Raw genomic sequence first — 41,268 nt, 5'->3', positions numbered from 1 at the left:
CCTGCGGCGGCTGAGCTGAAAGAAGTACATGTTCCAGATATCGGTGGTGACGAAGTAGAAGTTACTGAAATCATGGTTGCTATCGGCGACAGCATCGAAGAAGAGCAATCTCTTCTTACAGTAGAAGGTGACAAGGCTTCAATGGAAGTTCCTGCACCGTTTGCTGGTACTGTAAAAGAAATCAAAATCGTTGCTGGTGATAAAGTTTCTACGGGCTCTTTGATCATGGTCTTCGAAGTAGCTGGCGCAGCACCTGCACCAGTTGCTCAAGCGGCAGCTCCAGTAGCGGCAGCATCTGCTCCTGCAGCTAAGCCTGCACAAGCAGCAGCTCCAGCAACAACTGGCGACTTCCAAGAAAACAACGAATATGCGCATGCATCTCCTGTTGTTCGTCGTCTTGCTCGTGAATTCGGTGTTAACCTTTCTAAAGTTAAAGGTACTGGTCGTAAGAGCCGTATCCAGAAAGAAGACGTACAAAACTACGTGAAAGATGCACTTAAGCGTCTTGAATCTGGTGCAGCTGCATCAGCTAAAGGTGGCGACGGTTCTGCACTGGGTCTTCTACCTTGGCCGAAAATTGATTTCAGCAAGTTTGGTGAGATTGAAACGAAGCCTCTATCTCGCATCAAGAAGATTTCTGGCGCTAACCTGCACCGTAACTGGGTAATGATCCCGCATGTTACACAGTGGGACAACGCAGACATCACGGCTCTGGAAGCATTCCGTAAAGAGCAGAACGCGATTGAAGCGAAGAAAGATACAGGCATGAAGATCACGCCACTTGTGTTCATCATGAAAGCTGTTGCGAAAGCACTTGAAGCATTCCCATCTTTCAACTCTTCTCTTTCAGATGACGGTGCAAGCCTTATCCTGAAGAAGTACGTGAACGTGGGTATCGCGGTTGATACACCTAATGGTCTAGTTGTTCCTGTCTTTAAAGATGTGAACAAGAAAGGTATCTACGAGCTATCTGAAGAGCTAATGGCTATTTCTAAGAAAGCACGTTCTGGTAAGCTAACTGCATCTGATATGCAAGGCGGCTGTTTCACTATCTCTAGCCTTGGTGGCTTAGGTGGTACTGCATTCACACCAATCGTGAACGCACCAGAAGTGGGTATCTTAGGTGTATCTAAGTCTGAAATGAAACCTGTATGGAATGGCAAGGATTTCGAACCTCGCCTAATGCTTCCTCTATCACTATCTTACGATCACCGTGTGGTCGATGGTGCTGAAGGTGCACGTTTCATTACTTACCTAAACGGTTGTCTATCTGATATTCGTCGCTTAGTACTGTAATTCGTACTGCCGATACTTATTTGATATATAAATCGCTGTTTAGATAAAAATCAGAACAGTAAGGTTATTACTGCTAAATTTCGGCATCAGTGCAAAAATCTGATGCCGGAATTGTTGTCTAGCTCACAGGCTACACGATTTTATTTTTCACTCTGTTAACACATCTGTAAAGTGTTCAGGTCGGAAAACAATAAAATCGAATCTTTATTTTAGCCTGTCAGGGATAAATGACTATAACGAGGTCAAGATGAGCAAAGAAATCAAAGCCCAGGTCGTGGTACTTGGTGCCGGTCCTGCCGGTTACTCCGCAGCTTTCCGTTGTGCTGACTTGGGTCTGGAAACAGTACTCATCGAACGTTACAGCACCCTTGGTGGTGTTTGCTTGAACGTGGGTTGTATCCCATCGAAAGCGCTACTTCACGTAGCTAAAGTTATTGAAGAAGCGAAAGCGCTGGCCGACCACGGTATCGTTTTTGGCGAACCACAGACAGATATCTCTAAGATCCGTCTTTGGAAAGAAAAGGTTGTTAACCAGTTAACTGGCGGTCTTGGCGGAATGGCTAAGATGCGTAAAGTTACGGTTGTTAACGGTTTCGGTAAGTTTACTGGCCCTAACAGCATCGTTGTTGAAGGCGAAGAAACGACAACCATTAACTTTGATAACGCAATTATTGCGGCGGGTTCTCGTCCAATTAAATTGCCGTTTATCCCTCATGAAGATCCACGTATCTGGGACTCTACAGACGCGCTAGAACTGAATGAAGTACCTGAAAAACTGCTTGTTATGGGTGGCGGTATTATCGGCCTAGAAATGGGTACGGTTTACCACGCACTGGGTTCTAAGATCGACGTTGTTGAAATGTTTGATCAAGTGATCCCTGCAGCAGATAAAGATATCGTTAAAGTTTATACCAAGCGTATAAAGAACAAGTTCAACCTAATGCTAGAAACGAAAGTGACAGCGGTTGAAGCAAGAGAAGACGGTATTTATGTATCAATGGAAGGCAAAAAAGCACCTGCTGAGCCTATCCGTTACGATGCAGTATTAGTTGCTATCGGTCGTGTTCCAAACGGTCAACTTTTTGATGCTGGCGTTGCTGGTATTGAAGTCGATGAGCGTGGTTTCATTCACGTTGATAAGCAAATGCGTACTAACGTACCTCATATTCACGCAATTGGTGATATCGTAGGTCAACCTATGCTTGCTCACAAAGGTGTGCATGAAGGTCACGTTGCTGCTGAAGTTATCTCTGGTAAGAAGCACTACTTCGATCCTAAAGTGATTCCTTCAATTGCCTACACGGAACCAGAAGTTGCGTGGGTTGGTAAAACAGAGCGTGAAGCTAAAGCTGAAGGCATTAACTTCGAAACTGCAAGCTTCCCTTGGGCTGCGTCAGGCCGTGCAATCGCATCTGATTGTGCTGATGGTCTAACTAAGCTTATCTTCGATAAAGATACTAACCGTGTTATCGGTGGTGCTATCGTTGGTACAAATGCGGGTGAGCTTCTTGGTGAAATCGGTCTAGCGATCGAAATGGGTTGTGACGCAGAAGATATTGCGTTAACTGTACACGCACACCCAACACTGCATGAATCAATTGGTATGGCTGCTGAGATCTACGAAGGTAGTATCACTGACTTACCAAACGCAAAAGCAAAGAAAAAGAAGAAGTAATTCTCTTCCATTAATTTGCTAGAAAGGCGCCGATAAGGCGCCTTTTTTATGTCTACTATTTTTTAAGCGATAGTTTTTTACAATGCTGCTTTATGGATAATTTAGCGTTTGCTCTGGTGTGATATCGTATAGCTTAGTGATGGTCGATAATTGCGAGTCCGTAAACAGTACGACAAATAGTAACTGGGATTGATGCTTGCCAATTTGAAGGTCGTTATTAAATACGCCGTCATCGGTTGTTTGCAACACGAGTTGTGAGGCAGGGTTAGGTATTTTATCGCCCGCTGCGTTGGTGGACCAATCGGTATAGAAACCAATAAAAGCCCGTTTATCGGTATGCTGGGTTATATCTATATTGGTTGGTAGCGTATAGCTTGTGGAGAAGTCATAATTCTTATCAACAATAATATCCTGCATTGTTTTCTCGGCAATAGCTGGGGCAGGTATAGTTGGTGTCGTCACGACGCTTTCATTAGGTGTTTCGGCGGCAGTGTTATTGGTGCTGTTATCGCCATCCCCACCACCACAGGCGGTTAACCCCAAGGCAAGTATGCTTATCGCTACGGTAATGTGTAATATCTTCATGGTGGTTACCTCCCTATTCCAATCCATATAAGTGGGTGCTGATGCGTTTACCTGCAGTGTACCAATCCACGTTGCTACCTTGTGTTGCGTAATCGAAGAATCTTGGATAGGCGTTGAGCATATCGGTTCTTTCTTTCGGGTGTACCCAGCTTTCAGTGAGAATGAAGCCCCAAGGCAAACCATTTTGGGTTCGATAAACACTGCCAGCCCCTAAATCACTGTTGTCATCTTGGGTAGTCATTAAGTTGATACTGGCCACGCCTAAATCAGTTGGCTCGTAATCGTCTAGGTGGATTTCTAATGCGCGTCCAGTAACAGCACTATCTCCGTGGTATTTTTCTGGCGTTCCAAAAATGAACGGGTCATACGGTGGGGCTGGTAATGCCCATAGTTTGGTATTAGCCTGAAGTGGAACAGTGAGTGAGAAGGTAAAACGTTCAATTTCCTGACAGGCTTCCTGAGTACGGAAAAAGCGACAGGTCGAGGCGGTATCTGCGCGCAAGTCTTCTGAGATCACGAGCACCACATTACTTTGCCCCGCTTCTAGTGCGGTATCAGTGCTCAGCTCCCCGTTTTTGGTGAACAGGATATCGGCTTCATTGACAACACTGCGTGCTAATTCTGGCAAATGAATAGCAAAACCATTGAAGTAATCTGCGCCCATCGCCTGCAGGGTGCCGCGAAGGGTAATTTGGCTGACGTTATAATTGGGATCGGCTTTGACTTCAACACTGTAGCGCATCACGACATCATTCAGATCAAAGTCGCCCTCTATCGGCCAGCTGTCTTCAAATGCTGCGGTGAAAGGACCGTAGTTATAAGTACTTAATTGGCTATTTTCGAGGGTGATAGCATAATCTTCGACTTCACCATCGGGTGCGCCGCCGTAGTGTGGCAGGCTGGCGAGGCTGCTAAAGCGGAATCTTGCCCAGGTTTGTCCTTCGCTTACGAAATCTGGCACATTGAGAAACAATGAGGTCATCCCCGCATTCAATAACTTGCTATCGAATACTTTTTCATTGTTATCGAGGAAGTCTCCGTCTTTGTTCCAATCGACCCATGCGTTGAGGTAACCCGTATCATTGGCTGTCACAGATATAAGCGAAGTTTCCCCATTTTCTAATGAGGTAAATATCACACCATCCTCATCATCAGCGCCGGTACTATCATCACTTTCGGTGGCGATTAATTCGGCATCACCAGCAACGGTACCTAAATAGAGTGTTGTTGCGGTGGTGAGGTCATGACGAGGACCATTATCAGCGATAGCGGTGAGGTAGCTATCAGGCGCATCACCTAAATCGACTTCCGTTACGGCTGCTGGGGCTGAAGCACAACGTACTCCATCATTGAGCCCTGAGTTCGGCCCTTTAGCGAAGAGAGTCGCAATAGGGATAATATTGTTAGAATCAGAAATATCAACAGTATAGATATTACCGTCTTGGTTTCGGCTGAAATAAAACTGACCACTGGCTTCAAAATAGGCGGCCCCAAAAGTGCCTGTCACGCCAGCATTCCCCAACGTTGTTTTATTTCCTGTCGCGGGATCGATACGATATAGGTAACCGTATTTATTATCGATAGCGTAAATGTTGCCATCAGCAGGATGAAAGGCAAAATCAGTCAGGCGCATTTTTGTATAACTGCCCGTGACTTGTACTAAATTGAGGTAGTCGGATTGGGTGCTATCGAGCTGTATTTTGTATAACCCTTTACCATAACGGTAAAGGTAATATATGTTGTTGTGTACATCACCGACGAAGAAATTCGACGATAAAAGATTCGTTACGGGTAGGGCGACTGCTGTGAAATCACTGCTAACCTTTACTACCTGGTTAGAGGTCGTGTTGTAGGCATAAATGTAGTTATCGGCCTCATTAAAGCCAGCCGCGTTAAGGTTACCGCTCATACCCACATTGGTTTGTAATGTTTGGTAAGCACCTGTTGATAGATTGACACCGTACACTTTGGTTTGTGCTTCTTGCAGTAAAAAGGCGGTATACGGGCATGTATCAAATGCTGCAGCATCCACATTGCTGGTCATCATTGCTGCTGGTAATAAAGTAGCTAAGAATCGTTTATCCATAATTTTTTTCCCCTGTTGAGGGAGATGAATCAAAAATGGTGCCAGATTGTTGATTATGAAAATATGTAACGAGAAAGCAGTGGTGGTAGGGGAAATTAGCACTAATAGGTGAGATTTTTTTGCTCTAGGTGTGAACTTTCTTTGTATTTTGATTCGCAAAAAAGTAAAAGGAGAACCGTAGTTCTCCTTTTCTGTAAGACTGAATATTATAGTTTGAAGGTACCAACCATATCATCAAGACGTTTTGATAAATCCCGTAATGATTGACTGGAATCGGCTAATTCTGACGCTGTTTCTGCAGTACGTTGTGTGGTTTCGTTAATCTCTTCAATATTACAGTTAATGTCATTCACTACCGTTGACTGTTCTTCTGTGGCGGTGGCGACTTGGGTATTCATATCTGAGATTAAGACAATTCGATCGCTAATCGAAATCAGTGCACCAGATGCCTCATCGGCTGCAGAAACACCATTTGATGTTAGCTGGCGACTTTGTTGCATTGCGGTAACGGCATCACTAGCTTCTTCTTGCAGGCGATTGATCATTGTTTGGATTTCGTTGGTTGAATCAGACGTACGGCTGGCTAAATTACGCACTTCATCGGCGACCACAGCAAACCCACGACCTTGCTCACCAGCACGGGCTGCTTCGATTGCTGCGTTTAATGCCAATAGGTTGGTTTGTTCTGAAATACCGCGAATGGTATCGAGAATACTGCCAATCGCTTGAGTATTGTGTGCCAGCGAGCCAATCACCTCGCTCACCTGATCAACATCATTCGCCAGTTGATTTATTGTATCGCGTGCTTGAGCGACAACAAGCTGACCATTTTTCGTTTCTTCTTCAGCGTTGTGTGCTGCTTCTGCTGCATTCGCGGCATTACCCGCAATTTCATTGACTGTTGCCCCCATTTCATTGATTGCAGTAACAACTTGAATGGTACGGTCACGCTGGCTATGGCTGTTATCTAAGGTGGTCTGTGCTTGTGAAGCAACAGATTCTGCAGCATCACGCAGTGAATTCCCTGTTTCAGCGACCTCTTTTACGGAATAATGAATTTTCCCAATAAAGCTATTAAAGCCGACAGAAAGCTGAGCAATTTCATCCTTTCCCTGCACATCGATACGATGACGTAAATCGCCTTCACCTTCTCCTAGATCTTTAAAGACAACAGCAAGGCGTTCGATAGGGCGAGTGATATTGGTGCCTAACCAAATCGCAATAAAAATGAAAGTAACAGCAATGATAGCAGTCCAGATCATTATTTCATTTCGTGCTTGGTTCAATGCTGAAAATGCTTCTTCTTTAGGAAGCTCTGCGACTACATACCAATCCATTGAGGGAATATAGCTAGTAGCAAGCAGCGTATCTTTACCTGCGATTGTATATTCAGAAAAGTTAACGTTGTTTTTATTGAGTAGGGTACGGGCAACATCAGAATTGTACATTTGAGTCAGGCTAGTATTACCCATCTTACTGCTGTCTTTATGTAGTCGTACTGCACCTTTAGCATCGACAAGGTAAACAAACCCTGTTTCTTCTAGCTTAAATTGATTAATAAAAGCTACCATGTCATCAAGCGATTTTGATAAACCTGCCATTCCGCTACCATTTAGCTGCTGGTAGTTGACGAACAGTTTTACATCTCCGTTGTTTTCACGGAAAACGTTAAGCATCTTTTCGTCGCCACTATTGATAAAACCAAAAAACCAGCTATCTTGCTGCTGATTTAAGCGGCGTAAAAAACCTGTTTGATTCCAATAGTCTCCCGTTGTGCGATCGGCTATGGAAGCATCGAACAAATCATATTGGGTTCTGATATCATTCAGTACTTGAATGAGTTGGGTGTTTGATTGTTCAGAGGGTGTCTGTTTAAAAGATTCAAGAATGAATCGATTTGAGGCGAGTTGTTGAGCCGCAAATTGTAATACCGATACTTCTTTATCGATAGTATTTCTGATTTGCATTAAGGTAGCGGGAAGCTCTGATTCTAACAGGCGTGTTTCCACTACGTTACGGGCTTGATTTTGGCTGATAAAACCGACTAAAGCCGTCGAAGAAAGAACAGCAACGACCATGGCGAAGATCAGTTTTTGTTTAATACTTACCTGATTGAAATTCATTAAATTGATTGTCTTTATTTTAATAGTTATGAGCAAAATACTCAGAGCACGGATTACAAAAACAATGACCTTTGCTAAGCCATCGATTACAAACTGTTATTCTAATGTTTATCTGCCAGTCCGTTACATTACTTTAGTGATTTTCGTCACTTTTTTGGCTTTTGTTCTCTCTTTCGATGCTGTCGCGAAAGAAAGGCCTAAAATCGGTGTTGTGTTAGGGGGCGGCGGCGCAAAAGGGGCGGCACATATTGGGGTATTAAAAGCATTAGAAGAGATGCATATCCCGATTGATTACATTGCAGGCACCAGCATGGGGGCGTATGTCGGTGGCTTATATGCGTCTGGTATGAGTGCTGATGAAATCGAGTCTTTTCTTGAGACGATCAACTGGCGTGATGGATATCAAGACGGTGTTAAACGTAGCGATCGCCGTGTGCGCGAAAAACACCAAGAAGACCGTTTTCAGATTAAAACTGATGTTGGCTTTGAACTGTGGGAATTAAAAGTGCCCAAAGGTTTTGTTCAAGGACAAAACATGGGAGAAATTATCCGTTCTACCTCTGGTAATCAGCCTGAATTCGCGAGTTTTGATGATTTAGTTATCCCTTTTAGAGCAGTCGCCAGTGACATTGAAACGCTGAAACCCGTGGTATTAGATAAAGGTGATTTGGCGAAAGCGATGCAAGCGAGTATGTCAATTCCAGGCATATTACCTCCAATGGAGCTTGATGGTCGATTATTGGTTGATGGAGGAATAACCAATAACCTACCTATTTCAGTCGTGAAAGCGATGGGGGCTGATATTGTTATTGCGGTTGATATTAGTAATGACTTTAAAAAGCGCGATGAGCTCAATAATTACTTTGCCATTATGGATCAATTGACTGATTTCATGGTGACCAATAATGCAGAGCAACAAAAAAAATTACTGACAAAGAATGATTATTTAATTCGACCGAATACGAAAGGTATTGGTACAACAGATTTTGATCGTATGGTTGATGCGTATGATATCGGATATTTAGCCACAATGGCTCTGCGCCCTCAATTATCTAAACTGGGTGGCGTAATTCCTTTTCAAAATTATATCGATCACAAGCAAGCACGCCGCAATCAACTCACTCGTATTGATGAGCTGTATATTGATGAAGTTCGTTTAGTAAATAACAGTCAATATTCAGATCAGGCATTGCTCGATCGCCTCGACTTGCATTCAGGCGAAAAGATGAGTTCTGAACAATTAGCCGAAAGTGTGCGCAACCTTTATGCGCTTGATCGTTTTGAGCGTATTAATTACAGCATTGAGAAAGGTGATGATAAAAACATTGTTCTCGTTGATGTTACTGAAAAAAGTTGGGGACCTAATTATCTTGATTTTCGTTTTGCGATGGAAGATGACTTTAAAAATTCTACCGATTACTCCATTGGCGTGGCCTTTAATGTCACTGGTTTAAGTGAAGCAGGGGCTGAATGGCGAACTGAGCTTGAATACGGTTATAACAAACGTGCTGCCACAGAAATATATATGCCTTTTATTAGTGACCAAGAGTGGTTTGGCTTACTACGCGCAGAGTATGATAAGAGCAATAAATATCTGGCACTTGGTGATGACGATGATGATGAACCTAAGTTAAGTGATACTGAGCTATTTATACCCACTATTTATAACACCACAACATTTGATGCATCTGTTGGCTGGCAGCCTATGCTGTGGCAAGAAATGCGCTTGGGATACCGCTACATTATTGGTGAGGTTGATTATCAAGGCTTAGCGGGTACAATTTTAGGGGTTAGAGAACGTAACAGCCGTGTTGGGTATGTTAACTACAATATCGATACACTCGATGACTTTGAACTACCCAGTAAAGGCAATTTATTCAGTATTGAGTTGGCTCTTTCTGATGATAGTGTGGATTGGACGGTTGATGGTGAGAGGCTCCAAGGTACTGATCTTGCCTATCACTTAGACATTGCATGGAAAGGGGCTTATACCTATCAACGTCATACATTTATGGGCAAAACTGAATTTGGCCATGTAGAGTCAGAAGAAGACATTCAACTCGACCCGAAAGAAATCGGTGGTTTTCTTAATCTTTCAGGTATCCCTAAAAACAGCTTAGTGGGCAACAATAAAATATTCTCTGCTGCAATTTACCGTTACCGTATTACTGATTATGATTTTGGTTTATTCAAATCGCCCGTGTATATCGGTGGTTCAATAGAGTGGGGTGGGGTATATAACGAATCGTCAACCTCATTTAATGACTTGCCTCTGTATTGGGCTGGCAGTGTCTTTACTGGCATTAATTCACCTATTGGACCTTTCCTATTAGCTTATGGTCGAACAGAAGAAAATTATGATTCTTTCTACTTATTCATCGGTGGTGCCTTTTAATTAACTGTGAATTCTCGTATTACAGCTGTAATTTTCTCGAAAGTGTGAATGTTGTAAAAAACGAGTGGATTTTAATTTTAAGTTAAAAATGGTATGGTGTTTGAACGGTTTTGATCTCTTCCGAACGTATTTGGTGCTGTATATACCTGTCTAAATGATACGAGAAATCGGAGAGGTCAATCACTTCCAAGGATGTTTAGTTAATAAAAACTAAACCGTAATAAGAGGAATATGTCGTGCTTGAAGCCTACCGTAAACACGTCGAAGAGCGTGCTGCAGAAGGAGTTGTCCCTCAGCCGTTAAATGCTGAGCAGGTTGCTGCTCTCGTTGAGTTGTTAAAAACACCACCAGCGGGTGAAGAATCTGTACTGCTTGATCTGTTAGCAAATCGTATTCCCCCTGGCGTAGATGAAGCCGCTTATGTTAAAGCGGGTTTTCTTGCAGCAATCACAACGGGTGATGCTACCTCTCCAATCGTAAGTAAAGAAAAAGCGGCAGAGCTGCTTGGCACTATGCAGGGTGGTTATAATATTGAACCACTTATCTCGCTGCTTGATGATGCTGAGCTTGCTCCAATTGCAGTGAAAACGCTCTCTCACACTCTGCTAATGTTTGATTCTTTCTATGATGTAGAAGAGAAAGCCAAGTCAGGTAACGCATTCGCAAAGCAAGTGATCCAATCATGGGCAGATGCTGAGTGGTTCCTATCTAAACCTGCACTGGCAGAAAAAATCACTTTAACCGTATTTAAGGTGACTGGCGAAACAAATACTGATGATTTGTCACCCGCCCCTGATGCATGGTCTCGCCCTGATATTCCACTTCACGCACTGGCGATGTTAAAGAGTGAACGTGAAGGTATTGAACCTGATCAGCAGGGTTCAATAGGTCCAATTAAACAAATCGCCACGCTACAAGAAAAAGGCCATCAACTCGTTTACGTTGGTGATGTTGTGGGTACGGGCTCTTCTCGTAAATCTGCGACTAACTCCGTGCTTTGGTTCATGGGTGATGACATTCCATATGTACCCAACAAGCGTGCTGGTGGTTATGTACTTGGCGGTAAAATTGCCCCTATTTTCTTCAATACAATGGAAGATGCAGGCGCACTACCGATTGAAGCTGATGTATCTGCACTGAATATGGGCGACGTGATTGACGTTTACCCATTTAAAGGTGAAGTTCGTAGCCACGATAGTGGTGATGTTGTTTCGACGTTTGCCCTGAAAACTGACGTGCTGATTGATGAAGTACGTGCTGGTGGTCGTATTCCATTGATCATCGGTCGTGGTTTAACCGATCGTGCACGTCAAGCTCTGAACTTACCGTCTTCAGATGTATTCCGTCGTCCGGGTACCGTGGAAGATACTGGCAAGGGCTATAGCCTTGCACAGAAAATGGTCGGTAAAGCGTGTGGTGTTGAAGGCGTTCGTCCTGGCACATACTGCGAACCTAAAATGACCACGGTAGGCTCGCAAGATACTACAGGCCCTATGACGCGTGATGAACTGAAAGATCTAGCCTGTCTTGGCTTTTCTGCTGAATTAACCATGCAGTCTTTCTGTCATACATCAGCATATCCAAAACCAATCGATGTCAATACTCACCATACATTGCCAGATTTCATTATGAATCGTGGCGGTGTTGCGTTACGCCCTGGTGATGGTGTTATTCACTCATGGCTAAACCGTATGCTATTACCTGATACTGTTGGCACGGGTGGTGATTCACATACACGTTTCCCTCTGGGTATTTCGTTCCCTGCGGGTTCAGGTTTGGTTGCATTTGCAGCCGCAACAGGTGTAATGCCTCTTGATATGCCAGAATCAATTTTGGTTCGTTTCAAAGGCGAAATGAAAGAAGGGATCACCCTGCGTGATTTAGTGCATTCGATCCCTTATTTTGCGATTCAGAAAGGTTTATTGACTGTTGAAAAAGCAGGAAAAATCAACGAATTCTCTGGTCGAATATTAGAAATTGAAGGTGTTGAACACTTAAGTGTTGAGCAAGCATTTGAACTATCTGATGCGTCTGCTGAGCGAAGTGCTGCAGGTTGTACTGTTAAGTTATCGCCTGAATCTATTTCAGAATACCTAAACTCTAATGTCGTTATGCTGAAGTGGATGATCGCTGAAGGTTATGGTGATCGTCGTACGATTGAACGTCGTATTACCGCGATGGAAGAGTGGTTAGCGAATCCTGAATTAATGGAAGCTGATAAAGATGTGGAATACGCACATGTTATCGAAATTGATTTAGCAGACATTGATCAACCGATCCTTTGTGCGCCAAACGATCCAGATGATGCGCGTCTACTATCTGATGTTCAAGGTACGAAAATCGATGAAGTGTTCATTGGCTCTTGTATGACGAACATCGGTCATTTCCGTGCCGCTGGTAAACTACTTGAGAAATTCGGTGGTCAGCTTGATACTCGTCTTTGGGTGGCTCCGCCAACGAAGATGGACCGTGATCAGTTAACTGAAGAAGGCTATTACAGCATCTTTGGCCGTGCTGGTGTGCGTATTGAAACCCCAGGTTGTTCACTGTGTATGGGTAACCAAGCACGTGTTGCAGATAAAGCGACGGTTATTTCAACATCAACCCGTAACTTCCCGAACCGTTTAGGTACTGGGGCGAATGTGTACCTTTCGTCGGCAGAGCTTGCTGCGGTAGGGGCTATTTTAGGTCGTATTCCAACAATGGAAGAATACCTAGAGTACGCGAGGCAGATTGATGCGACAGCGGCAGATACATACCGTTACTTGAACTTCCATCGCATGGATTCTTATACTAAGAAAGCTGCTGATGTGATAATTCAAGAAGCCGTATAATACGACTGTTTCTTAGACATTAAAAAGCTCTCACTTTACGTGGGAGCTTTTTTTTGGAGCTTGTTTTAGGGGGAGACAAGGGGAATGTATTATCCGAATTAACCGAGCATAACTGTTATTGTTGACTAACAGCTATTGTCGACCCACAGTTAGCATCGCTGCAACATTACGTGCAGTCATCTGAACATTGAATGCAGCTTCCTCGAAAGCATCAGATAATGCCATTGCACGTGGTACCACACTGAATACGGCATCAATTCCATGTTCGTAAACCACATCACAGTCGTTTGATAAACACCCTGCGATACCAATGACTGGTATATGGAACTTTTTGGCTGCACGTGCAACGCCAATCGGGGTTTTTCCGTGAATGGTTTGGCTATCAATACGCCCTTCACCTGTAATGACTAAATCAGCATCAGAGACGATATCGGTAAAATTGACGGCATCCATCACAATATCGATACCAGGGCGTAAACTTGCATTAAACAGTCCGAGTAAGGCCGCACCTAAACCACCAGCGGCACCTGCACCGGGAATATTTTTTACATCTTGGCCTAACTGCACGTTGATTATCTCAGCGTAGTGCGCAAGGTTAGTATCTAACTGTTCAACAATTGCAGGAGTCGCCCCTTTCTGTGGGCCAAAGATATGCGATGCACCTTTTAATCCACATAATGGGTTATCCACATCACAGGCGACTTCAAGTTTGATCTTTGCAAGGCGAGGATCTATACCAGACATATCAATACGCGCAAGTTGTGCTAATTCACCACCGCCGTATCCTAGTTCGTTACCTTGAGCATTAAGCATTTTGATGCCTAACGCTTGTGCCATGCCAAGACCACCATCGTTGGTTGCGCTACCGCCAATACCCACAATGATATGCTCAACACCTTGGTCAAGAACGGCTTTAATTAGTTCGCCAGTACCAAAACTGGTGGTCAGTAACGGGTTACGTTTTTCTGCTGGCACTAAGTGCAAACCAGATGCTGCTGCCATTTCAATGATTGCGGTTTTACCGTCGCCCATTAGGCCATAAAACCCTTTTACTTGCTCGCCAAGAGGGCCGGTAACCGTATGTTCGATAATCGTGCCGTCTGTCGCATCAACTAATGACTGAACGGTTCCTTCACCGCCATCAGCCATTGGCAATTTGTGGTATTCAGCATTTGGCATGACTTGGCGAAAGCCGACTTCAATCGCGGTAGCCACTTCCATTGCCGTTAGGCTTTCTTTATAAGAATCAGGAGCAATAACAATTTTCATAATAATAAGCCTCTTAAACGAACAGACCAAATACACCAAAGATGAGAGTTGAAACAACAGCGATCATCAGACCGACAGCAGATTCGTAAGGAATAAGTTTTAAACGTTCTTTAATATCCATGTGCACCGCACCGCCAGTTGCATGGAAGAAACTACCATGTGGCATGTGGTCGGTAATGGTTGCACCAGCGTGGATCATTGCAGCCCCTGCGAGTGCTGGCACTCCGAGTTCAAGAATGGTGTGGCTAAAGACACTTGATGCAACCGCTGTACCCGCCGTGGTTGAGGCAGTAGCCAGTGCCATCATGGCACCAGAGATGGGTGCTAATAAGTAAGAAGGTAAACCAGAGGTCGTTAGAATGTCGATTAAACCATCTTTCAAACCAGAGTTTGCGATAATACCGGCAAGAGTACCTGTACCCAATAGCATGACAGCGACAGGAGCCATACGACTAAGACCTGAAACGGCAAAGTGGTTGGTATCACGAAAGCGTCCCATGGCTACAGCGCCCATTAGGCCACCAAGAGGTAATGCAATTAGAGGGTCGACATTAATACCAGCAATTGGACGTAACGCTAATAGTGCAATAGCAACAAGAGGCGCAACGATTGAAGCGGCGAATGTGGGTAAGCGACTGTGATCAACAGCTACCACTTCATGCTCTTGAACTTTACTGCCTTTGTTAACCAGTTTTTTTGCAATGTAGTAAGCGAAGAACATACCACATAGACCAGGGATAACACCTGCAGCCATCACTGATGTAAGAGGGACATTAAATGCGTCAGCTGCTGCAATCGCATTGGGGTTCGGCGACATCACGTTACCCGCTTTACCGCCGCCAACCATGGCTAATAGAATTGCCATTTTTGATAAATCGGCACGGCGTGCAATGGCAAGAGCGATAGGCGCGACAGTAATAACAGCCACATCTACAAATACACCCACAGCCGTTAGAATCATTGTGGCTACTGCAAGGGCTAATAATGCGCGGGTTTCACCGACTTTTTTGACAATGGTTTCAGCAATCGATGTTGCCGCACCTGATTCGATCAATACACCCGCTAGCACACCAGCCGCTAAAATACGCAATACAGCAGTCACGATACCTTGTGCACCGCCAATCATCAGGCTAACGGTGTCAGTGAGTGATACACCACCGATAACACCACCGACAAGTGCACCAATGATCATGCCGTAAGCTGGTGGTACTTTCTTTAGGATTAAACTGATTGCGACCACTAGAGCCGCTAGAGCTCCGAGAGTTGATACTTCTACCATCGTCTTTTCTTCCGTAAAGATGTAATAGCCTGTTGGCGATTACGAAAAATGATAAGCAAACATAAAATGTCTGAGTTGCCGCAACTGTACGGAGTTAGAAGAGGGGATGCTTTAGGCGAAGTGACAAATAATGAAGAAGCAATATTGTAGTAATTGTGCATTTGCACAATTACCGACTTTTATGGTTGACTTAATAGGGATAAATAAAGCCGTGTTTTATCGCTTATATTATTGAAACTTAAAGATGTTTCCTTTTCTATTTGCTCTAGACGATAACGAAGTGTATTTCGGTGAATATGTAGCACTTCGCACGTTTGAGCTAAATCACAATTCTGAACAAAAAATGCTTTCAATGTTTTGAGTAACACACCACGAGGGTCATTTTGTTGCAGTTTAACTAATGGCATTTGCAATTGCTTCTGACGCCAAGTATCACCTTTTAAACCGTTTAGCAAAACTGGCAGGATATGATCTTGATAGAACAGCACGTTATCTTGCTGACTATTTATTGTATTACTGGCTTCCATCGTGGCTTTAGCCGTCATGAAAGACTGAGAGAGGCCTTGCAACGAAGGGAAGTAATCACCTAAGGCGATTCGAATCACAAAATCACCTTCTTTCGTTACTCGCTTCATTAATTGATTGACGCGTTTTTGCTCCAGTGCGCGAGACCAACCGTTATCGCTCAAGGTAATGGGTTTGAGCACCACAACTTCATTCATCGATACCGAGGCAATTCCGACCAAATTATCCCGCTCTGGGTATTCAAGCAGATGGACTAAACGTTGCAGGTGATCTAACGATAAGCTTTTACCTTTTACTGGGTATACTTTTACAATCGCAGCAATACGAGGCTGAGCAAGATCCAAATCTAACCGTTCAGCAATAGAGAGTAATTGATTTTCATTTAATTCTGAGCCTTCTTCAATCAACTGCAGAACTAACTCTTCACGGTGGCGCTTATTCCACTGAACCTGTGCCATTAATGCGGCTTGTTCTACGATTAACTCAGCGGTCATCTTTACTAACTCGCCATAATTGCGCACTAAATCTGGCTCGCCAGATATTCCCACGACACCAATCGCTTTATGTTGAAAGATGATGGGGAAATTAATGCCCGGTTTAACGCCTTTAAGTTGTTTAGAGGTGGCGTCATCGATTTCAACAATACGATGATCGTTGAGTGCCAGAATTGCCCCTTCATGGCGCTGGTTTAGGCGTGAAGTATCACCAGAGCCAATAATGCGGCCTTGTTCGTCCATCACATTGACGGAATATTTAATGATCTTCATGGCGCGCTCAACTATTTGTCGAGCAATGGTGGCATTCAGTTGCATTATTGGTTCAGATCCTGAGAATGTGCGGTCTTCCAGATATTATACCAAGAATACGACAGAGTTTGAGGCTAGCTATGGACTACGAATTTAAGAAAAACACCCTAGACGGTAGCTATCATGCCACTTTTTCTATGGGCCATGAAATTATTGGCCGTTGGTTGATTGAAGAGGTTGGTAAAGATTTTGAGAAGATGGATACCATCCTGAGCCAAATAGGTGCATTAAAAAATAGCACCAAAGAATGGCGGTTACTGGGTGATGATCTCAGTTTGATTTTGCAAGATCATGAAGCAATAATTCAAGCTAACTACTTGTTCTCTGAAGAAGAAGAAGATTTCGATGAAGACATGCATTTTTATGATGAAGAGAGCGTGTCGTGTTGTGGGTTTGAAGATTTTGAGTTAGTACTGCAAGCTTGGCGGGCATTTGTGACCCGTTTTTAAGTGTATTAACACTTAACCTACGACATTGCTTACTTATAGTGAAAAGGCTGCATCATATTGGTGCGGCCTTTTTCTGTTTTTATAAGGTGAATTATTTAAGCTGTTGATTTTTGGTTGCTTTAAAAGTTGGCATAAAGCTTGTAACTCATTAAATAAGCCAGAAGGAATGTGAACTTAAGGAGCGAATAATGAAATTGATTAGTGCAATTATTAAACCTTTCAAACTTGATGATGTACGTGAAGCATTAGCCGATGTTGGCGTTGAAGGTATGACGGTTTCTGAGGTCAAAGGATTTGGCCGTCAAAAAGGACATACCGAACTATACCGCGGCGCTGAATACCAAGTTGATTTTTTGCCGAAGGTTAAAATCGAAATCGCAACACAGGCTGATAACTTTGAAGCGATTGTTGATGCCATTTCTAAGGCTGCGCAAACCGGCAAAATTGGTGATGGCAAAATCTTCGTTTACGACCTCGACCATGCGGTACGTATCCGTACAGGCGAGACAGATCTCGAAGCGCTGTAAGCAACATTTTATATATTTAAAATAAAAAATTAGCAGTTACAGGGGAAACAACCATGGAATTGACAACAACTGTTACAGAGTTGCGTTATGCTCTCGATACATTCTTCTTCTTAATATCAGGCGCATTGGTTATGTGGATGGCGGCAGGGTTCGCCATGCTAGAAGCTGGTCTGGTACGTTCAAAAAATACCACTGAAATTTTAACCAAAAACTTTTGCTTATATGCGATTGCATGTATTACATACCTTATTGTTGGTTATAACATCATGTACGTTGATAATGGTGAGGGGGGCTGGTTACCTTCAATTGGTGCCTTAATTGGTACGCAAGCAGAAGGTGCCGATCACTCACTTGAGTCTGATTTCTTCTTCCAAGTTGTGTTTGTCGCAACCGCGATGTCAGTGGTATCTGGTGCGGTGGCAGAGCGAATGAAACTATGGTCGTTCCTTCTTTTCTCTGTCATTTTGACTGCCTTTATTTATCCGATGGAAGGTTACTGGACATGGGGCGGTGGTTTCCTATCTGAAGCAGGGTTTAGTGATTTTGCTGGTTCGGGGATTGTTCACATGGCGGGTGCTTCAGCTGCATTGGCGGGTGTTTTATTACTGGGTGCACGTAAAGGTAAATACGGTAAGAACGGTGAAATCAACCCGATTCCTGGTTCTAATATGCCACTAGCCACTTTAGGTACCTTTATTCTTTGGCTAGGCTGGTTCGGTTTCAACGGTGGTTCACAGCTAATGTTGTCTGACTTTGAAAATGCATCAGCTGTTGGTCAAATCTTCCTAAATACCAATGCAGCCGCTGCGGCAGGTGCTGTTGCAGCACTAGCAGTGTGTAAAACTATGTGGGGTAAAGCGGATTTAACCATGATATTGAACGGGGCATTGGCGGGTTTAGTCGCTATCACTGCCGATCCACTGTCACCATCACCGATTGCCTCTGTGATTGTGGGTGTGGTTGCGGGTGCATTAGTGATCTTTAGTATTATTATGCTAGATAAGATTAAGATTGACGATCCAGTAGGTGCGATTTCGGTACACGGTGTGTGTGGTTTCTTTGGCCTTATGGTTGTACCTTTCAGCAACGGTGATGCATCATTTGGTGCTCAGCTATTAGGTGCTGCGGTTATCTTTGCATGGGTGTTTACGGCAAGCTTTGTGGTTTGGTTTGTTATTAAAATGACCATTGGTATCCGTGTTACGGAAGAAGAAGAAATGGCAGGAATGGATTTACATGACTGTGGTGTCGATGCTTACCCTGAATTTGTAAGTCTAAAATAAAAATGTGAGTTAAGTTTATCTGTGTGAAATCGCATACGAAATAGGTAACATATATTTAGTTCACAACTTTAAAAAACGCTGCTAATTAGCAGCGTTTTTTTTATTTATTTTGTTTCAGAGCATTGTTTTGTTGAAGTACTGCAGTATAATTAATCGATATTGATAACTATTATCATTGCATTTTGCATTAAGGGATTTAACTCAATGAAAAAGCTGTTGGCTTCGGCAATCTTATTTGGTCTTGCTGCACCTCAAGCGGCTATTGCTGCTGAAGAAGTGAATGTTTATTCTTACCGTCAGCCGTTCTTGGTTGAACCAATGTTTAAAGAATTTACTCAAGAAACGGGTATTAAAGTAAACATTAAGTTTGCAAAAAAAGGCTTGTCAGAGAAATTAAAGCAGGAAGGCGAATACAGCCCAGCCGACGTTGTACTAACAACGGATATTAGCCGTTTAGTTGAACTTGCTGATATGAAGCTAGTTCAACCTGTTGACAGTAAAACAATTGAGTCAAATGTTCCTGCACAATACCGTGATTCAGAAGATGAGTGGTTTGCACTGACATTACGTAGCCGTAACGTGTATTCATCACGCGATCGTGTTGGTCACTTACCTGCTGAATTTGATTACACTGATCTTGCTAAACCAGAGTGGAAAGGCAAAATCTGTACTCGTTCAGGTAAGCACCCATACAATATTTCACTGGTTTCGTCGATGATTGCTCACTACGGTGAAGCTGAAGCGAAAACATGGCTAGAAGGCGTGAAAGCTAACCTTGCACGTAAGCCACAAGGTAATGACCGTAATCAGGTTAAAGCCGTTAAAGAAGGCCTTTGTGATTTAGCCATTGGTAATAGTTATTACCTAGGCAAGATGATGAACGATGAGAAGCAGAAGGCATGGGCTGAAGCAGTTTACATCGATTTCCCTGGACAAAAAGGCAATGGCACGCACGTAAACGTAAGTGGCATGGCAATGGCGAAATACGCGCCGAACAAAGATAATGCTCAAAAGCTGATGGAATACCTAACAGGCGATAAAGCTCAGCAGATGTATGCAGAAGTAAACTATGAATACCCAGTTAAAGAAGGTGTTAAGCGTTCAGAGCTTGTTGCATCATGGGGCGACTTTAAAGCAGACGACTTACCACTAGAAAAAGTGGCTGAGTATCACAGCGCTGCAATCAAGCTTCTTGATGAAGTGAAATTTGATTTATAAATTAATACAAAAAAATGGGGCTTAATGCCCCTTTTTTTGGTTAAAGCCTAGTCCCTTTTCTAATCAGTTGTGGTAGTTTCTCTAGCTTGAAAAATAGTGTTATCAGGCTGCAATGATAATTGAGCACGACGTTGTTATATGTGCGTTAGTACTGATGCCGCAGATTTATTGTTAAAGTGACTAAGTAGTAGGCGATGAAAGAAAAACATATATTCTGGCAATCCAGTAGCTGGGTATTATCCTTGTTGTTGGTGTTACCAATTCTAGCTATTTTTTACACCGCATTGGGTGATTCTGATGAGGTGTTTTCTCATTTAATGAGTACCGTAATGGGGACTTATACCGCCAATACATTTTGGTTGGTATTTGGTACCTCCGTTTTAGCGCTTCTGTTAGGTCTGCCTTCTGCTTGGATTATGGCGATGTGTCGTATTCCGGGAGAAAAAACGCTGCAATGGGCATTGGTATTACCGTTGGCAATGCCGGGCTATATTGTGGGGTATATTTATACCAATTGGTTTGATTATGCTGGCCCGGTTCAAATCTTCTTACGTGATGTGTTTGGCTGGGAAACAATCCATGATTACTGGTTCCCTAATATTCGCTCTTTGGGTGGGGCTTGTATTGTTCTAGCACTGGTTCTTTATCCTTATATCTACTTATTAGCCCGTACGGCTTTTATGGAGCAAAGTGTTAGTTTGCTGCAATCTGCACGCTTGCTGCGGTGTTCGCCATGGCAAAGTTTTCGTCGTATATCATTACCATTAGCGCGCCCTTCTATCGCGGTGGCGTTATCTCTTGTGGCAATGGAAACCTTAGGTGACTTCGGTACGGTGAGTTATTTTGCCGTTAATACGCTAACAACCGCGGTGTATGATACGTGGTTAGGGTACTCAAACTTAAATGCGGCAGCCAAAATATCGTCGCTGATGTTATTAGTGATTTTCTTTTTGATCAGCACTGAGCGTTTTAGCCGTCGAAAGCAAAAGCTATTCCAGCAGCAGTTTGAGCATGGTGATGATGTTCGCTATACCTTAACGGGTGCTAAAAAATGGTGCGCAATCATATGGTGCTGGGGATTGGTCTGTATGGCTTTTGCATTCCCATTACTTCAGCTTTGTTACTATGCATGGCACTATTTTGCAGAAAGCTGGACCAGTCAATTCCTGCAATACAGCCTTAACAGCTTATCTGTTTCAATTATTGCCGCTGTAGTCGCTGTTATCTTGGCATTAATCGTTAATTTCTATCGTCGCTTAGATGGCAGCAAGTATACCGCAGTGCCGATGCGTTTGGCTTCATTAGGCTATGCCGTACCGGGAACCGTGTTAGCGATTGGCGTGATAATCCCTCTTACCTCTGCTGATCACCTATTGAATGACTTTACGCAAGCTTATGAATTAGGGCGACCTGGGTTAATTTTCTCAGGTACGATGTTTGCCATAATCTTTGCCTTTGTGGTGCGTTTTGCGGCGGTAGCCATTGGTAGCATTGAAAGCAGTTTAGCGAAGATATCTCCGTCGTTAGATATGGCATCAAAAACCATGGGTTATGCATCCACAGCGATGTTGCGTCGTGTTCATTTACCATTAATTCGTCGTGGTTGTTTAATTGCAGGTTTGTTGGTGTTTATTGAATCGATGAAAGAATTAAATGCGGCATTATTATTACGCCCCTTTAATTTTGAAACACTGGCGACCTATGTTTTTAATTTTGCCTCGGATGAGCAGTTAGAGCAGGCCGCTCTACCTGCGATTTTATTAGTTATCGTTGGTCTGATCCCATTGGTGATGATTAACCGTTCTTTGGAGCAGAAACACTGATGAGTAGTGCATTATCCGTTACTAATTTAACGTGCCGTTATAACGGCCAGGCGGTATTACAGAACCTCTCATTGCCTGTTGAAGATAACGAAATTGTCTGTTTGCTTGGCGCGAGTGGTTGCGGTAAAACAACCTTGCTTAAAGCGATTGCAGGTTTACTGCCATTAGAGAGTGGCGGCATGACGATTAATGGTCGTGTTGTGGTGGATGATACGACTTGGTTACCCCCCGAAAAGCGTAATATCGGCATGATATTTCAAGACTATGCATTATTCCCACATCTCACCGTGGCTGAGAACATTGCTTTTGGTTTGAAAGATTGGGATAAAACCCGAATTCTGGCCAAAATTCAGGAAATGTTAGAGCTTGTTCACCTCACTAAACTTGATGATCGCTATCCACATCAGTTATCGGGTGGGCAGCAGCAACGAGTTGCCATTGCACGCGCATTAGCTTGTGAGCCTGATTTAATTTTATTAGATGAACCGTTCTCAAATATTGATACTCAAGTACGTCACGGTTTGATTAAAGAAATTCGTCGTATTTTTAAAGCGCAGGGCGTTACTGCGATTTTTGTTACTCACAGTAGAGAAGAGGCTTTCGCGTTTGCCGATCGTCTTGCTGTTATGAATAACGGTATTATTGAGCAATTTGGCACAGCTACGGATCTCTATTATCGCCCAAGCAGCCGTTTTGTTGCAGAGTTTTTAGGAACGGGGTCTTACCTTCCGGCGACAGTGAAAAACGACAAACACCTATTTACACCATTTGGTGACATTGAATTCAGTTCGGAACTGACTTATCGACAAGACGATAATGTTGAATGGTTGCTGCGACCTCAGAATTTACATGTTCAGCCTCAAACTGATGGGGGCGGGGTAATTGTAGAGCAACAATTTATGGGCGATAACTGCCGTTATACCGTGAAGTATCAGGGGCATTCATTAGTGGTAAATTCACATTTAATATTGAATATTGGTGATAAAGTGGCGATCAATGTAGAGCCGCATGAGCCTGTTGTTTTTGCTACCGCGTGCTAGAGCGTCAAAATTAACGCGAAATTAACGCGAAATTATCGTGATAATAGATGTTTGTTTGATAAAAAAGGTCAGCTGAGGCTGACCTTTTTTGTCTGTAAATCTAGGCTTATTTGGCAGGGTACAAAGTGTTGATGTAGCGTTCTGCTTGTTCGCGCATTCGGTCTTGATCTGGGTGTAAGTTCGACTGCAAGTATAAGATGTAGCATAGACCGTGTAGAAGGTGGGCTAAATCATCAGACGAATTATCACTATCAATTTCATTATTTTCTTTACCCTGCTCAAATGCTTCAGCAATGCGTTCCAGACTCTTTTTATTACCGCTAATAAACTGTGGCCAAATATCGTCTCGAACTGATGTGCTCCATTCAAACCAGACTTTTAACCAGTCTTGTTGTTCGATAACCGCATCGATAAGAGTGTGTGAAATGCAGCGTAAACGGGCATGTAGCGCTTTATCTTCCTCATTTAGGCATTCTGACAGTAGAAGGCTAAAACAGTTTTCAACTTGGAGCAATACTTCTTCAACCAGTGCTTCACGGGTTGGAAAGTAATTAAAGACAGTAGCCACTGACACATTGGCCATTTCAGCAATATCAGCATGTCCTGCTCTGCCTATTCCTCGGCGAGCAAATACATCTAAAGCAAAATCGAGAAGCTGCTGTTTTCTTTTTTCAGGTGAAAGACGAGTACGCGTTTTTTTTACGATCGTATCCATGAGCACGTGATCCCTAGCCATAAGTATTTATAAGTATTATATATTTGTTTTGTATGACTAACTCTACATCAGCAACAAGGCGTATTCAAACGCAACTTAATTTAAGTGTGTCGTATAATTGACACTATCGATAAAATAACTATTAGCATCAATGAATGATAGAATGTGTCTTCTTTGGTATTAGATAGCCTGCAGGCGGCTGATGCGGTCGTACTGATGGAGAATAAGATGAAACATACAGTTGAAGTACTAATTTCTGAGCAGGATGTTCAGGCACGAGTAAAAGAGCTAGGAAAGCAAATTACTGAATGTTACAAGGGTTCAGAGAACCTTGTTATGGTTGGCTTGTTGCGTGGTTCTTTTGTCTTTATGGCTGATTTAGCACGTGCAATTGACCTTCCTCATGAAGTTGACTTCATGACTGCATCAAGTTACGGCAATACAATGGAAAGTAACCGTGATGTACGTATCCTAAAAGATCTGGATGACGACATTAAAGGTAAAGATGTCCTGCTCGTTGAAGATATTATTGATACCGGTAATACGCTAAATAAAGTGTGTGAAATCTTATCTCTACGTGAACCCAATTCTATTCGTATTTGTACATTATTGGATAAGCCAGAACGCCGTGAAGTCAATGTGAACGTTGATTGGTATGGTTTTGTGATTCCAGATGAGTTTGTTGTCGGTGTGGGTATCGATTACGCACAAAAATACCGTCATTTACCTTTCATCGGTAAAGTTGTACCACTAGAAGACTAATACCTATTTTCAGAATGGTATAATAGCTTAGTGTGTAAAGCAGAATACAAAAAAAGCGACGGCTCAATGAGCAGTCGCTTTTTTATATTCTGTTTTTAGTGCATGCGATGAAAAACTACAATTCTTTTGGTGGTAGAATTGCAGACATTGCTGCTTGATAGGCGATCTCTAAAGACTCGCGACTGGTTGCCGTTACACCTAAATCGCGTAGCACACCATTATTCATGCCATAAATCCAGCCGTGAATCTTCACTTGTTGACCGCGTTCCCAAGCTTGCTGCATCACTGTCGAGTTACCCAGGTTATAGACCTGAGAGGCAACGTTGATTTCGCACAGTTTGTTGTCCCAATCTTCACGAGGTAATGTACCGAGTTCACTGCGATGCTTTAGATACAGATCGCGGATGTGCAATAACCAGTTATTAATCAGACCTAGGGGAGGGTTCTCAATCGCTGCGGTAACACCACCACACCCATAGTGTCCACAAACGATGATGTGTTTGACTTTGAGTACATCAACAGCGTATTGAATAACGGAAAGACAATTTAAGTCAGTGTGAATGACTTGGTTTGCCACATTTCGGTGAACAAATAGCTCGCCCGAGTCTAGCCCGGTAAGGCGCTCTGCGGGTACTCGACTATCGGAACAACCAATCCATAGATATTGTGGTTGTTGTGATTCCGCGAGGTGGGAAAAAAATTCGGGTGTATCTTCCTTGATGCTTTCAGACCAAGAGATATTGTTTGCGAATAATTGCTTAATATCTGCCATGATAATGCCTTTATTTAATATGCCTCTACTATACACAAACTGAACTAATAGCAAATCGGATTAGTTGTTCTTTTTTGTGAAAACGAGTGACATTTGATGAAAACTTCTAACAATTAAGATTGTATTTTATGAACGCACTGGAAATCAAAAATTTAAGTAAAACCTATAGTGGTGGCGTTGAAGCCATTAAAAACATGAGCTTATCTGTCGAAGAAGGAGACTTTTTTGCTTTACTAGGCCCAAATGGTGCAGGTAAGTCAACAACAATAGGTGTAATAACTTCGTTAGTTAACAAGACTTCGGGCTCGGTAAAAGTGTTTGGTTACGATATTGACTCAGATCTTGTTAAAGCGAAGAATCAACTGGGATTAGTACCACAAGAGTTTAACTTTAATCCATTTGAAACCGTTGAGCAGATTGTTGTTAACCAAGCCGGTTATTATGGCGTTGATAAACCATTGGCAAGAGAGCGTGCTAAAAAATACCTTAGTCAGCTAGATCTATGGGGAAAGCGCAATGAACGTGCGCGTAATCTTTCTGGTGGTATGAAACGTCGTTTAATGATTGCTCGTGCATTGATGCATGAACCTAAGCTACTTATTCTTGATGAACCAACAGCTGGTGTCGACATAGAGTTACGCCGTTCAATGTGGACATTTCTACGTGAAATTAATCGTCAGGGTGTCACGATTATTCTGACCACCCACTATTTAGAAGAAGCAGAAATGCTGTGCCGTAATATCGGTATCATTAACCACGGCAAGTTAGTGGAATGCACCAGCATGAAAGCGTTACTCGGTAAGCTAGAAGTCGAAACCTTTATTTTGGATATTAAGCTTAATGGTAATAAACCGAAGCTTGACGGCTTGAATTGGCGTTTACCTGATAACCATACCCTAGAAGTCGATATCGAAAAGGACAAAGGGCTGAATACGATTTTTACCGCTTTGACTGCGCAAGGGATTGACGTTATGTCGATGCGCAATAAATCGAACCGTTTAGAAGAATTGTTTGTGACGCTAATTGCACAGAGTCAAGCATCATCAAACAAAGAGGCGCAAGCATGAACCACCAATTTTGGATCGCTTTTAAAAGCCTGATCACCAAAGAAATTCACCGCTTTACTCGCATTTGGGTGCAAACCTTGGTACCACCTGCTATCACCATGACCTTGTATTTCATTATTTTTGGTAACCTTATTGGTAGCCGAATTGGCGAGATGAACGGTTTTAGTTATATGGAATATATCGTACCGGGTCTGATCATGATGTCGGTGATCACCAATTCATATTCCAATGTGGCCTCATCTTTTTTCAGTGCTAAATTTCAGCACAACATTGAAGAGTTACTCGTAGCACCTGTCCCTAATTACATCATTATTGCTGGCTATGTCGGTGGTGGTGTATTGCGTGGGTTAGGGGTTGGTTTTATTGTTAGCGTAGTATCACTCTTTTTTGTTGATCTAAGTATTGCTCATTTAGGGGTGATTATTGCAACGATCTTGATGACGTCGATTGTATTTTCACTTGGCGGATTGATTAATGCGGTGTTTGCTCGCACATTTGATGATATTAGTATTATCCCAACCTTTATTTTAACCCCGCTGACCTACCTTGGCGGGGTATTTTACTCTATCAATTTATTGCCTGAATTTTGGCAGGGCGTGTCAAAGCTGAACCCTATCGTTTATATGGTGAATGCATTCCGTTACGGTTTCTTGGGGGTGTCTGATGTGGGTATTGTGACGTCATTTGGGGTACTTACCGGATTTATCCTTTTCTTATATTCGATTGCTTATTATCTGATTTCTCGCGGTATTGGCTTACGTTCGTAAGACAGCATAGTAAAGTAGGAAAAGTGGTAACAAAAAGGCCGATTATCTTTTGATATTCGGCCTTTTTTAAACAGCGTTATCTGTCGTGCTAAGCGAGTTGTCTCTTATGACTCAGCCGCTTCTGCTACAGGCGCTGCTGGTTGGGTCAGTTCGACCACTTGATTGTCGATTAAGCGAGCTTTACCAAGCTGTGCAGACATCAGAATGACCGCTTGCTGGGTTTCTTCTGATACTGCTTGTAGCGTCACTGCATCACGAATGTAGCTTTCATCAGGTTGAAGCCCTGCAGCACGAAGCTGATCATTGGCGTCAACGATAATTTCAGAGTAATCCGTACGACCACCGCGCATTTGGCTGCTCACCCAACGCATTGTACGTGCTAAAACTGGGGCACGTTGGCGTTCGTCAACAGTCAGGTAACCATTACGGGAACTCATAGCTAAACCGTCCATTTCACGGACGGTTGGCACGCCAATGATGTCGATATCCATAGCCATGTCGAGTGTCATCTGACGCAATAGTGCCAGCTGTTGGTAATCTTTCTCACCGAAGCAAGCGACGTCAGGCTGCACCATGTTGAACAGCTTGGTTACAACTGTTGCAACGCCACGGAAATGACCTGGACGCAATGCGCCTTCTAGCATTTGCGATAAGCCTGGTACTTCAACAAATGTTTGACGTTCCAAACCTTGTGGGTACATAACTTCAGGTGTTGGAGTGAATACAAGGTCAACCCCTTCGCTATTCAATTTCGCCAGATCATTTTCTAAAGTACGCGGGTAGTTTGTTAAGTCGTCAGCTTTTTCAAACTGCATTGGGTTAACAAAAATACTCACAACAACAATGTCTGCATGTTCACGAGCTTTACGTACTAACGTTAGATGACCATCATGAAGATTGCCCATCGTTGGAACAAAAGCGATACGACGACCTTCACGACGCCATGCGCGAATCTGCTCTCTTAATAGGGCGATTTCGGCGAATGTTTGCATCTTTTATTCCTTACTCAAAGGTGTGTTGGGGCCCAGGGAAAGTACCGGCCTCAACCTCTTCTAGGTATTTGCTGACAGCTGTACGCATGTCGCCAGTTTCAGCGAGATAATTTTTTGAAAAACGCGGCATGTAGTTGGCAGAAATACCAAACATGTCGTGCATCACTAGGATCTGACCATCTGTTACGTTACCAGCGCCAATCCCAATAACAGGTACTTCAACTGCTTTAGTAATGCGCTCTGCAAGACTTGCAGGTACACATTCCAGCAAAATGATTTGAGCACCAGCATTTTTCAATAAAATAGCATCTTTGACCATCTGTTCAGCGTGATCAAAATCGCGACCTTGAACTTTGTATCCACCAAAAATATTTACAGATTGCGGGGTCAGACCTAAGTGAGCACATACCGGAACCGCACGCTCTGTGAGCTTTGTGACAGTTTCAGCTAACCATGCTCCACCTTCCAGTTTTACCATGTTAGCGCCAGCTCGCATAAGCTCTGCGGCACTCTCACACGCTTGTTCTGGGGTGCTGTAGCTCATGAATGGCATATCAGCCATTAAAAGAGAGTTCGGGCTACCAGCTCGTACACACCGCGTGTGGTAAGCAATATCACTTACACTGACTGGCAGGGTGTCAGGTTTACCTTGTAAAACCATTCCCAATGAATCGCCAACCAGCATTACTGGTACTTCCTGTTGCTCAAACAATTGAGCAAAACTTGCATCATATGCTGTTATCGATGCAAATTTACGACCTTCATGCTTCCATGTCATCAGGTCGTTGATTGTTATTTTTTTCATAACGTCTCCCTCACCCTGATCAATGTTTTATGCTTGCCAGATAGCTAAGCCATTGCGGTCTACCTGCGTTAATAACTGCGAAAGTGCAGTATTATCAGGCAGAATCAAATCAGGGATAATTTCGGCAAGTGGATAAAGTACAAATTCACGTACTTTCATTCCATAATGTGGAACGGTTAATCGTTCACAGTGATGTTCCAGATCGCCATAAAGTATGATGTCGAGATCCAAGGTTCTTGGTCCCCAGCGCTCATCTTTACGGACGCGTCCATGCTCAAGCTCGATAGCTTGGGTTGCGTTCAGCAGCTCTAACGGTGTTAATGTGGTGTCGATAGCAACAACAGCATTAATATAATCCGGTTGATTTTGTGGCCCCATCGGGGTACTGCTGTATAGCGAGGATTCGGCAACCACTGTGATTGCCGGAATCTGCTTTAGGGCTTTTATAGCACTCATTGTTTGTGAAATGGGATCACCCAGATTACTACCAATGGCGATATAAGAACGGATCATGATGATGTCTTTGCTTGTGGCTTTTTACGACGTTGTGGACGGCGACGACGAGGGCGGCGTCCTCCATCATCATTAACTTCTTGAACCATCTTCCCGCGTAGTGGGCGGTCAGCATTTTGGAATTCATTCCACCAGCTGGTTAGCTCAACAATATCATCGCCTTCAAAATGGCTACGCATTTCCATGAAATCGTACGCTGCACGGAACTTAGGATGTTCCATCATTTTGAATGCACGCTTGCCAGAACGACGGCTAAAGCGAATTTGTTGCTGCCAGATATCACGAACAGTCGTGGTATGACGGCGTGGAATGGCAATACTGCGAACTTGTTCATCTAAGATGTCGTTAGCGGCAACCATAAAGGCATCATAAAATGCTAAACCACTAGCAAAAGATATTTCTTCTGCACGTGTTGTTAGCGGATACCACAACATCGCGGCATAGATAAATGCAGGGTTTACACGTTTATCTTCAGCGATGCGCTTATCTGTCGCTGCTAAAATGTGTTCAATCATTTGTTCCGTTTGGCTGCTGTGATCTTCAGTAAAGTGATCGGCCAGAATAGGGAACAATTGTTGAAATAGATTGTATTGACGAAGCAGCTTGTATGTTGCTAAACCTTGACCCGCTTGAAGCAGCTTTAAACTTTCTTCAAATAATCGTGCAGATGGAATATCTTGCAATAATGGTGCAAGTTCTTCAATCGGCGCGGCGGTTTTCTCTTCAATCGTCATGTCTAATTTAGCGGCAAAGCGTACTGCACGCAGCATACGAACCGGATCTTCACGATAGCGTGTTTCTGGATCACCCATTAAACGCACAATGCGGTTATTGAGATCTTCTACGCCATTTGCGTAATCAGTTACCGTGAAATCTTTTGCGCTGTAATACATGGCATTGATCGTGAAGTCACGACGTTCAGCATCTTCATCTATCGTGCCGTAGACATTGTCGCGTAACAACATGCCTTCTTGGCTTTTCGATGAAATCTGCTGTTTACCCTTTTCGTCGGCTTTATCTTTAACTTCTACTTTCGGTGGCACATCAGAGTGATGACCTCGGAAAGTAGCGACCTCAATAACATCACGACCAAACAAGATATGCGCAAGACGGAAACGGCGTCCAATCAGGCGGCAATTACGGAATAGACTTTTAATCTCTTCCGGCGTTGCGTTGGTCGCAATATCAAAATCTTTAGGTTGTTTGTGTAATAAAAGATCACGTACACCACCGCCGACTAAATAGGCGTCATAGCCCCCTTTATTCAGGCGATAAAGTACCTTCAGCGCATTTTCGCTGATATCTTTACGTGAAATGCCGTGCTCTTGGCGTTGAAAAACTTGCAAGGGTTGGTCCTCGGTATCGCGAGTACTACTGTCGCGATTCAGTACTTTACGGCAAAAGCTGGCTACTCGATTAAAGATAATACACCTCGTATTCGTGCATCTGGTTCAACAAACAGCCGCATATGATATATCACAGCAAGCCATTTTAGAATGGCAGTGCTCATTTACCCTGATTTTAATGTGTCTTGGTTAGGATTATTTCTGTCATTTTTGGCAGATTATCGATACACCAAGCGTTAATACCCCATTGTAAAACGTCTTTAAGCTCTTCTTTGATAAGTGTTGCTGGTGGTGTCATACCAAGAAAAGACATCGCTGCAATCAATGCTGGAACAGGGTGACTTTTATCAATAGCTGGCGCATGATTTTGTTTTGATAACTTATTTCCGTTATCGGTGACTGCTAATGGTAAATGCAAATAACTCACTTCAGGGTACTGTAATTGGCGATATAGGCCAATCTGCCGTCCCGTTGGTTCAATGAGATCTGCACCACGAACAACCTCTGTTATGTTTTGTTCAATATCATCAAGTACCACCGCGAGATTATAGGCATACAGCCCATCACGACGGCGAATGATGAAATCTTCTTGTGCTAATGTCGCCGGAATGTCTATTCGACCATGCAATCTATCAACAAAATATGTAATGGGTGTGTCAACGTTAAGTCGAACGGCACTATTTTCTGCTGAGCGATGAAGATGGCGGCAAGTACCGGGATAAAAACCACCTGCTGTTTTAATTTGTTTTCGAGTACATTGACAGTAATACGCGTCGCCACCATGCAACCATTGATCTATTTGATCTTGATAAGCACCATGACGTTGGCTTTGATACATGACACTGCCATCCCATGTTAACCCGTATGCCTCTAATGTACGTAGAATATCATCAGCCGCCCCCCTTATTTCGCGTGGAGGGTCAAGATCTTCGATACGAACAAGCCATTTTCCATGTTGTGAACGCGCTTGTAGGTAGCTGCCTAAAGCTGCAATCAACGAGCCAAAATGAAGTGGACCTGAAGGGGAAGGGGCGAAACGTCCTACATAGTGAGTATCAGTGGTCATAAACACATTAAAACAGAGATAGTGGTTGGAAAAGTCCCAATTATATTAAGTAAATGTTTTCAATCTCTTAATATGATTGATGTACGTTATAAAATGATCGTAAAGAAAAGAGGGAGCGTTTGCTCCCTCTTTCAATCAGTTGCTGCTTAATACCTTTTGGGGTATTAGCCTGCCATCTGCTTTTCTTTAATTTCTGCAAGTGTTTTACAGTCAATACATAGATCGGCAGTTGGGCGAGCTTCAAGACGGCGGATACCGATTTCAACGCCGCAGGAATCACAGAAACCGAAATCATCATCTTCAATACGTTGAAGTGTCTTTGCAATTTTTTTAATCAGCTTACGTTCACGGTCACGATTACGTAGTTCCAGGCTGAACTCTTCTTCTTGAGCTGCGCGGTCTACTGGATCCGGGAAGTTGGCTGCTTCGTCCTGCATGTGGTTTACAGTACGATCAACTTCTTCACGAAGCTGGTTACGCCATGCGTCGAGAATTTTATGAAAGTGCGCAAGTTGCTCCTCTCCCATGTATTCTTCGCCGGCTTTTTCTTGGTATGGTTCTACCCCAGCAATAGCCAGGATGCCAAGTGATTTTTTAAGCTTGATCTCTGGCATATAGCATCTCCTAATATACCGAATAACCGTCACTGGTTAATTTTGGGCGCTATCTATAGCAGAAAGGCGTATTTGTAGCAATTACTGTATGTGTTCAATTTTATACCAATGTGAAGAAAGCATCACTTTTTCAATATTATTGGTTGAAATTCATACAGTGATTTAATTTGATTTCATCTTGGTTTAATGTTGCTTTATAACAGATGATTTCAACGCCAGCCTGTTCTGCTTGTTTAATTAAACGATAGTAGTCCGGGTCTATGTGGTGTGCCGCAGACACATTTTCAATGCCTGAATGCAAAATAGCGAAAAAAAGTACTGATCTTTGACCATTTTGAGCGACTTCGATCAATTCCCTTAAGTGTTTTTGCCCTCGAGTTGTTACCGCATCAGGGAAAAAACCTTGACCATTATCTAATAATGTAACGCTTTTCACCTCAATATAGCAGACAGGTTTATTTTTATCTTCTAACAGAATATCTATCCTGCTGTTTTCACTACCATACTTAACTTCGGTTCTTAGCGACGAATAGCCTTGTAATTCTGTGATGGTACCAGCGTTAATTGCCTCTACAACCAGTCGGTTAGCTTGTGCTGTATTAACACAGATCCAATGCCCATTTGCTGTTTCAGTGAGCTCCCAGCTATTAGGATATTTACGTTTTTTATTTTCTGATGTTGAGAACCAAACGGTATTTCCGGGTTCAGCACAGCCAGTCATCGCTCCTGTATTGGCACAATGAATGGTGCGTATTTCGCCATCGGGTAATTCAATATCAGTAAGGAAGCGTTTATAGCGCTTTATTAATGTAGCTGATTGAAGAGGGGGATCAAACTTCATGGGTATGGGTTCCTAGGCGGTATTGGGTTGTTAACATGATCAGTTGTTAAAACGAGCAGCTGCTAACGCCCATTGTTGCAGGCAACGGTATTGAACGTCGCTACCATGAGCTGTTTTGATAGTCTCTGAAATATACAGACCAAAGTGTTGAAAGTGAAAGTCTAATTGTTGAGATAACGATGATAAGTGTGGGCGGGACGTTACCTTTTTACAGAGTGTTATGTGGGGTATATAACCCGATGCCGATGCTTGGCTACTGGCCGAAGCACTAACAGCACCACTCGTTGAATGGATAGCGGCCTGTTGAAGTAAGCTGACCAGCGTCTGGAGTGCTGCTGATGGTCGCTGATGAGGCTGCTGGTAGACAGGATGGTAGGCATGACAATCAAGCCAAATCACTTGGCTACGTGACCAATAGTGCAATCCTGAGCATGATACTGAAAATGCTTGAGGTGCAATAAGTTGATTCACATTGGTGATTAATCGCTGTTTCTGCTGTTGTTTGATGGCACCAAGAAACACTAAGGTAATGTGTAAATTATTATTAATAACAGGTTTCCCCTGCACTTCTGCGGCAACCGTGCTTTTAAGTCGGCATAGTTGCTGAAATGGCTTTAGATTACCGTTGTCTTGTTTATTGGTATTAGGGGGCAAACCCAATGCAAAAAATAGCCTTTCCGTAATGTCACTCATTTGACCTCACTTTCTTGTACAATGTTGCCTGCTCTATTAGATCATGACATAAGGTTTTCATCTTGTCGCACTTGCCTATCGATACTGTTTTACCTGATTTACTGACGACATTGGCGATCAGTCCTCAACTGATCCTAAAAGCGCCGCCCGGGGCTGGTAAATCAACTCGCTTACCTCTTGAGTTATTAGCGTCTCGTTCCAAGGCGATACGTGATGGTGCTCGCTTAGGGCGTATTATTATGCTGGAACCGCGTCGTTTAGCAGCGAGAAATATCGCGAATTACCTCTCGAAACAGTTGGGTGAGCGCGTGGGTGAAACGATTGGGTTACGAGTCCGGGGTGAAACTAAGGTAAGCAAAGCGACGCAGTTAGAGATTGTGACCGAAGGGGTTATGACGCGAATGCTGCAGCAAGATCCTGAATTGAAAGGTATCGATTTACTGATATTTGATGAATTTCATGAGCGGAGTATTCATGCAGATACGGCGTTAGCACTCGCCTTGGAAGTACAAGAAGCCTTACGTGATGATTTAAAGCTGTTAGTGATGTCGGCAACCTTAGATGCCGATGCGCTCAAAAGTTTATTGCCTGATGCTGGCTATATTGAATCGGATGGACGGTGTTTTCCTGTTGAATACCGCTATAAGTCGGTAAGTGACCACTATCAGTTATTAGAGAGTTGTTGTCGGGAAACGCTTCAGCTGTTGGATGCAGAATCTGGTTCGATATTGATTTTCTTGCAGGGAGCGGGAGAAATAAAGCGTTTAGCTGATATGTTGATAGAGCGGGTCGCAGACAATGTGTTGATCAGTCCGCTGTTTGGACAGTTGAGCAATGAGCAGCAGCAACAAGCGATTATGCCCGCACCGAAAGGCCAACGAAAAGTGGTATTGGCGACCAATATTGCCGAAACAAGCCTGACCATAGAAGGCATTCGATTGGTGGTTGATTGTGGTTTAGAGCGTATTGCACTGTGGGATCCTAAAACAGGTATCAGTCGTTTAGAGCAAGTGCGGATAGCCCAGTCATCAGCCGAGCAGAGAGCGGGGCGAGCAGGGCGTTTAGAACCGGGTATTTGTGTACGTTTATACAGTGAAGAACAGCTTTCTCGTCAACCGATGACACCTCAGCCTGAAATTTTACGGGCCGACCTTACTTCTTTGGCGATGGAATTAGCCCAATGGGGCTGTAATGATGCCAGTGAATTACGTTGGTCTGATGTACCACCACCGCCGGCTTTACTGCAATCACGGCGCTTACTGCAGCAACTTGGCATTATGGATGAGCGCTTTCAGTTAACTGATGTGGGTAAACAAACGCAGACCATGGGGACCGATCCTCGTCATGCTGTTATGTTGATTGCAGCGCAGCAGTTTGATGCCAACCACACGTCGGGCAGTACCTTGGCAATGACAACGGCAGCATTGCTGGTGGCATTATTGGAAGATCCACCGCGTGGCATGAACAGCCCTGATTTGCATTTTCAACTCAATTTGCTGGAAAGCGGTAAATTACCTCGTGCTCGCCAGTATCAATTGCGTGCTAAACAACACCTTGCCAAACTATCTCTTACCAAGAGATGTATTGATAAACCACATCTTGATAAACCACACCAACCTGCTTCGTTATCATTGTTGATTTCTGCCGAATGGATAGCACCGATAATGGCGGCAGGTTATCCCGATCGTATTGCTTTATCGCGGGGCACTGATGGGCGCTATCAATTGTCGAATGGGCAAGGGGTAATGCTGCCAGCCGATGAGCCGATGGCAAATGAAGCCATGCTGGTGGTTGCTGATGTTGTTAAGACGAGGCAAGGTGATAGCCGAGTCTTTTCATGTGTTGCAACCGATAGTAATCGCTTACAAGAACTATTGCCGTCTTTATTTTCAGAGCGAGAATGGCTTGATTGGGATGATAAAAAAGGGCGTTTAACCGCAGAAAAACATCTGTGTTGCGGTAAGATTATTCTACAGCGCAGTGTGATGGATGCCCCTGATCCAGCGAAAGCGAGTGAAGCGTTATTAAATGCCATTATGCGTAAAGGGTTATCTGTTTTACCTTGGAATGAGAAAACCTCTAATTTGTTGACGCGTGCACGTTGTGCGCATGAGTGGTTACCAGAGTTAGGTTTGCCAGAGATGGATGAGCAGACCTTATTGGTTGATGCTGAACTATGGTTGTTACCTTTTATGACCGGAATGACCACGCTTAAATCTATTGCGCGACTCGATTTAAAAGCCGCGCTCGAAGCACGGTTAGGGTGGGAACAAGCGAAAACGCTGGATGTAGTGCTTCCCACGCATTTTCAAGTCCCAACGGGTTCACGTTATCCTATTCGTTATCAAGTTGGTCATAAACCAGCGTTAGCGGTACGGATGCAAGAGATGTTTGGTGAGAAAACATCGCCTCAGATAGCCAATGGACGTGTACCGTTAGTGTTGGAGCTGTTGTCTCCAGCCCTACGGCCATTACAGATCACGCAAGATTTAGCTGCATTTTGGCAAGGTTCTTATCGTGATGTCCAAAAAGAAATGAAAGGGCGATACCCGAAACATGTTTGGCCTGATGATCCGGCTAAGCATTTACCAACCCGCAGAACGAAAAAATATATGTAGGTATTCGTCTAGTTGATGTAATGAATTAAGCACCTAATTTTAAATAAAAAGAATATGAGAATATTCTTTTATGATGCAAAAAACGTTTACCATAATGCAGCATAAAAGAATAATGATTTTGGGAACCACCATAGTTGAAGCATTATGACGATCTTGTCTGACAGCCCAATGGCTCCAGAACGTAAGCAAGCAAAGTTGCACGCTACCAGAAGTAAAAAGCTTGATCCTAAAAAGCCTGCAACGCCTCGCCGTAAATCCCCGGCCAAAACGGTAGTAAAAAAAGCACCCGCTAAAAAAATACCTAGAAAATCAACGGGTACACGTAAGAAAAGTACTCGCAAGAAAAAGCCTCAACAATCTGGTTGGTTACGCTGGTTGATGCTATTTGGTTTCAAGATCAGTTTAGTAGTATGCGCGGTGTTATTAGTGATCGGTATTTATCTCGATACGATTGTACGAGATAGAATGGATGGTCAGATTTGGAATTTGCCTGCCGTAGTTTACGGGCGTGTATTAACCCTGCAGCCTGGGCAGCCGATCAGTTTACAAGAAGTTCGCCGTGAACTGGATTTGTTGCAATACCACAAAGTGCGGAACCCGCAACGTGTGGGTGAGTATTCATCATCTTCGACTCGGATTGAGTTTTTCCGTCGCTCATTTGATTTTGAAACGGGACCAGAAAACCAGCGTCATGTCATGTTGACGTTTGATAAAAGTGGATTAAAAACCATAGAACAAGTTGGCACCAAAAAGCCGCTGGGTTATGTACGATTAGAGCCGAAAATGTTGGGGATGTTAGGTTCGACGACAGCAGAACAACGTATGTTCTTGCCTCGAGAGCAGTTTCCAGAGGTATTGGTCGATGCTTTGTTGGTGACTGAAGATCGTGATTTCTACCATCATGATGGTGTTTCTCCCTTGGCGATTGCACGTGCTTTATTTGCAAACATAAAAGCAGGGCGCACAGTACAAGGCGGCAGTACGTTAACACAGCAGCTAGCAAAGAACTTATTTTTAAGCCGAGAAAGAAGCCTGTGGCGTAAAGTCCGTGAAGCATATATAGCGATGATCATCGACTACCGTTATAGCAAAGATCAAGTTTTAGAAGCCTATTTGAATGAGATCTATTTGGGGCAAAATGGGGCGAAAGAGGTCCATGGTTTTGCGCTTGGGGCCCGTTTATATTTTGGGCGTCCTATTCAAGAATTACGGATTGATCAGTTAGCGATGTTAGTGGGTACGGTAAAAGGACCGTCTTACTATAACCCATGGCGTAATCCTGAACGGGCACGTCAACGTCGTGATCTAGTGCTTCGTTTAATGATGGATAACGGGATCTTAAGTGGTGAACAATACGAACAAGCGGCATCTCGTGCATTAGATGTGCAGTCGAAGCCAATGATTGCGACCCGTCAGCCTGCTTATTTCCAGCAACTACAGCGTGAACTGAAGCAAAAAGTAGGTGATAAGTTCACCCCTGGTATTGGTTTACGCATTTTTAGTACGTTAGATCCTCTCTCACAACAAGAAGCTGAAAATACAGTGGCAGAGATGATCCCGAAGCTGAATAAAAAAGCTGGGGTATCTGTCGAAACTGCCTTAGTGGCTGCTGATCGTCAAACGGGAGAAATTCGCGCCATGATTGGCGGCAGTCGTCCTGGTTATGCAGGTTTTAACCGTGCACTCGATGCGAGCCGTCAAATTGGATCTTTGGTTAAACCTGCAGTCTATTTGGCCGCGCTTCGTCATCCAGAACGTTTTACGTTGGCCACAACTATTGATGATAAGCCTATCGCATTGAAGGGCAGTAAAGGGACACAATGGAAGCCGCGAAATTACGACCGTAAATTTCGTGGAGAAGTACCTTTGTATTATGCATTGGCAAAATCGCTTAACGTACCGACCGTTAATCTAGGGATGCAAGTCGGCTTAGGGGCGGTGATTGATACCATGGAGCAACTAGGGGTTGATCGAGATGAAGTCCCTAAATTACCGTCAATTTTACTGGGCGCATTTACGCTAACCCCGTTTGAGGTGACGCAGATGTTCCAGACGATTACCAATGGTGGGCGTAAGTCCAAACTGACCGCGTTACGTGCCGTGGTCGATCTTGAGGGTAACCTGCTGTATCAGAGCGTTCCTAAAGCCTCTAGAGCAGTGCCAGAGCAAGCAGCATGGCTTACGACATATGGAATGAAGAACGTTGTCAGCCAAGGTACAGCCCGTTTTCTGCAGCCGACATTTGGTTGGGCTGCATTAGCGGGTAAAACAGGTACAACCGATAAAGCGCGTGATAGCTGGTACGCCGGTGCTGACGGGCGTGAAGTCGTCACAGTATGGATAGGTCGCGATGATAATAAACCAGTTCGATTAACGGGTTCTGCTGGTGCGTTACGTTTGTATGCCAATTACTTGCAACGTCGCCAACCCATCGTGTTACGACTTGATTGGCCAAGTAAGATCACAACGGTGAAATACGATAGGCAGCCTAATGGTACGTTAAGCTTTAATTGTAGCGGTACGCAGTCTTTGCCTGCATGGGATACCGACGGAAAATTGAAAGCGCAATGCACCGGTAATCAACCTAAAGCGTGGATAAAAGAGATGTTTACTTGGTAGTGATTACTTACGGGTTGTTGCGTGAAATAAAAGCCCTTATGAGTTAAGGGCTTTTTTATGCCTTGAGTCTAAGATCATTGAGTTTATCGTTAATCATTAGGGTCAAAATAATATGAAATACGTACCCGAGGATTAAGATAAATATGCACCTTTTCGGGGAGCTTATTAGGTGGTATCGCTCGTTCGATTTTTAATTCACTTTCTTCCAAATCTAAAATAGGTGCCTCATTGGGAGGTACTGAAGGATCGTAAATTAAAATATTTGGATACAGTAAGCGATCTGAATTAACTGAAACCACTAACCCTAATTGTTGGTTGGAGAGTTGCACGACACTACCAGGAGGGTACACCCCCATCATTCGAACCAATAACGCTAAAAAATCACTGTTATATTGCGATTTTTTATTTTTGAATAAATAAGATAGGGCGCTATAGGGAATGCGAGATTGGCTCTTATCCGTGGGATGACACAGGTTGTCATAAGCGTTAATGACAGAGACTAGTTGAGCGTATAAATCGATGTCATCGGCTTTCAGCTGTTTCGGATAACCGCTACCATCAAGCATTTCATGATGCTGAAGCAGAATAGGCATTGCGGCTTTAGGAAAGTTATCAGCAAGGCTAGCTAAATCAAAACTGTATTTAGGGTGCAGTTTCAAATAGTTGATTTCAGGTGCTGATAATGGTGTTGTTTTTCGTAAGATCGCGGTTGGGATTTTAAGCTTTCCCATATCGTGAAACAGTGCGCCCAACGCAATGACTTTAATTTCTGCAGCTGACATTCCGTGAGACTTGCCCAACAGCATGGATAACACAGCAACATTCAGAGAATGAAAGTAGATATCTTCGGAATCTTTTTTATCATTCATTAAATGCAATGCGACATTGTCTGCTTCCATTAAAGTATCCACCATGCTTTCAACTAAAAAGTTAGCTTCAGTGATGGCATTTAATGGGCGGCTTTTAATTTTCCCCATAATGGAACGTAGCTGTGACATGGAGCGATCAAAATTCTTTTCACAACGTTGAATTTTACGTTTGTAGTTTCTAAGGCGTTCTATTCGCCCTTGTTTTTCTTGCCAGAGTTTTTCTGCTTGTTTATCGAGAAATTTCTCTTCTTGTTCAGAAATGTTATCTGCTGTTGTCTCGGGGGCAAGAGGGTTGTTATCACTCTTTTCTGGCAGCAGGTAAACAAACTGAATGCCTAGTTTTTGGATCAGGCGAATTTGCTGCTGATCTTTAATTTTGAAATGATTTCGAAGAAACGGGTGATCAGCCCATTGCAGTGGCAACTTTATATATAAGCCTTCGGTTAGTCGTTCCACTGAGATTTTGATGCTGGCCATTAATGAGAATTAACCTTGCTTGTTGTATGTGGGGGCGTCGTCACTTGAAGTGCAAAACTGCTGAGCGGTTTAGCTGGTATTGATTATACGTATTATGGCCTAACACTAATATCCGAAGTTATACGTATATTCGGTATTTTCTTCATTTTGTTAGGCTTATCAATAGATACTTTTGATAAATGAGTTAGAGGTATCTATTGGTGAGGAAGATGCCTTTGACGAAAAAAAGATAAAAAAAAACCTCATCCGAAGATGAGGTTTTCCAAAAGATGGTGCCGACTACCGGAGTCGAACTGGTGACCTACTGATTACAAGTCAGTTGCTCTACCTACTGAGCTAAGTCGGCACACTAAATTTTGTACTATAAGCGGATTTCTCAACTTAAAGTTATTTGGCTCCCTTTGCTGGACTTGAACCAGCGACATACGGATTAACAGTCCGGCGTTCTACCAACTGAACTAAAAGGGAATTGTAATGGTGCCTCGAGGCGGAATCGAACCACCGACACGAGGATTTTCA

The 41,268-nt window shown here is 43.4% G+C and carries 33 protein-coding genes and 2 tRNA genes; 16 read left to right on the top strand and 19 right to left on the bottom strand.

Annotation, left to right across the window (positions count from 1 at the left end):
• Together aceF and lpdA are read left to right on the top strand one after the other, a co-directional pair.
• The coding region (aceF, locus tag C9J12_RS26440) for a dihydrolipoyllysine-residue acetyltransferase (protein ID WP_107245670.1) at positions 1–1,296 on the top strand (1,296 nt) is incomplete at its 5' end.
• A 247-nt stretch (positions 1,297–1,543) separates the two neighbouring features.
• On the top strand, positions 1,544–2,971 hold the full coding sequence (gene lpdA, locus C9J12_RS26435; protein WP_107245667.1) for a dihydrolipoyl dehydrogenase: 1,428 nt from the start codon (positions 1,544–1,546) through the stop codon (positions 2,969–2,971).
• A 90-nt stretch (positions 2,972–3,061) separates the two neighbouring features.
• On the opposite strand, the gene C9J12_RS26430 is transcribed toward lpdA, so the two are convergent.
• The 3 genes from C9J12_RS26430 to C9J12_RS26420 form a co-directional block, all read right to left on the bottom strand.
• Entirely contained in the window at positions 3,062–3,556 is a 495-nt protein-coding gene (locus C9J12_RS26430) for a hypothetical protein (protein WP_107245665.1), read from the bottom strand.
• A 13-nt stretch (positions 3,557–3,569) separates the two neighbouring features.
• On the bottom strand, positions 3,570–5,642 hold the full coding sequence (locus tag C9J12_RS26425; protein ID WP_107245662.1) for an LruC domain-containing protein: 2,073 nt from the start codon (positions 5,640–5,642) through the stop codon (positions 3,570–3,572).
• A 206-nt stretch (positions 5,643–5,848) separates the two neighbouring features.
• Positions 5,849–7,765 carry a methyl-accepting chemotaxis protein gene (locus C9J12_RS26420; RefSeq protein ID WP_107245660.1) on the bottom strand — a complete coding sequence of 639 codons (1,917 nt, stop codon included), beginning with the start codon at positions 7,763–7,765 and terminating at the stop codon, positions 5,849–5,851.
• Positions 7,766–7,829: 64 nt separating this feature from the next.
• Here C9J12_RS26420 and C9J12_RS26415 point away from each other — a divergent pair, with 64 nt between their 5' ends.
• Both C9J12_RS26415 and acnB read left to right on the top strand, forming a co-directional pair.
• On the top strand, positions 7,830–10,160 hold the full coding sequence (locus C9J12_RS26415) for a patatin-like phospholipase family protein (RefSeq protein WP_107245657.1): 2,331 nt from the start codon (positions 7,830–7,832) through the stop codon (positions 10,158–10,160).
• Positions 10,161–10,396: 236 nt separating this feature from the next.
• Complete coding sequence (gene acnB / locus C9J12_RS26410; RefSeq protein WP_107245654.1) at positions 10,397–12,994, top strand: bifunctional aconitate hydratase 2/2-methylisocitrate dehydratase; 2,598 nt, start codon at positions 10,397–10,399, stop codon at positions 12,992–12,994.
• Positions 12,995–13,126: 132 nt separating this feature from the next.
• Here the strand turns inward: acnB and C9J12_RS26405 are convergent, their stop codons facing one another.
• The 3 genes from C9J12_RS26405 to C9J12_RS26395 all read right to left on the bottom strand — a co-directional run bounded on the left by C9J12_RS26405 (position 13,127) and on the right by C9J12_RS26395 (position 16,879).
• Positions 13,127–14,263 (bottom strand): glycerate kinase, encoded by a 1,137-nt coding sequence (locus tag C9J12_RS26405; RefSeq protein WP_107245652.1) that lies wholly within the window; start codon positions 14,261–14,263, stop codon positions 13,127–13,129.
• A gap of 13 nt (positions 14,264–14,276) precedes the next feature.
• Positions 14,277–15,542, bottom strand: a complete 1,266-nt coding sequence (locus tag C9J12_RS26400; RefSeq protein WP_107245649.1) for a GntP family permease — start codon at positions 15,540–15,542, stop codon at positions 14,277–14,279.
• A gap of 179 nt (positions 15,543–15,721) precedes the next feature.
• Positions 15,722–16,879 (bottom strand): sugar diacid recognition domain-containing protein, encoded by a 1,158-nt coding sequence (locus C9J12_RS26395; RefSeq protein ID WP_107245646.1) that lies wholly within the window; start codon positions 16,877–16,879, stop codon positions 15,722–15,724.
• 74 nt (positions 16,880–16,953) lie between these two features.
• Here C9J12_RS26395 and C9J12_RS26390 point away from each other — a divergent pair, with 74 nt between their 5' ends.
• The 6 genes from C9J12_RS26390 to C9J12_RS26365 all read left to right on the top strand — a co-directional run bounded on the left by C9J12_RS26390 (position 16,954) and on the right by C9J12_RS26365 (position 23,213).
• Positions 16,954–17,322 carry a YacL family protein gene (locus C9J12_RS26390; RefSeq protein ID WP_107245643.1) on the top strand — a complete coding sequence of 123 codons (369 nt, stop codon included), beginning with the start codon at positions 16,954–16,956 and terminating at the stop codon, positions 17,320–17,322.
• A 188-nt stretch (positions 17,323–17,510) separates the two neighbouring features.
• Positions 17,511–17,849, top strand: coding sequence for a P-II family nitrogen regulator (locus tag C9J12_RS26385; protein WP_011219746.1), 339 nt, complete (start codon positions 17,511–17,513; stop codon positions 17,847–17,849).
• A gap of 53 nt (positions 17,850–17,902) precedes the next feature.
• A complete protein-coding gene (locus C9J12_RS26380) occupies positions 17,903–19,132 on the top strand; it encodes an ammonium transporter (RefSeq protein WP_107245641.1) in 1,230 nt (409 codons plus the stop codon).
• Between the two features lie 204 nt (positions 19,133–19,336).
• A complete protein-coding gene (locus C9J12_RS26375) occupies positions 19,337–20,350 on the top strand; it encodes a Fe(3+) ABC transporter substrate-binding protein (protein WP_107245639.1) in 1,014 nt (337 codons plus the stop codon).
• Between the two features lie 194 nt (positions 20,351–20,544).
• Positions 20,545–22,173, top strand: coding sequence for an ABC transporter permease (locus C9J12_RS26370; protein WP_107245636.1), 1,629 nt, complete (start codon positions 20,545–20,547; stop codon positions 22,171–22,173).
• The gene (locus tag C9J12_RS26365) at positions 22,173–23,213 is read left to right on the top strand and encodes an ABC transporter ATP-binding protein (protein WP_107245633.1); all 1,041 of its coding nucleotides are present in this window, start codon (positions 22,173–22,175) and stop codon (positions 23,211–23,213) included. Before C9J12_RS26370 ends, C9J12_RS26365 begins: the two co-directional genes overlap by 1 nt.
• Positions 23,214–23,319: 106 nt before the next feature.
• Here C9J12_RS26365 and C9J12_RS26360 read toward each other — a convergent pair whose 3' ends face one another.
• Positions 23,320–23,928, bottom strand: a complete 609-nt coding sequence (locus C9J12_RS26360) for a TetR/AcrR family transcriptional regulator (RefSeq protein WP_107245629.1) — start codon at positions 23,926–23,928, stop codon at positions 23,320–23,322.
• Between the two features lie 228 nt (positions 23,929–24,156).
• Here C9J12_RS26360 and hpt point away from each other — a divergent pair, with 228 nt between their 5' ends.
• Positions 24,157–24,690, top strand: a complete 534-nt coding sequence (hpt, locus tag C9J12_RS26355; protein ID WP_006232496.1) for a hypoxanthine phosphoribosyltransferase — start codon at positions 24,157–24,159, stop codon at positions 24,688–24,690.
• A gap of 115 nt (positions 24,691–24,805) precedes the next feature.
• Here the strand turns inward: hpt and can are convergent, their stop codons facing one another.
• A complete protein-coding gene (can, locus tag C9J12_RS26350) occupies positions 24,806–25,462 on the bottom strand; it encodes a carbonate dehydratase (protein ID WP_107245627.1) in 657 nt (218 codons plus the stop codon).
• A gap of 128 nt (positions 25,463–25,590) precedes the next feature.
• Here can and C9J12_RS26345 point away from each other — a divergent pair, with 128 nt between their 5' ends.
• Both C9J12_RS26345 and C9J12_RS26340 read left to right on the top strand, forming a co-directional pair.
• Entirely contained in the window at positions 25,591–26,529 is a 939-nt protein-coding gene (locus C9J12_RS26345) for an ABC transporter ATP-binding protein (RefSeq protein ID WP_107245624.1), read from the top strand.
• The gene (locus C9J12_RS26340) at positions 26,526–27,296 is read left to right on the top strand and encodes an ABC transporter permease (RefSeq protein ID WP_006232499.1); all 771 of its coding nucleotides are present in this window, start codon (positions 26,526–26,528) and stop codon (positions 27,294–27,296) included. The genes C9J12_RS26345 and C9J12_RS26340 overlap by 4 nt, the downstream gene beginning before the upstream one ends.
• Before the next feature lie 104 nt (positions 27,297–27,400).
• On the opposite strand, the gene panC is transcribed toward C9J12_RS26340, so the two are convergent.
• The 4 genes from panC to pcnB are packed head-to-tail and all read right to left on the bottom strand — an operon-like array spanning position 27,401 to position 30,994.
• Entirely contained in the window at positions 27,401–28,288 is an 888-nt protein-coding gene (panC, locus tag C9J12_RS26335) for a pantoate--beta-alanine ligase (protein ID WP_107245621.1), read from the bottom strand.
• 10 nt (positions 28,289–28,298) lie between these two features.
• Positions 28,299–29,093 carry a 3-methyl-2-oxobutanoate hydroxymethyltransferase gene (panB, locus tag C9J12_RS26330; protein ID WP_107245618.1) on the bottom strand — a complete coding sequence of 265 codons (795 nt, stop codon included), beginning with the start codon at positions 29,091–29,093 and terminating at the stop codon, positions 28,299–28,301.
• Between the two features lie 27 nt (positions 29,094–29,120).
• The gene (gene folK, locus C9J12_RS26325; RefSeq protein WP_107245616.1) at positions 29,121–29,606 is read right to left on the bottom strand and encodes a 2-amino-4-hydroxy-6-hydroxymethyldihydropteridine diphosphokinase; all 486 of its coding nucleotides are present in this window, start codon (positions 29,604–29,606) and stop codon (positions 29,121–29,123) included.
• Positions 29,603–30,994, bottom strand: coding sequence for a polynucleotide adenylyltransferase PcnB (gene pcnB, locus C9J12_RS26320; RefSeq protein ID WP_227876472.1), 1,392 nt, complete (start codon positions 30,992–30,994; stop codon positions 29,603–29,605). Before pcnB ends, folK begins: the two co-directional genes overlap by 4 nt.
• On the opposite strand from pcnB, the gene C9J12_RS31475 reads away from it, so the two are divergent.
• A complete protein-coding gene (locus C9J12_RS31475; protein ID WP_258191565.1) occupies positions 30,947–31,078 on the top strand; it encodes a hypothetical protein in 132 nt (43 codons plus the stop codon). The genes pcnB and C9J12_RS31475 overlap by 48 nt on opposite strands.
• A gap of 49 nt (positions 31,079–31,127) precedes the next feature.
• Here the strand turns inward: C9J12_RS31475 and gluQRS are convergent, their stop codons facing one another.
• From gluQRS to C9J12_RS26300, 4 genes are all read right to left on the bottom strand, one after another.
• Positions 31,128–32,018 (bottom strand): tRNA glutamyl-Q(34) synthetase GluQRS, encoded by an 891-nt coding sequence (gluQRS, locus tag C9J12_RS26315; RefSeq protein WP_107245611.1) that lies wholly within the window; start codon positions 32,016–32,018, stop codon positions 31,128–31,130.
• A gap of 164 nt (positions 32,019–32,182) precedes the next feature.
• The gene (dksA, locus tag C9J12_RS26310; protein ID WP_107245608.1) at positions 32,183–32,632 is read right to left on the bottom strand and encodes an RNA polymerase-binding protein DksA; all 450 of its coding nucleotides are present in this window, start codon (positions 32,630–32,632) and stop codon (positions 32,183–32,185) included.
• 136 nt (positions 32,633–32,768) lie between these two features.
• Entirely contained in the window at positions 32,769–33,473 is a 705-nt protein-coding gene (gene sfsA, locus C9J12_RS26305; RefSeq protein ID WP_107245605.1) for a DNA/RNA nuclease SfsA, read from the bottom strand.
• Positions 33,474–33,512: 39 nt separating this feature from the next.
• Positions 33,513–34,166, bottom strand: coding sequence for a 2'-5' RNA ligase family protein (locus tag C9J12_RS26300; protein ID WP_107245603.1), 654 nt, complete (start codon positions 34,164–34,166; stop codon positions 33,513–33,515).
• 62 nt (positions 34,167–34,228) lie between these two features.
• Here C9J12_RS26300 and hrpB point away from each other — a divergent pair, with 62 nt between their 5' ends.
• Complete coding sequence (gene hrpB, locus C9J12_RS26295) at positions 34,229–36,784, top strand: ATP-dependent helicase HrpB (protein ID WP_107245600.1); 2,556 nt, start codon at positions 34,229–34,231, stop codon at positions 36,782–36,784.
• 144 nt (positions 36,785–36,928) lie between these two features.
• Entirely contained in the window at positions 36,929–39,403 is a 2,475-nt protein-coding gene (mrcB, locus tag C9J12_RS26290; protein ID WP_107245597.1) for a penicillin-binding protein 1B, read from the top strand.
• An 89-nt stretch (positions 39,404–39,492) separates the two neighbouring features.
• Here mrcB and C9J12_RS26285 read toward each other — a convergent pair whose 3' ends face one another.
• The 3 genes from C9J12_RS26285 to C9J12_RS26275 form a co-directional block, all read right to left on the bottom strand.
• Entirely contained in the window at positions 39,493–40,749 is a 1,257-nt protein-coding gene (locus C9J12_RS26285; protein WP_107245594.1) for an HD-GYP domain-containing protein, read from the bottom strand.
• Positions 40,750–41,019: 270 nt separating this feature from the next.
• Positions 41,020–41,095, bottom strand: a tRNA-Thr gene (locus C9J12_RS26280).
• Positions 41,096–41,141: 46 nt separating this feature from the next.
• Positions 41,142–41,217, bottom strand: a tRNA-Asn gene (locus C9J12_RS26275).
• Between the last annotated feature and the right edge of the window lie 51 nt (positions 41,218–41,268).

It is taken from the genome of Photobacterium frigidiphilum, from assembly GCF_003025615.1.
GTDB lineage: Bacteria > Pseudomonadota > Gammaproteobacteria > Enterobacterales > Vibrionaceae > Photobacterium > Photobacterium frigidiphilum.
The sequence above is the reverse complement of the archived record's forward strand: the minus strand, read 5'-3'. Positions and strand labels throughout refer to the sequence as shown.

Bases quoted from the DNA above. Each gene is read 5' to 3' on its own strand.
- C9J12_RS26400 (WP_107245649.1), bottom strand. From the start codon at position 15,542: ATGGTAGAAGTATCAACTCTCGGAGCTCTAGCGGCTCTAGTGGTCGCA.
- C9J12_RS26385 (WP_011219746.1), top strand. From the start codon at position 17,511: ATGAAATTGATTAGTGCAATTATTAAACCTTTCAAACTTGATGATGTA.
- C9J12_RS26345 (WP_107245624.1), top strand. From the start codon at position 25,591: ATGAACGCACTGGAAATCAAAAATTTAAGTAAAACCTATAGTGGTGGC.
- panC (WP_107245621.1), bottom strand. From the start codon at position 28,288: ATGCAAACATTCGCCGAAATCGCCCTATTAAGAGAGCAGATTCGCGCA.
- C9J12_RS26425 (WP_107245662.1), bottom strand. From the start codon at position 5,642: ATGGATAAACGATTCTTAGCTACTTTATTACCAGCAGCAATGATGACC.
- C9J12_RS26360 (WP_107245629.1), bottom strand. From the start codon at position 23,928: ATGGATACGATCGTAAAAAAAACGCGTACTCGTCTTTCACCTGAAAAA.
- C9J12_RS26430 (WP_107245665.1), bottom strand. From the start codon at position 3,556: ATGAAGATATTACACATTACCGTAGCGATAAGCATACTTGCCTTGGGG.
- mrcB (WP_107245597.1), top strand. From the start codon at position 36,929: ATGACGATCTTGTCTGACAGCCCAATGGCTCCAGAACGTAAGCAAGCA.
- panB (WP_107245618.1), bottom strand. From the start codon at position 29,093: ATGAAAAAAATAACAATCAACGACCTGATGACATGGAAGCATGAAGGT.
- C9J12_RS26380 (WP_107245641.1), top strand. From the start codon at position 17,903: ATGGAATTGACAACAACTGTTACAGAGTTGCGTTATGCTCTCGATACA.
- sfsA (WP_107245605.1), bottom strand. From the start codon at position 33,473: ATGAAGTTTGATCCCCCTCTTCAATCAGCTACATTAATAAAGCGCTAT.
- lpdA (WP_107245667.1), top strand. From the start codon at position 1,544: ATGAGCAAAGAAATCAAAGCCCAGGTCGTGGTACTTGGTGCCGGTCCT.
- C9J12_RS26375 (WP_107245639.1), top strand. From the start codon at position 19,337: ATGAAAAAGCTGTTGGCTTCGGCAATCTTATTTGGTCTTGCTGCACCT.
- C9J12_RS26300 (WP_107245603.1), bottom strand. From the start codon at position 34,166: ATGAGTGACATTACGGAAAGGCTATTTTTTGCATTGGGTTTGCCCCCT.
- gluQRS (WP_107245611.1), bottom strand. From the start codon at position 32,018: ATGACCACTGATACTCACTATGTAGGACGTTTCGCCCCTTCCCCTTCA.
- C9J12_RS26365 (WP_107245633.1), top strand. From the start codon at position 22,173: ATGAGTAGTGCATTATCCGTTACTAATTTAACGTGCCGTTATAACGGC.
- can (WP_107245627.1), bottom strand. From the start codon at position 25,462: ATGGCAGATATTAAGCAATTATTCGCAAACAATATCTCTTGGTCTGAA.
- C9J12_RS26415 (WP_107245657.1), top strand. From the start codon at position 7,830: ATGACCTTTGCTAAGCCATCGATTACAAACTGTTATTCTAATGTTTAT.
- folK (WP_107245616.1), bottom strand. From the start codon at position 29,606: ATGATCCGTTCTTATATCGCCATTGGTAGTAATCTGGGTGATCCCATT.
- C9J12_RS26420 (WP_107245660.1), bottom strand. From the start codon at position 7,765: ATGAATTTCAATCAGGTAAGTATTAAACAAAAACTGATCTTCGCCATG.
- C9J12_RS26370 (WP_107245636.1), top strand. From the start codon at position 20,545: ATGAAAGAAAAACATATATTCTGGCAATCCAGTAGCTGGGTATTATCC.
- C9J12_RS26390 (WP_107245643.1), top strand. From the start codon at position 16,954: ATGGACTACGAATTTAAGAAAAACACCCTAGACGGTAGCTATCATGCC.
- dksA (WP_107245608.1), bottom strand. From the start codon at position 32,632: ATGCCAGAGATCAAGCTTAAAAAATCACTTGGCATCCTGGCTATTGCT.
- C9J12_RS26340 (WP_006232499.1), top strand. From the start codon at position 26,526: ATGAACCACCAATTTTGGATCGCTTTTAAAAGCCTGATCACCAAAGAA.
- hpt (WP_006232496.1), top strand. From the start codon at position 24,157: ATGAAACATACAGTTGAAGTACTAATTTCTGAGCAGGATGTTCAGGCA.
- C9J12_RS26395 (WP_107245646.1), bottom strand. From the start codon at position 16,879: ATGCAACTGAATGCCACCATTGCTCGACAAATAGTTGAGCGCGCCATG.
- C9J12_RS26285 (WP_107245594.1), bottom strand. From the start codon at position 40,749: ATGGCCAGCATCAAAATCTCAGTGGAACGACTAACCGAAGGCTTATAT.
- C9J12_RS26405 (WP_107245652.1), bottom strand. From the start codon at position 14,263: ATGAAAATTGTTATTGCTCCTGATTCTTATAAAGAAAGCCTAACGGCA.